Genomic DNA, 40428 nt, shown 5'->3' on the forward strand with positions numbered 1-40428 from the left:
TCTTTATCTGATGGAAGAAGTAGCTGAACATGAACTAGTATCAAAGGAATTTGATACTCCTCAGGAGGCACCTAAGAAAGAAAAGAAAAAGTATATTCCTCCAATGGATCATCCATGGAGAAAATCCATCTTTGCGAATTTTGCCACAAAACAAAAGCACCGTTGTGGTGCTAATGTTTGATTATTTTTGGGACATTATCAATTTCGGTTGACATTAAAAACTATTGATTTCAAAATCCCCTAAAGTGAAAAGTTAAATTCCACTTTAGGCGGGGCAAAGTTGCGTTTAGTCTTTCACTTCTTTCCACTTGATTTTACTCTTACAGTTGAATTTACTTTTACACTTTCAATAGTTGAATTTTCTCCTTCAGGTATATAATTACTGTGATGTCTGTTTCTCTATTTCATGAAAGGCTGATTATCATGGCTAAATCAAATAAGAATCTGCATCTTACTCTTTCAGAAAGAGAAATAATTCAGAGAGGAATAGAAAATGGTTCTACCAAGACTTCTATCGCTGCAACTCTTGGAAAGGATAAATCAACTATAGGCAAAGAAATCAAGGCACATAGAGTACATTCACATATTTGCAGCTTTGATCCTGCGTGCGCCAACAAGGACAGATGCAAGCATCACCATGCATACAAGAACTGTGCTGACTTAGTAGTTTTCAAATGTAAGCGAAGAGACAGATCTCCTGGCGCCTGCAATGGCTGTCCTAAATACCAGCACTGCAGATTTGATAAGTTCACATATTCTGCAGATATCGCCAATAAGGAATATATGGCTGACCTCATTAACTCAAGAGAAGGAATAAATATGACATATAGCGAGCTTAAGGCTTTAGCTGATATCATTGTCCCTCTTATCAAGAAAGGTCAATCACCATATCAGATCATTACTTCTCATCCTGAATTGAATATTTCTGAAAAGACATTATACAACTACATAGAATCTGGCGTATTTAGACAGTTCGGTCTGCTTGATATTGATCTAAGAGTCAAGACAAGAAGAATATCAAAGAAGGATTCTGTCAAATATAAAAAAAGAGAAGACAGAAAGTTCCTGATAGGCCACACCTATGATGATTTCATCTCATATACTGACGATAATGACAACGTTAGTATCGTCGAGATGGATACCGTCTACAATGGACAAAGCGGTCCGTTCATGCAGACTTTTAAGTTCCTGTCTTACTCTTTCATGTTTATTATATACCATGAAGAGAAGACTGCAAAGGTTATGGTTGAAGGTGTAGACCTTCTTGAATCGATATTAGGAAAAGAACTGTTCCTGAAAGAAGTAGAAGTAATCAAGACGGATAGAGGTTCTGAATTTTCGGATGCAGAAGGACTGGAAAAAGATAATGATGGCAGCATGCGAACTCATGTCTTTTACTGTGATCCTATGGCATCACGCCAGAAAGGAAGTCTTGAAAACTACCACAAGGAGATACGTTACATATGCCCTAAAGGGACAAATCTCCAAGCGCTTGGTCTAGATTCACAGGAGAAGGCTAATCTCATAGTATCCCACATCAATTCCCAGCCAAAGGAGTACCTGAAGGGAAAATCTCCGCTGGAGATGATGGAGTTCCTTAATCCAGATTTATACAAGAGATTCATAGAATTTGGAATCAAGAAAATAGAAAATGATGATATTATTTTAAAACCATATTTATTAAAAGAAGATAACTAAAATCATTCGGAGAATGTATGAAACATGAGAGGCAGGCTGACAATAGCACATGAAAGTAAAGTGGAATTTAGTCTTACACTCGAAAAAATGAACGAAATTCCATAGCTTTATTGCGCCTTAAAATACCATGATTTATGACGTTAGAATCTCATTTCTAGTGTACGAATGATTAAGTTCCATTCCCAAAACAAAAAGAATATCAGAATTAATACCCGATATTCTTATGAAAATATAATCCTGAACGACTAAATTCCACATTATTTTCGTTTCTTTTTAAAGTGGAATTTAACTTTTCACTTTAGGTCATTATGAATTCACCATCAATTCTATGATTCATTTCTCTGCTTCCCATTCTGGCAAACGTAATATCCATTTCTGAAATCTAATCTATCGAACAAGCCGAAAGCAGGGAAATAGTAATTACACATACATTTCAAGAAGTTTTTTTATAAATTGAAACTTTCATTTGTTTCATATTTGTATTATGATACTTGAAGAAAGGGCGTATATAAAAATGAAATTTTCAAAAAGAATGGATCTCTTCGGAGAAAGCATCTTCACTACACTTGCAAATATGCGTAGTGAAAGAAAAAAACAAGGACTAGAAGTCATTGATTTAAGTATCGGAGCACCTAATATTCCTCCAACTCAGGAAGTCATGGAAACAATCGCAAAGGAGGCAATGAAGCCAGAAAACTATCTTTATGCGATTAAGGATGCGGTTGATCTTCAAAATACTGTAAAAGAATGGTATGAAAGAAGATACGGTGTCACTATTGATCCCGAAACTGAAATGACATCATTACTTGGATCTCAGGATGGCTTAGCACATCTTGCTTTAACTTTGGTAAATGAAGATGATATTGTGCTTGTACAAGATCCATGTTATCCAATCTTTAGAGATGGACCACTACTCGCTGGGGCTAAAGTTGTTACTATGCCTTTATTAAAGGAAAATGATTATTTAATTGATTTTGACATGATTGATGAAAAGACTGCACAAGATGCAAAGTATATGATTGTGTCTTATCCAAATAATCCAACTTGTGGTGTTGCGAATGATGAATTCTATAAAAAACTTATTGTCTTTGCAAAGAAATACAACATCATGGTACTTCATGATAATGCCTATAGTGAATTATTATTTGAAGGACCAGGACACAGCTTCTTAGAATTTGAAGGGGCTAAGGATGTGGGTATTGAATTCAACTCATTAAGTAAGACATATGGTTTAGCAGGTGCACGTATTGGTTTTGCGCTTGGTAATAAAGAAATTATTGGAAAACTGAAATCATTAAAATCTAATCTAGATTATGGTATGTTCTTACCTGTTCAAAAAGGTGCAATTAAAGCATTAACACAGGATCAATCATGTGTAGAAAAAACAAGAAATGCTTATAAACATAGAAGAGACTTATTAGTCAATGGCTGTAAGTCTATTGGCTGGGACATCGATATGCCTAAGGGTACTATGTTTGTATGGGCAAAGATTCCTGATAAGTTTAAAGATTCTGAAACTTTTGTAAAGGGACTATTTGATAAAACAGGTGTTCTTGTGGTACCAGGTAATGCATTTGGTACTCAAGGTGAAGGTTATGTACGTATGGCTCTTGTACAAAGTGATGATACAATAGAACATGCATTAGACATGATGGATAAAAGCGGACTATTCAAATAGTCCGCTTTTTTAAATAATATAAGGTATAAAGATCATCAAGCCAATGATAGCTGAAATGATTGCACTAATAAGCACAGCGCCTGCTGCAGCGTCTTTAGAGAGCTTTGCAAGGGGATGAATATCCGGTGAGGCTAAGTCCACCACAGCTTCAATTGCTGTATTGACAAGTTCTAATGATAAAACAAGTGCAAATAGAATAAGACAGATCATCCATTCAATCTTCGTAATATGAAAATAGAAACCACATAAGATAACGGCACACATAAAAGAAAGATGTATTTTGATATTACGTTCCTTCTTAATTGTATGGATAATGCCTTCAAAGGCATGCTGAAAAGATTTTAAAAGAGATTGTCTAGTATGTAACATCAAATCTTCTCTCCCCTTTTTCTACCGGAATATCTTTCACTTCCATATCAGTGATGTCTATCCATTGTTCATTTTTCATCTTGTAGATGAAACGATTGATTTGTTCAGGTGTGCCCTGGACTTCTGCTTCGACACGTCCATCAAAGAGATTTCTAACCCAGCCAGTAAGCCCTAACTGAGTCGCATTCATCTGTGCTCTAAAACGGAATCCAACAGCTTGTACTCTTCCTGAAAAATAGATATGCTGTCTAATCATAGTGAACCCCCCTTAAAGGTATACATCACAATACCTGCTGCTACACCAACATTAAGAGATTCCATTGTATCAATAGGAATATAAAGAGAGGCATTAGACATCGCAATTGTTTCATCTCTCACACCATTCCCTTCATTCCCCATAACAAATGCCATCTTATCTGTTGATTTAATATCATCAATAGAAGACGCGTTATGTAAGCTTGTCGCAATGACACGTACCCCTAACTTCTGTAGTTCTGGAATAACATGACTCAAATCATCACGGACAATATCTAAATGAAAAACAGCACCCTGAGTAGAACGCAATGCCTTATCATTGTATAAGTCTACACAATCAGGACTCATGACAATCTGTTTAAAGCCAAAGGCAAGTGCTGAACGAAGGATAGTTCCTAAGTTTCCTGGATCCTGTACACCATCTAAAATAAGAACACGATCATAGTGCTTTAAAATATTATCCTTCTTATGACATACAGCCATAATAGGCTGTGGTGTTTTTGTATAGGACAATTTTTCCATAACAGAATCAGACACAACAAGCACTTTATCCTGTCCTTCTAATGATTCATCTGTACTAATAACTAAATCACATAGTCCTGCTTTTTTTGCTTCTTCTACCATATGGAATCCATCTACTAGAAAAAGTCCTTTTTCATCTCTTGTTTTCTTGTTCTTTAATTTTACAAGGTCTTTAATTGTTTTATTATTCACTGATTGAATCATACATGCTTTTCCTCCAATATTTTCATACGTTTCTTATAATCAAACATTCTCTTTTTGACTTCTGCATAGAATCGAGGAGAATGATTTGGTTCAATAAAGTGACATAACTCATGCACAATTACATAATCAATCAACTCTTTATCTAAATAGACTAAAGAGAAATTAAATGTCACAAGGTTTAATTGATCATAACAGCTTCCCCATCTTCCTTTATATTGTTTAATTTGTATACGTGGCATAGGTCGATTAAATAAAGGAAGATATTCTGATGTTCTCTTTTTTAAATATTCATAGAGTATCTGAGAAAGATATATACTTAACGCATTTTCTATATACGAAGTATACACGTAGATACTATCTCCATGAATTGCACATTGTTTCTTCTTAATATCTCTGACAACTATTTGATATTTCTTACCAAAGATATAGACATACCCATCCTCTCTTAGATCAAAATAAGGAACATAGGAAGATAATCGTGCATATAAATCTTCTTCATTTTCATAGATTAAATCACGAATATACTTCTCACTCGTACCAACAGGTGCACTGACTTCTAAATAATTATCTCTGATCTTCACTCTGATTGTTTTCATCTTCTTAAATGAAACAATACAGGGGTATATATGTCCTTTTAATTCAATATTCCATTTTACTCTCTGCATTTTCTTATAAACTCTTCAAATATTTTCTGACTTTCTTTCTCTGTACACATAAACTCAGGATGCCATTGTACACCCCATACAAACTTCTTATTAGGTGCATAACATGATTCGACTAAACCATCTTCACTTATGGCCATAGGTTGTAAATCATTTCCTAGTTCTTTGATTGCTTGATGGTGACAACTATTGACTGGCAGAATAGTTTTATTAAATAGACTCTTTAATGGTGTATCCTCTACAAGAGTAACTGTATGCTGCTTATTGTCATAAGGTGGTTTCATTCTGTGAGTTATAGTACTTTTATATTCTGATGGTAAGTCCTGATATAATGTTCCACCACATAATACATTAAGTAACTGATGCCCTCTACATATTCCTAATATTGGTTTATTTAAAGCATATACTTCTTTAAATAATTGACTTTCTAATGTGTCTCTATAAGGTGTTAAATCTCCACAATTTTCCTTCTTTTCTTCATGATAATAAGCAGGATCTATATCTGGTCCGCCAGTAAAAAGAAAACCATCAAAGTTCTCTGATAATTGTTTAATATCTTCTATATTTTCAATAAAAGGTAACATCACAGGAATACCTCCTGCATTCGCAATACCTTTCATATATCCTGGCAACATCCAATAACTCTCTTTTTTCTCATCAAATAAAGGCAATATTCCGATAATAGGTTTCATACGAATCAGCTCCTGAAACTATTATAAATAGTAAAAGAGTCTCTTTCAAGAGACTCTATTCATGACATATTGCCTTTATTTCTTCTAGATGTTCTAAAGCAAGCGCATAACCATAATCATAGATTCTTTGAATCTTATCTAAATCCTTTTCCATAGAATCAATGATGACTTCTTCTGTTGGTCTTAATACAAGTGCCTTGCCTTCTTTTTCTAGCTTGTCAATATAGTCTAATGTTTCATTATAGTTGATATGACGTGAAAGCAGGGCATCTTTAAGAAGTGGGTATTTACGAGACACAACCTGTGCTGCAAATCGAGTTGAAAAATTGAGTGTCTTCTTATAACCCTTTGGTCTAGTAAGAATAATCAAAAGCTTCTTATTACCATCTTCTATTGCTTTCTTTACAGGAATAGAATCTGCAATACCGCCATCAAAATATTCATTTTCTCCAATTTGAATCGCAGAAAATACGATAGGAATAGCACATGTTGCCTTTAACACTGTACAATGACGATCTATTTTATGACCATCTATATATTCTGCTTTTCCTGTATTCGCATTTGTGACACCTACAAGTACTTTTGTATGAGACTTATAAAATGTATCATAATCAAAAGGATTAAGTTCATTAGACATTGTTTCATAGGCAAACTTTAAACCAAATAAAGAATGATCCGTCTTATAGTTTCTAAGACCAATATAACGAGGATCATGACGATACGTTTTTAGTATCTCAAGATTTCTTCTAGGCTGTTTTGATACATAAGAAACACCATCAGTGATTCCTGCACTTACACCTATACAATAATCAAACATAATATCATGATCATTCAAACAATCCATAATACCACATGAAAAGATTGGTCTAAATGTACCACCTTCTAGAACAATTCCACTCATATACTTATTCCCCCTCAAATAAAGACATTGACTCTGCTGAGTTAACATCTACTATTTTATGGAAATACTCCTTCTGTGTCAAATCCCCCTTCACGACTTGCTTTGCAATGACACCATCTTTAATGTAAAGCAGTTTCTGTGAATAACTGGCAATCATTGGATCATGAGTCACCATAAGGATAGAAACACCATCTTGATCATTTAATTCTTTGAATATTTCTAATATTTCATGTGATGTATGGGAGTCTAAGTTACCTGTTGGCTCATCCGCTACAATAAGTTTAGGATGAGTGACAAGAGCACGACAGATGGCTGCACGCTGTCTTTGTCCTCCTGAACATTCATTAGGATACTTATGAAGTAATGAATCGATAGATAAACGTGACGCTGTTTCTTTAACTCTTGCTTCTATTTCTTCCTGTGGCAAATTCGCAAGAGAAAGAGGAACTGCGATATTTTCAAGAATAGTGAGAGAATCTAATAAGTTGAATTCCTGGAAAATGAATCCAAGGTTCTCATAACGAAACTTACCTATTTCATTTTCACCCATACTTCTTACTTCAGTATCATTGATATAAACCTTCCCTTTTGTAGGAATATCTATTGTAGATAGATTATTAATAAAAGTTGATTTACCTGCACCACTTGGTCCCATGACACAGATGAATTCTCCTTCATTCATAGTCATAGAGACCCCATGTAACGCTTCAAAGGTATGGCTTGTACCAATACCATATATTTTAGTTATATTTTTCGCAACTAGTATTTCACTCATAGTACGTCTCCGATTTCTGTATAAACATTCTTCTTATAAATATAATAAGTCATCACTGCAAGAACCATCTGTGGAATGATATCCACACCAAACAACATAACAATAAGACCTAAAGTATCTGGTGTATGCATATAAACCTGAGCCATGACAATTGCAAGATAAACAATAGGTATTAAAACAAGTAATGCATAGAAGAGAATCACTTCCTTCTTAATATAAGAAGCAATCTTCTTTCTTGTACAGCCTATCTTATAAAGATTACTAAAGGATTTCACTCTTTTCATAGTTTCTGCAGCATATTTATACATAATTGTGATAGATAATAAGATTGTCATCACAATGTAAGCAATAATAGCGGTCATATATTCTCTTGGTGAATTTTTCTGAGCAATGATCATAGCACTCATACAAACATTTGTGACAACATAAACAAGGATAAGAGCACCTGAATTAGTCAAAGAAGTAGATAAATGACTTAAAGAAACCAGGTCTAAAGTATGTCCTAAATGTTGACTCTTGATTTTTCTAAGTATTTCTGTGATTGACTGCGATAATACATAAGCCGCCCCTATTCCACCCACAAAACAAGGGAATACAAATCCAGTTGGACTATAAGGAGTCGTAACTAATAAAATAATCGCAAATATATAAATGAATGGCGGAAGATAAGAAGGTAATTTCTTATCCACAACCTTTTCATGAGATTCATGTAAGAGTGTCTGGATATCATGGCGGTAAACAAAGCCTGAATCTCCTAGAATAGTTACAAAGAAAAGAATCGCAATAGTCATAAGTGTATCTGTATAGGCACGCATAGGAATCATGAAGATAGACTTATGAATATGCATAGAGTGATACATGATTGAATTCACTCCTACTGCCCCTGCCATACCAATCAAATAACCAATAGGTAAAGCAATTAAAGAGATAATGATTTCCTGATAAAACAAGTAAAGTGTTGAATCAAAAAAACTACTGCCACTCATCGCAAGAATCGCAAATTCTTTTGTCTTATGTGTACAAAAGAATGAGTTGGCATAAACCATCATTAAACCACAAAAAATTATAACGACAAATGCGATAATACTTGATAATGGAACACTGACCTGTGAAAAAGATCCACCACTTGCAGCTGCTGTTTGATCCATTAACGTATCATTATTAATAATATTAAAGAAGACAAATGATACAAAGACAGTAAAAAGAACAGTAATACCATAAGATATAGCTTGCTTCTTTTCACGCTTCAACATCTTACAGGCAAATTTAAATGTCCCCATAATCTTTACCTCCATGTGTATGGCGATAAGAGTTAATACGTGTCACTCTTAAGATATTTTCTTCTCCAGGAAAATAAACTGGATTCTGTTTTGTTTGTTTATAGATGTCTATTACTCCTTTCGCATCATCTACAATTTCAGTGAGTTTCATCAAGCCATACATTCTAGGAGGAAGCACATATAAAGGGACACCTGCATCCTTGAAGTGCAACTTAATTTCCATAAGCAGGTGTGGACAACACATCACTACATTATATTGATCAATGACTTCGTGCATCAAGCTAAAGGGTGAGAAATCAATCTGTACTTGATTCTCTAAATGATTTTCTTTGATTTGTTTCTGCATACGTGTAGTGACATAGCTTGATGAAAAGCCACCCCCACAGCAGATTAATATTTTTAATAGATTCATGGTGTATATTATATAAGATTATTTCATAGCACACTATTAATTTTCTGAACGTGAAAAAACCGACATCAGTCGGTTGATTTTTCGTAGCACTTTAATCGTTCAAACTTCAGTTTTCTCATAGACTTGATTTTCTCTATGTCTTTTTCTAAAAGCTCATAGTCGTAGAGCATATCCTTATATTTACCAAAATGTTCATATTGATAAATATAATAAGTCATATACATTTCAATGATTGGCTCAATACCATGATAGTGTTCTAGTTCATAGAGTCCACAAGCAACATAGCACAAGCACATGAAATATTCCAGTTCTCTATTTTCTCCTAGCATTTCGTCTGAAAATACATATGAACTCCCATAAAACATAGGATGAGGCGTATCTTTCTGTGAATCCATTTCCTGATAGACATCATTTCTTACTTCTCTATAATATTCTAGTTCTTCCATAATTACCTACTCATCCCTAAATGCATCTTCATAATCTAGTTTACCTGAATTAAGTACAAAATCCCTGTCTCGCTTCATTTCATCCAGTTCTTCTTGTGTTTCAACATGTACACCTACGATAATCCTGTCTACGTTCTCATAAGTGTGATAGAACATATAGTTCACACCATCATTGAGTGTAGGATATAATTCTGCTTCGATAGTTGCTAAAGCTAAAGATACTCGCAAAGCAAACATAGGATCACCTTTAAAAGAAGGCCCCAAATCATCAAGATGGAACATGCCTCTTGATTGATCTCCGGTTTCATAATCCGTTCTGAAGTCATGTTTAAAATCAGAATATTCGCTCATTTTTTCACCCTCTTGCTCTCAACATCTCTATTACATATATATTTTTTTAACAAAAAAATTCATCATTCGGTTTTAATTGTACCATTTTTAAAATCTCTTATCATTTTTAATATATATTCATTACTACCCATATATGTTTCTTTTCCAAGTACATCTAATGCAGCTGTTGCAACATAACCTATAGGTATATTTAGCAAACATATTTCATTATCTTTATTGTTTTTTATTTCCTCAATAAAGGCTTCATCAGTTATTTTCGCTTCAATTCCTGTAAGAATCGCCTGCATGACAAGTATAGGTTTACCACTTTTTATCTTATCAATAACTTCTATAACTATATCATTGTGCATGTCTTTTAACCTCCGAATATCGAAGAAAAATTGAATTTCAAAATTATCTTCTACTCATCCCTAAATGCATCTTCATAATCTAGTTTACCTGAATTAAGTACAAAATCCCTGTCTCGCTTCATTTCATCCAGTTCTTCTTGTGTTTCAACATGTACACCCACTATGATTTCATCAACATTCTCATATGTATGATAGAACATATAATTAACACCATCATTAAGTGTAGGATATAATTCTGCCTCAATAGTAGCAAGTGCCAAAGATACTTTTAATGCAAATAAAGGACATCCGTGAAACTGAGGCCCTAAATCATTAAGATGGAACATACCTACAGATTGTTCACTGTTGATATATGATGTTCTAAAATCATGCTTTATATCTTCATACCTATCCATCGCTTTTTCTTTCACTGCTTTTCACCTTTTCTATGACTTTCTGTTTACTTATAAGTTCATTATACACTACATCACAGCCAAAACACTTATATTTTTAAGCATGAAAAAAGTGCCATCTCTGGCACTTTAGATTACTTTGCTAACTGTTCTTTAGCTAAATCAGTTAAAGCCTTGAAACCTTCAGGATCAGCAATTGCGATTTCTGAAAGCATCTTTCTGTTAACGTTAACTTCTGCAAGTTTTAAACCATGCATGAAAGTTGAATATGACATATCGTTCATTCTGCAAGCAGCGTTGATACGTGCAATCCAAAGCTTTCTCATTTCTCTCTTTAACTGTCTTCTATCTCTGTAAGCATACTTTAAAGAATGCATTACCTGTTCATGAGCTGTTTTATATAAAGCATGTTTGCTACCGAAGTAACCTTTAGCTAGCTTTAATGTCTTTTTTCTTCTGCGTCTAGTTGTAAATCCGCCTTTTACTCTTGCCATGTGTATATCCTCCTTAAAATTAACCTATTAGATACGAGATTTGATTCTCTTGTAATCTGATGGGTGTACTAATGTTGACTTAGCGAGATGCTTTTTCTGTTTATGTGTCTTATTATGTGATAAGTGAGATACGTATGCATGGCCTCTCTTTAATTTACCACTTGCTGTTTTCTTTAAGCGTTTCTTAAGACCGCTATGTGTTTTCATTTTTGGCATGATAAGTTTCCTCCTATTTTACTTTGCTTTTTTAGGTGCGAGCATTGCTGTCAATGTTCTTCCTTCTAGTTTAGCTGGCTTTTCAACGACGCAATATTCAGAACATTCCGCAATAAAATCGTCCATAATCTTCTGTCCAAGATCAACATGAGCCATCTGTCTTCCTCTGAAACGAATTGCTACCTTGACTTTATCGCCATCCTGTAACCATTTCAAAGTACGTTTAAGCTTCACGTTCTTATCGTGTACATCGATTGTTGGAGATAACTGCGTCTCCTTGATCGCAACAACTTTTGAATTCTTCTTCATTTCTTTTTGTTTCTTCTGTTGCTCAAAACGATACTTTCCGTAATCCATGATACGACATACCGCTGGCTTTGCCTTAGGAGCAACACAAACTAGATCAAGTCCTGCATCATAAGCACGATTCATTGCGTCTCTCTTGCTCATAACGCCTAACTGTTCTCCATTCTGATCAATAACCAGTACTTCCTTAAAACGAATATTTTCGTTGATTGGATCTTCCTTCTTCACTGGTTTTGTTCTATCATAACGTCTAATAAAAGCCACCTCCGCTTACTTCATATTAAATAAAAAGTGAGCGTACTAGCGCCCACTTATCGTTAGAGTTTAATCTAGTGACATTGGCCCATCGACTGTATCAATCGGGCGAGAAGTAGGCACTTCTTCTTTCCACTTTTTACTTGTTCATCTTACCCAATATACAGGTGTTTGTCAATAACTTTTTTAATTTATTTTAAATTTCTGTAATAACACCATTCACCGCATGAATCTTTATGCCTCTATACTTTATAGTAGCCTTGACTGTGAGATTTTCTATATCCATCGGGCGTTCCATCTGTACAATCTTATAATCAATCATGACTCGTGTATTCTTTTCAAGCAACACCTTACTATTATAATAATCCTCAGTTAAAGTCTGATCTTTAGAAAGTGTCTCATTCACTTCACCAAGCTGACTAAAATCACCTACAGTAAAACTTGCTTGAGACATATTAACAGCCTTAGGAAAGAATACCTGTGTGGCCACTAAATATGTTTCTTTTCCATCCATAAGGCCATAAGGATGTACACTCACACTTAAGACAACTTCCTTCTGTAGTCTGATTTTGTCTCTTATTTTTAACCCACAAAAGACCGCAACAATACATACCGCAAGTACAACAATTTGACTGATTAGTTTACTATGTTTCACTGTTTATTCCCCTTTATCTTTTAGAAGGTTTAAACATCTGCTTAAAAGAAGAAGGAAGCGGTGCTTTAAAGGTCATTATTTTATGTGTAAAAGGATGTGTGAATGCAAATTCATGCGCATGTAAACCTAATCTCTTTAAAGGATTTGTACGTGCACCATATTTCCTATCACCAATAATAGGATGATTCAAAGAAGCCATATGAACACGAATCTGATTCTTACGCCCTGTATCTAAGAATACTTCCATCATTGTATAGTCCTTAGATACTTCTAATGGCTTGTAGTGCGTAATAGCCAATTGTCCCTCTTTTGCAATACGCATCTTTAACTGTTTATCTTCTACAAGATGATTCTTTATTGTGCCTGACTTACGACATTGTCCTTCTAATATTGCAACATAGCCTCTTGTTTTAACATACTTATTCCAGTTATGAGTTAATTCCTGATAAAGCTTCTTATTCTTCACAAACATAAGTACACCAGAAGTATCCTGGTCTAAACGATGTACAAGATAACACTGCTGTCTCTTCTTACGGCAATATTCCATCACCATATAAAAAGCTGTCTGATATTTATTATTACGTGTCTCTTCACTCACTAGTCCAGAAGGCTTATTGATTACAATCATATCATCATCTTCATAAAGAAGTTCAAAAGGAAGATTCGTCTTCTTACCAACTTCTACTTCATCTCCTGGATGTAATTCAAAGGCATGATAAGTCTGTACTTCACCATTCACCTGTACTGATTTATATTTCAATAAACTCTTACAATCATTTCTCTTCTTACGAGTATGCTCTACAAGAGAATCTAATAATAATTCATCTTTTGTAACTTTATACATTCTTTTCCTCCAGATAACGTCTCACTTCTTCTTCTAAATATTGTGGACCTTTTTCTAATAATACATAAAGAGGTTCATCTGTATGATTAATACAGCGTACATCTTCAAAACCTGCTTCAAGTAATGTCTCTTTATCTTCACACTTTCCACAAAATGCGACAACAGGTTTATCGTATTTCTGTGCTAAGCGTAAGACACCTATTGGTGTCTTTCCATATAAAGTCTGATGATCCATCTTGCCTTCACCTGTAAAAATAATATCCGCTTCCTGGATTGCTTCTTCTAGATGAACTGTACGACTCACTGCATCAAATCCAGTCACTAATTTACCATTAAGTCCTGTCACTATCGCATAGCCCATACCTCCTGCTGCGCCTGCACCAGGTACACATGAATCATCCTTATCAACTAATTCACTCATTATTTTCGCATAATGCTTCATTGCCTGATCTGTCTTTTCTAGATTTTTTACCTTCTTTTGAGGACCAAAAACATAAGTAGCTCCTTCTTTTCCACATAGTGGATTAGTGACATCACATGCCCCTTCTACTTCTATACTTGATAAATCAAGACGTGTTTTCTTAATATGATCAAGTGTTTCGAGTCCTCTCGCATTCATTGGAATACGCTGATCAAACTGATCAAAAAAACCATAACCCATACCACTTAATAAACCAATACCACCATCATTACAGGCTGAACCACCTAAAGTCAAAAGGAAACGTTTCACTCCATGATCATAAGCATATTTCATCATTTCTCCTACACCATAAGATGTTGCTTCTGTTCCGTTCTTTTCTTCTTCAGTCAGGTAATCAAGTCCACATGCCTGTGCACTTTCTATAATAGCCAAATCATCCATAATAGCAAGTTTTGCATGAACTGTCTTAAATAGTGGTCCCGCTACTTCTATTTCATGAATATCACCATGTAGATAGCGATTCATGACTTCCATTGTCCCTTCACCACCATCAGCTAAAGGACAAATATGTACATTATTATAAGCTCTCTGTACTGCTTCTCCTGCAGCATATGCAGTCATACTTTCTTTAAAAGAATCAAATGCAGCAAGTATTTTCATCATTATCACTCCCTGTATGTATTCTAACATAAAAAAGTTCATGGTCACCCATGAACTTTTAAGATTTTCTTTTTAATAAATAAATATTTTTTCTTATAAACAATTACATAAAGAATAATTGATAACACAGCTGCAGAAAGCGCATCAATAATTCCATGCTGCTTGATTAAGAAAGTAGAGATAATAATCCCTATTGTAAGAATTGTAGTTCCCTTCTTCATAATACTAGTTGCATGCTTTGATTTACTAAAAGCCATGCACATACCAATAGAATTAAAGATATGAATACTAGGCAATACATTGGTTGGTGTATCAATCTTATAAAGCAAATCAACAAGTATTAACGCAATATTACTATGACCTAATTGTTTTGGTCTAATATTTAAACCATTAGGATAGATAGCTGATACCACTATAAAGATTGTCATACCGGTAAATAGGAATGTGATCATCTGCAGGTATTCTTTCTTATCTTTAAAGAAGAAATACCAGAAAGAGAAGAAGATATACCCAAACCAGCTGATATAAAGGAAAACAAACCACTCATTAAATGGAATCATATGATCTATTGGTGTAGAGATCATATGATATTGCGTCACTGGCATAAAATGTTCAATAAAGAAGAAGCATACCAGATAAACTACAAAGTACAAAAGCGTCCACCAATAACGCCAATTCTTTTTCATTAGTTTTTAGAGAATTCTGATAAGATTAATTCCTTGTTCTTATCAGTCGCCCAGTTAATTCCCCATTGATTTGAGAAGAGTAATAAATACTTTCCTCTTAAATCCTGAACTCTCTTTGTATCTGAAGATAAATTCAAACTATATAGATCAATTTCTTCATTATCAATCCATCTAATGAACTGATATCCAAGAGGTTCTCTCTTGATATTTACGTTATATTCGTTCTTTAAACGATATTCAAGTACTTCAAACTGAAGGACACCTACTACACCTACGATGATTTCTTCCATTGAACCACCAATTTCAGTGAAGATCTGGATAGCCCCTTCCTGGGCAATCTGTTCTACACCCTTAACGAACTGTTTACGCTTCATTGTATCTGTATTACGGATACGTGCGAAATGTTCAGGAGCGAATGTAGGGATACCTTCAAACTTGAATTTGTGCTTAGGTGTACAGATTGTATCACCAATAGAGAAAATACCTGGATCAAAGACACCGATGATATCTCCAGAATAAGCTTCCTGGATTTCTTCACGGTCATCAGCCATCAACTGTTTAGACTGACTTAATTTAATCTTCTTATTTCCCTGCATATGGAATACTTCCATACCCTTAGTATATTTACCAGAAGTAATACGCATGAATGCCATTCTATCTCTATGTGCTTTATTCATGTTTGCCTGAATTTTGAATACAAATGCACTGAAGTCTTCATTGAATGGATCAATTGGCCCATCATCACTCTGTTTTGGCTGAGGAGGCATAGAGTAATCTAAGAAATGATGTAAGAATGGTTCTACACCGAAGTTAGTTAAGGCACTACCAAAACATACTGGTGATAATTCTCCACGATGTACTCTTTCTAGATCAAATTCTGCACCAGCACCATCTAGTAGTTCCACATCATCCTGAAGAGTCGCATAATAATCTTCACCAATTTCTTTAATTAATTCAGGATCATCATAATCAGTAATGATTTCCTGTACTTCCTTCTTACCACCCTGTACTGGTACGAAACGAATCACTTTCTTAAATTCTCTTTCATAAACGCCTTTGAACTGTTTACCACATCCAATAGGCCAGTTAACAGGACATGTATCCATACCTAATTCCTGTTCAATTTCTTCCATTAATTCATAAGGGTCTTTGGCTTCTCTATCCATCTTATTGATGAAAGTAAAGATAGGAATATGTCTCATTGCACAAACCTTGAATAACTTACGTGTCTGTGCTTCGACACCCTTAGATGCATCAATAACCATGACTGCTGAGTCAGCTGCCATTAATGTACGATATGTATCTTCTGAGAAGTCCTGATGGCCTGGAGTATCTAGGATATTGATACAGAACCCATCATAGTTGAACTGTAATACTGAAGATGTAACAGAAATCCCTCTCTGTTTTTCAATTTCCATCCAGTCACTGACTGCATGACGCATATTCTGCTTACCCTTAACCATACCGGCTTCCTGAATAGCTCCACCATATAATAAGAACTTTTCTGTTAATGTTGTTTTACCAGCATCCGGGTGAGAAATAATCGCAAACGTACGACGTTTACTTACTTTATCTACAAATTCTGACATATAGCCTCCTTAAATTACGAATTGACCATTTTTGAAGATCTGTACTGTTTTTCCATCTTGAGTCACAGCTTCAATATCAAGGTCTTTTGTTCCAATCATAAAATCAACATGTGTGAATGAATCATTGACACCATGTTTATATAGTTCTTCTTTAGTCATCTCATAACCGCCCTTAATACACTCATTAAAACCTTTACCAAGAGCAAGATGACATGCTGCATTCTCATCAAATAATGTGTTATAGAATAATATCCCCATTTCTGATATAGGAGAATCAACTGGCACAAGTGCCACTTCGCCTAAATAATGAGCCCCATCATCAGTATCAATGATGCTTGCAAGTACATCTTTACCAGTCTTAGCACCAAAGTCTACAACACGACCTTCCTTAAATCGAATATAAAAATCATTGACGAGTGAACCACCATGGTTAAGTGGTAATGAAGAATAAACAACACCTTCTGTTTTACGATAGTCTGGAGAAGTAAAGATTTCTTCTGTAGGCATATTAGGGAAAGAATAAACTCCATCAGTTGTAAAGCTTCCTCCACCTGCAAATAAATAGTCTTTATTCATATATACTTTTAAATCAGTTCCTAGACTATTTGTATAATGTAAGTAATCAATAGACATCTCATTAAGTGTCTTCACACGTTCTTCAAAAGATGCACGATGCATCTCCCAGGCATTTAAAGGATCTTTTGTATCTACATAACACACATGATAGATGGCTTTCCATAAGGCTTCTATAGCCTCCTGATTATTCATATCAGGAAATACCTTATTCGCCCACTTAAGAGAAGGTGCACCTACAATACACCAGCGGTCAATACCTAGATCTAAATGATCATAGAAGGTCTTAGCCTGTTCATGCATAGCTTTACTGTAAGTAGCCATCTTTAAAGGATCAATACCTTTAAAACCATCAGGATTTTCTGATGTAATAGTAACTACAGCAGCATGTTCTAATGCATACTTATTACGTAGTTCAACTAAATAATCAGGAACCTTCTTGAAATAATCTACATCATTATGTTCATATCTAAGTCTTGTAATATCCTCATCTACATAATGTGCAATTACATCTAGAGCCCCAGCTTTATAGGCTTCTTTGGCGATAGCTTTCACTAAAGAGGCACATTCAACATCCGCAGTAACTACGAGTTTCTGACCTTTTTGAAGATTAACGCCCTTTTTTACTATCAATTCAGCATATTTATTCATCATATCAATACACCCCATCTCCATTATTCTAAGAATTTTATAATCTTTGTCAACAGAAAAAGCATAACATATTACGTGTTGAATTTCCATTTTTCTTGTTATTATTTTACACATGTGATATGATATGTATAGCAGTTACACAGGACATTTTGTATTGGTTTTTTATCAGTAGTACACTATCGATTGCAAAAGCCTATAATAAAGTTGCTTGATGTATTGCAATTTACAGGAGGTATGTCAGATGACAGGTAAAGTAAAATGGTTTAAGGCTGAAAAAGGTTATGGATTCATTACAGTAGAAGGACAGAGCAAAGATATTTTCGTTCATTTCTCTGCAATCAACGCTGATGGATACAAGACTCTAGAAGAAGGCCAGACTGTTGAATTTGACGTTGTTGAAGGCGATCGTGGACCACAGGCAGCTAACGTTACAGTAGTTGAATAATCATCATAAAAAAGGCTGATGCAATAAGCATCAGTCTTTTTTTGTCATATAAGCAATTAATAGTTTCATTGTGTTCTCTACTGCATCCACATGTGAACGTTCCATACCATGGCTTGCAGCCACACCTGGACCTATTAGTGCGCCTCTAATATCCTGACCGCCTCTGAAAGATGCAGAGACATCAGAACTATAGAATGGATAGATATCAACTGCATAAGATAATTCATTATCTTTCGCAAGATTAATAAGTTTTGTTGTCATCTGATAATCATAAGGACCACTAGAGTCCTTCGCACAGATAGAAACATCTCTTTCAGTGCAGCTTAAGTCTTTACCAATACATCCCATATCCACTGCAATCACTTCTTCAATTTCTTCAGGAATATAAGCACATCCATGTCCTACTTCTTCGTAAGTAGAAATCAAGAAATACCAAGTATCACGAGGAATAATGAATTCTTCCTTCATTGTCTTTAATAAGCCATATAGAATAGCTACGCTGAGTTTATCATCTAAGAATCTAGATTTAATAAAGCCACTTGGAGTAATTGTAGTTTTAGGATCAATACAGATATAATCTCCTGGCATGATACCTAATTCTTCTACCTCCTTCTTAGATGACACACATTCATCAATACGTACATGCATTGTCATATCAGTTCTAGGGGCATTCTTAGAATCGTCATAGACATGTGCACTCGGAGAATTAGATAGAATTGTTCCTGTATAAGTTCTGCCATCTCTTGTTACTATTTTACAATATTCACCATCTAGCGTAGGAACAATAGGGCCTCCTACTAAAGTGAATGCAAGTGTACCATCTTCTTTGATACTTCTGACCATAAGTCCTAAAGTATCAACGTGAGCACATAATGCCTTTGTATGATGACCGATACCAGGTACCTTAACAATCAGATTACCTTTATTGGTATGCATTGTCTCATAGCCTAAGGCTTTGACTTCCCTTTCATAAAAATCAATGACTGCTTTTGTATATCCTGTAGGAGAATCAATTAAAAGCAGTTCTTTCGCAAATTCCATTACTTTTAATGCATTCATATGAAACCTCTCTTTCTTACTCATTATAACATCTAAAAAAGATCAAGCATATTATCAAGATAGATTTCTTCTCTCACATGAATTGAATATTCTGGCTTCACCATATAATATAACAGAAACTCTAATACAAGAGCACTGCCTAGACTTCTACCTTCTATCTTAAACTGTGTAAAGCCTAATTGCCTATAAATAGACTGTATGTCTTCAATACTGATAAACGAAGGATTATGCATGGCATGAGAAAAACGATAGCCTTGCTTTGCATTTGGTGCTTTACAAATATGATCCGGGATATCTTTACCCAAGTTCTGTAAACTCACCGTTTCATAACATGTCTTTCTATCCTGACATCCTACATAACAGCATTCATTACATAAGAATTCTACTTTATCCTTCTGTTTGATGGTAGATAATAATTTAAATTTCTTATTTAAGCGGAAATCAGGCACAACATAGCGGAACTCTTCTCTTTCGCATTCTTCTTTAAACTCATTAAAGTCAGTGATGACTTTAGTGGTAGAAGAGACAAAATAAAGATTTGGATATTTCTCCATCAAATAGTGTAATAAGAGATCAGAGTGTACAATCACACCATTGTTGCCTGCTTCATTAAATAACCTACATAATGTATTACATTTAGGATCTGAGAGATGTTCTTCTTCTAGCATAGAGTTACTAAAAGTAAGTCTTGCAGAAATATGATACGTCTTCATCAGGTCTAATACCTCACGAGGATTATCTTCCCCTTCTCCAAGTCTTCCTCCACCCCATAAACAGTCCATTGGAGCACCATAAATAGAACCTATTTCACACCAGTCATAAAAATATTCTCTATGGTTATAAAAAAGAGGAAGGAACTTCTTATATAATTCATAGAATTCAAATAATCCTGGTAAATGAAAATAAGCTTTTTCCTTTTTTGACAATTCAATCACATCTTCCTATATTTTATTCTTTAAATGTTATCTAAAAATTTATGAGCCCCTTGTAAAAATAATTCATATCTTTTTTGTGTTACCTCATTATCTTCTTCATTCCAGACTTCAAAGATATATTCTTTATTATTTTGAATTATAGAGCATAATTGCTTTGCAGTATAATATTCATCATTTAAGTTATATAGTTTTATAATTCGTTTATCTAAGGTTTTATTATAAACATCTTTACTAGTATATCCTTGTATATGCGTTAGTGGATCAACACATTGTTCATGATACTTTTTACAGGGTTTACAAATGTCATCTCCACCAATTGTTAATTTTAAACCAACAGATGGATTATCAATAATTTCATTGGCAACCTTATAAAAATCATGTCCCATTTTTTCATCAGGAACAAATCTATCTATCCCAGATCCATATAATTTAATAATATCAATAAAATGATGTGGTTTAATTAAAATTGAGTCCATTAATTAATCAATCTTCCTTTCATTAATTCTTCCGATATTTTTATAGCGATTGCTTCACTTATTTTTGGAAACAACATTGCTCAATACAGCTCCTACAATTAGTAGGATAACACCTAAAATCATTGTATCATTTATACTAATAATAGAATACGCGCCTAATATTAAAATGATAGCAGTTATATCAAGTGTTATTGCTAACGTCCTGCATAATCTCATCTTATTTATTTTTTTATCACCTTGGCTTAAATCATTATATCCAGCAATCATATTTGAACCTTTTCCAAAATATAAAGGAATAGAAATAACTATAAATAAAATCGCACATAATAATAACGGTATTCGCATATCAATAATTCCTCCAGTTCTTTTATTCTATATTAAATAGTTAATTATTATTTAATAATTCTTCTAATATTTTTCTAACATTATGAGCTGCATCTTCCTGTATCTCAATAATACGAGCCCCTCTAGACTTGGCTACTTCTCTTAAATCTACAGATATACCAGTATGGAATGAACATCCTACTACTAAAAATACATCTCCTGGTTGTAATGTATAAACCATTTCATAAGCTAATTGATAATTTGGCGCAGGATCACCATAAAGAACTGGCTTATTGTATAAAGAATAAGCAATATCCATTTCATCATCTGCAGGAAGACCACCATGTAGTTCTAATGCATCACTACCCGCAAGTTTATGTAAACCATCAATATTCATTGTGATAATAGGAATATGATACTCTGCCAAGGCATAATGTGCATCATTTGGTTTTGCACCATTCATATTTGCTTTTAATTGTCTAATAACTTCATTGTATTCTTCATGATGTCTTTGCGCATAGCTTCTAAACAGTTTTTCTCTGACATCTGGTCTTTCCATAAATGTAGGAATATTACTTTGTTTAGATATTCCTGCACCTGTAAATGCAATTATCTTCATATCAATCATCTCCTTGTGTTATATTATAACACTTATAAAAGCCTTAATAAATCTTCTACCTTCTCTAGTATATAATGAGAATCACTCATGTCTTTGATTTCTACACCACCCCATTTTGCGAACGCAAAATCAATGCCTGCATTTCTTGAAACAAGAAGATCTTAATAGGCATCTCCAACATAAATAACATCTTCTTTATTTAACCCCAAATGTTCCATACACAATAATAATGGCTCAGGATCAGGTTTATGTTTTGAGGTATCATCCTCTAGTACAACAACTTCCATATAATCATCTAGTCCTAAAGAAACTACATCAATATCATATCGCTTCTTATTCTTAGAAGAGACAACGCTAAATCTTAACTTTTCATGTAACGTCTTTAATATGTCATCCATTCCTTCATACCTAGATAAAAAGCAAAATAGTACACTTCTTCTAAAGTCCATTTATCCCCTTTTCTTCTTGAATAATCTTCTATAATGGAATCATATTTACATCAAGAGTATTTATTAATATCAAAAATGAGATCTTTATATTTCATTATTTTCTCTCTATTTCTATCACATAAGGTGCATTCTTTTTATTCATCATCTTAAAACTTGATACATTATATGTATGTGTATCTAACTCTGATACGTAGTTATCAATCCATAAAGCTTCTTCTTTACCCTGAGGATGTCCAATATAACAAGTTATAAAGATGACCTTTTTCATATGTTCAACCGCCTTAATAAGAGTTCTTTGAGTAATATCAAGTGTTGTGGTAATGTTATGATCACCTTCTGGTAAATAGCCTAGATTAAAAATACCAATATCAAATGTATCAACATAATGATCAAAATTCTCATGAGAATCACGTATTAAATGTGCTTGATCCCCTACGAGTTCTTTTGTACGCTTGAGTGCTTCTTCTTGTATATCGAAGCTATAGACTTCCTTACAGCATTCAATTAAACTCTTTGTATCATGGCCATTACCCATTGTGAAATCTACACCTATTTCTAAATTATCATATGTATGCATACGTTCATGCACATACTCTACCATACTTAACATGTTTCTTTTCTCCTTTAAAAAAATCCGGCAAATGCCGGATTCATTATGATTTTAATGCAGGAAGGTCTCCTGTATAAAGACAATATTCTTCTAATGTCCAGTTGTTTTCATACATGATCTTAGCAGCTTTTTTACCTACATAACGGAAATGCCAAGGTTCCTGTGTAATACCTGTAATATTAGAAGTACCATCCGCAAAACGTAATACAAAGCCATATTTATGAGCATTTTTACATGCCCACTTATATTCTGATGTATCACCAAATACAAGTCTCTTACCTTCATCGACACTTTCAGAACTCATATCGATACCAAGTCCTGTCTGGTGTTCACTTGCTCCAGGTAAAGCTACGTGCTGAATTGCGTAAAGTTCTCCCCACTTCTGTTTATATTCCTTATAGATTTCACTCTGTTCATCATAAGAACGATAACCACTATTGATCATGATATAGTAGCCTTCCTTTTCACCTGCTTTACGCATAGCAAGGAATGCCTTATAAGCATCTTTTCTTAATTTTGGATGATCACATTTCTTAGTGATATATTTCTTATCAGGTGTGACTAAATCAGATGGTTTATAACTAGAAGGAAGGTATAAACCTTTCTTTACAAGAGTTGTATAACGTGCTGGATCAGTAATAGTATGTCTAGTCGCTTCTTTAGTAGAATCTCCAATAAATGGATAAGATGTACTTAATACAGCATAGTTATAATTCTTACTTGATTTATAAGCCTCTTCATATTTATCCATATCCTTGAACTTGAATCCAGATACAGCCATATAATTCTTCATCGTATTATAGCTATAGCCTTTTTCTAGAATATAATCTAAATCATCACTATCAGCTGTCTTTAAGATCGTCCAAATCTGTTTTTCAGTATACCCATTCTTCTTTAAAGCAGGAATCTGGTCATCTAACATTGGTGATAATGTATCTACTACATCAGCAGCTTTCATCTTCTTATGAAGAGACTGATATTGTTCAAAATCAGCATAATACTTAACATCCTTAGAATGTTTTAACCATGAATCAATATGATCTAAATAATCATCATCAATCACAATCTTCACTTTATCACTTGTTAGCTTTAATACAGCAGACTGCTGCGACCATGAATAGCCTTTCATTGCAAGTCTAATACGTGAAAAGTTAAATGTGATTACTAATACAAGTACTACAACAACAGGAATAACAACCTTCAAGACATTATCCCATCTTATTCTTCTACGACGACTGTAAGGAGAATAATTATAATTTCTCTTTCTTCTCATAAGTTTTTTACCTCTTTCCTTATCACGAATAATAGTACCAAACAGGACATTATTTGTCCACACTCCACCCTTATTATCTCACATTTTCACATAATTTACATATTACTGTTTAATTAATCGAACACAATTGCAAAAAGGGGGATTTTATGATATCTTTTACTAAGTGTGAAAAGGAGGTTTCCCCGATGCAATTAGTCATTTATATATTCATTGCGTTATGTACTCTTGCAATCGCAATTTTATTTACTGAAGTTACAGGAAAATTATTCAAAGCATTACTTGCTTTAGTAGGCGCTGCTTCTACTGGTTACTCAATTGCTTTAGCTGCACGTATGATTGCAAAGTCTACTAAATGGTTCAGTAAACCACCACTAATGAATACTTTCTATATTTCATCTGCGATTGTATTAGTATTAATCATTATCGTTACAAAAGTCATCTTAAAAAAGAAAAACGGTTAAACCGTTTTTTTATTTGCGCTAAAAAAGGAATGCCTTGCATTCCTTTAATAACATCTTCTTGCCTGGTAGAATTCTCTTTGCCAATAACCATTTCCTAATGTTGCAACCTGTACTGGTTTACCACTTGAAGGGGCATGTACCATACGGTTACCGCCAATATAGATACCGACATGATGAACACCAGAATATGAACCATTTGAACTAAATAAGATAATATCACCAGCCTGCATAGAACCACGATCCACCTGTGTTCCTACACCACATAATGTCTTAGTCGTATTTGATCCAATATTAACACCAGCCTGATAATGAGCCCAGTTAACTAGACCTGAACAGTCAAACTTAGTCCAATTAGGATTCGCAATCTGACTCATAGAGTGACATCCACCCCATGAATACATATAACCCTGACGTGTTAATGCTTTGTTCGCAATCGCAAGACCTCTAGAAGACTGGTCTGGACTAGGTGTTGGTGTTGGTATTGTATTCCCTCCACCATTGTTTGATGAACCACTGTTGTTTGATGATCCTCCATTATTAGAAGAACCACTATTACTAGAAGAACTGTTGTTCTTGTTTGGTGTTGCATGAGTTACACCACTTACTTTAGATTCATCTGATGCCTTACTTAATTCAACTAAGTTCTGGGCAATTGTACCAATGTTACTTTCATTGTCAGATAAATCACTCTGCTTATCCTGTAAAGCTTTCTGCTCAGCTTCAAGTTTTGCAACTAATGTTTTCTGTAATTCTTCAGCCTGACTCTTCTGTGCATTAAGTGCAGTCTGAGTATCAACAAGTGTCTGTTTCTGAATTTCTAACTGCTTCTGTTCTTCCTTGATTTCATTCATTAAATCTGTTTCATAAGAAGTTAAATCCTTAAGAGTTGCAGCTCTTGAGAAGAAATCTGAGAATGAACTTGCATTAAATAAATAATCAACATAGGCATTAGAATTCATCTGACTCTGCATAGAATAAATTCTATCCTTTAATAAAGCCTTCTTTTCATTTAGATTGTTTTCTGCATTTGTGATTGCAGTATTCATATAAGCAATCTTCTGAGTGGCTTCATTGATCTGACTATTTAAGCTATTAATCTTATTTGCTGCATCTGAAATAGATAGCTTTGCACTATCAACATTACTCTGTTTGCTGCTGATTTCACTCTTTAAGCTTGCACTTTTTGTTTTTAAATATTTATTAAACTCTTTACAAGTATTCTGATTTGAGCGAGTAAGTGTCTTAGATGAACAAAGCTTATAATACTTTGTTTCCTGACCTTCAAATTTATTGGCCGCTTCTACTGTATTCACATTAGAAAAAGCAAGCGGAGTTACCATCGCACATGCAATAAGCAATGATACTATTTTATGTCCTCTTTTCACAAAATCACCTTCCTTTACGCACAGTTAATTATAACACAACTCCAATTAAAACCCAATGTCATATGTAAATTCACATAATCTTAAGAAGTTTTAGCCTTTCTGATTCTTCATGCTTCAAAACTGTCTTTTCGAGATAGTGACTCCAACAATCTGCATCTTTAATCAGTTCACTATAGACATCATCTATGCGTTCTTTATGTGAATGATTACTGATTGCAGTTATAATAATGTTCTTTTCTTCTTCGCTAAATATAGGATCCAGTAATTCTTTTGCCAATTCACTTGAACGAGTGGCATGCTGGAAACTAGAAGAATAAATAGGAACCGCAATATCATGAAGAAGACCGATAATAGCACATAATTCTTCATCTAGATTTCTTTCTTTTGCAAGTAATAAACACAATGTTTCTACCTGAAACATATGTGCAATAGCATCTCTTTTATAATATCCATGACTTTTTTCATCTAAAAGATGTAAGACTTCATCACGTAAGCTAAAGTAACGATTCATCGTCTTAGTCCCTTAGGAAATAAGTTTTTAACCTGATTGCTTTCTTTATAGAAAGAAAGTGGATAACCATCTACAAAGATGACACCAAAGCCTTTTTCTCCTGTTCCTTCTAAAGTTTCACCATGGATATATTTCTTGATTTCTTCACTTTCACTTGGATAGTCATAACTTCTTTTAACATCTTGTTTAGTGAGAGTTAGGGCAAGAGAATAGCTGGGTATAAATCTATTCTTTCTCACTTCACCTAAATAGAGCCCATTACGTAATACTCTGATTCCTTTTAGTTCTGGGAAGTTCTTCTTAACTGCATAAAGATGTCCATTATTTTCGATGATATATGAAGGTACTTTCTTATTGAGATTCTCCTGGTAGAAAGCTTCTAAGACCTTTAAGTCCGCTAGATTAACTGAAGGTTTTATTGTACGTACTTGTTTTCTTGGACTATTGCCTGGTTTTCTTAGTAAGGCAATAAAGTGCCCTTCTCCACGATAATGATGAGGATAACATCTCACCACTTCATCTAGATCAACACCTGGACATAAACCATGAGATTTAGTAAGAGGAAGTAATTCAAAGCCAAGTTGATCCACTGCATAATGAACCATTGCTTCATTTTCTTCATATGAGTAAGTACATGTAGAATAAATAACCATACCACCCTGCTTCAACATTTCATAAGCACCCTTTAAAAGATTCTTTTGAATATGAGCACATTCTAATACCTTTTCTTCACTCCATGTATCTATTGCCTGTTCAAGTTTTCTAAACATCCCTTCTCCACTACAAGGTGCATCTAAGACAATCTTATCAAATGCTTCCTGAAATTGTTTAGTAAAGCGCATGGGATCTATATTTGTGACTATTGTATTATCTAAACCAAAACGTTCAATATTCTCACTTAAAATACGGGCACGAGATGCTTCTATATCATTCGCAATTAATACACCTTCTCCAGTTAATCGAGATGCAATCTCACAGCTTTTACCTCCTGGAGCCGCACACATATCTAACACAAAATCATCAGGTTCAATAGGTAATGCATCTGCTACAAGCATCGCACTTGGTTCCTGGATATAATAAAGTCCTGCAAGGAAATAAGCACTTCTTCCCGGATGATAGTTTTCATCATAGAGATAACCATTTTCTACAATAGGATGATGTTCTACATAGTTCTGATCTAGTACTCTTTCTACATTCTTCTTATTTCTATTTAAATATAAACCTTTAACTGGCTTTTCTAATAAAGCTTTCTTAAAGTCATCATATTCATCTTTTAATAAAGACTTCATACGGGCATCAAATTGTTCCATAAATTCACGTCCTTTCTGAACTATTATACAAAAAAATAGATGCGTTGACTACTTTTGATATGCTACAATGTGAAAAGGAGGGAACTATAAGTAACTGAATATATCAACCATTGTGTTTGAATGTGTTCAAATCCCCTCAAAGAAGAACGTTAAAATGAACACATCAAATATCACAAATTATAAACTAATGGATTTTGCTGAACTTTTAGGCATATCTGTTAAGATATTATTACGTTGAGATAGAGAAGGAACTTTAAAGGCAAACCGAACCCAAACGAATAGGTGTTATTATACTTATAATCAGCATTTACTAAATCAAGTTGCATTTTTAAGATAGTTCTGTAATGTAAAAGAATTATTTGAATACCCATAAATCACAGGTTAGAAAAAATCAAATTTTATAAACGCCTATAAATCGGCGTTCATGAAGCTGAACTGAATACATGGATTTTCCATTTAGACTATAATTAGATTAGAAATCAGATGGAAAATTCGTGTAGGATATTGTTTCAATATTTCATGTGTTCTCCTACAGGCTGCAATGGGCTTCGTAAGTATAAAAAAACTGATAGAAAGGGATGAGGAAATTGCTGAAGAGCTTCAAGACGGAAATAAATCCAACAGAGGAGCAGAAAGTAAAGATTCGTAAAACAATAGGTACTTGCAGATTTATCTATAACTTCTATCTTGCTCATAATAAGGAACTTCATGAAAGTGGCAAAAAGTTTATGAGCAGCGGCCAGTTTAGAGTATGGCTTAACAATGAGTTTCTTCCGAGCCATCCAGAATATTCCTGGATCAAGGAAGCTTATTCAAAATCGGTAACACAGGCAGTAAATAACGGACAGACCGCATTTAAAAGATTCTTTGATCACAAGAGTGCCTTTCCAAAATTTAAGAAGAAAGGCAGATCTGATGTGAAGATGTATTTTGTAAGGAATAATCCTAAAGATTGCCTTTGCGAAAGACACAGAATCAAGATTCCGTCACTTGGCTGGATACACATCAAAGAAAAAGGATATATTCCCACAACAAAAGATGGATACGTAATTAAGAGCGGTCATGTCTCAATAAAGGCTGACAGATACTATGTTTCAGTTCTTATAGAAATCCCAGATAAAAGGATAGCCAGTAATTCTGGTGAAGGAATTGGCATTGACCTTGGATTAAAGGACTTTGCGATTGTTTCTAATGGAAAAACTTATAAGAACATCAATAAATCTGCCAGATTAAAGAAGCTTGAAAAAAAGCTTATTCGAGAACAGAGAAGTCTTTCTCGAAAGTATGAAAATATAAAGAAAGGAGGGTCCACTCAAAAAAGAAATATACAAAAACAAAGGCTTAAGATACAGAAGCTTCATCATAGAATAGACAACATTCGTACTGATTACATCAATAAGACAATCGCAGAGATAGTGAAAACCAAGCCATCTCATATAACGATTGAAGATCTAAACGTATCAGGAATGATGAAGAACAAGCATCTTTCAAAGGCAGTTGCTTCGCAGAAGTTTTATGAATTTAAAACAAAGCTTCTAGCTAAATGCAAGGAGACTGGAATTGAACTTCGAATAGTAGATAGATGGTTCCCATCATCCAAGACATGTCATTGCTGCAAGAATATCAAGAAAGATTTAAAGCTTTCAGATAGACTTTTCAGATGTGACTGTGGCTATATCGAAGACAGAGATTTCAATGCTGCACTTAATCTGAGAGATGCTACGACTTACGAAGTTGCATAAATGAACGCAAACGTAGGTATGTACCGAAGGCTATTTCGGGAATTTACGACTATGGAGTGTACTAGAACTTGTGAGTAGATATGATTTCGGTCAATCAAAAGCATACACAATAAAATAGTAAGTAATGTTCGTGAGAACTTACATTATCTCGATGTGAGCATATTTAATCACATTTTGAGTGGCAGGATTATTTAATGAGGTGTTCATGGGCTAAAAGTAAAGAAGCAATCAAATATCATGATGATCAATGGTGTAAAGAAACACATGATGAAAAAATGTTATTTAAGATGCTTGTTCTTGAAGGCATGCAGGCAGGATTATCCTGGGATACTATTTTAAAGAAGGAAGAAGCTTATAATCAGGCATTTGATGATTTTGATTATCACAAGATTGCCTCTTATTCTAAAGAAAAAATAGAATCTCTCTATGAAGCTGAAGGGATTATTCATAATCGTTTGAAGATCAATAGTATTATTAGTAATGCAAAAGCTTTCTTAAAGGTACAGGAAGAGTTTGGCAATTTTGATCATTATATCTGGTCTTTCGTAGATTTTAAGGTAATTGATCATCGTTATGTGGATGAAAAAGAGATTCCTGCAAGCGATGCACTATCTACTAAAATATCTCAAGATATGAAAAAGCGTGGCTTCAAGTTTGTTGGTCCTGTAATTATCTATAGCTATTTACAAGCTATTGGCATTTATAATGATCATCTATTGAATTGTGAATGGAGGTAAAGGATATGACACGTATTGATGAAACTATTAAGAGACATGATAAGGGTTATAACTGTGCACAGGCTATTGCATGTACTTATTGTGATCTTGTAGGTATGGATGAAGAAACAATGTTTAAGGTAGCTGAAGGCTTAGGTCTAGGTGTAGGTTGCATGGAAGGGACTTGTGGTGCTGTTACTGGTGCATGTCTTCTTGCAGGATGTAAGAATAGTACAGGCAATCTAGATAAGCCAAATAGTAAAGCAAGTACTTATAAGTTATCTAGAGAAATCATGCAGAAATTTAAAGAAAAGAATTCTACAACTACATGTAAAGTATTAAAAGGTGTAGAAACAGGTAAGTTGTTAAGAACTTGTCCTGATTGTATTAGAGATGCTGCAGCTATTGTAGAAGAAGTATTATTTAGTGAGGAATAGTCATCTATTCCTTTTTTTGCGCACAAAAAAAGCTGAGAATATATCCCAGCTTAATCGTTAATAATTGGTGCCCTTGACCGGACTCGAACCGGTACGGGTTTGAAGCCGGCAGATTTTGAGTCTGCTATGTCTACCAATTTCATCACAAGGGCATTGACAACGTTATTATTATAGTATGCATAGGAGACGTTTTCAAGAAAAAAATAGTTTATTTTGATGTGCTTCTCATGATTTTTTCTAGCACATATACTATTTGAATAATTTTTCACTCATATAAGTAGCATAAAAAGAAATATTTTTATTTTTTTCTAAATGTATTCGCTTACTATATAAAAATCATTGACATTTGGTTTTAAGGCTCTTATATTAGATTCATATACAAAAAAGACAACGAATTGAAAAGAACATTCAGTTTTTGGATTTACAGAGAGTTCCTAGTGCTGAGAGGGAATGATTCATGTGGATGAAATACATCAAGGAGTCGGGATATTGAAATGAAGTAGGTATCCACGGGTACGACCGTTATATCGTCAGAGTATGATAGTACTCACAGAGGTCTATATAGTGATATATGGATAAAATAAGGTGGTAACGCGAAGTCCCTCTCGTCCTTATAATCGAGAGGGACTTTTTATATATCCAAAGGAGAAAAGATTATGATTATTGTATTAAAACCAAAATGTGATGAAAATGATATTAAGAAAGTAACTGACAAGATTGAAGGCTATGGTTTAGAACCACATGTTTCTACTGGTCATGAAACAACTATTATCGGTGTAATTGGTGATACTACTAAAGTAGATCCTAGAGATATTGAAGTTTCACCAAATGTAGAAAAAGTAATGAGAGTTGAACAGCCTTATAAATTAGCTAACCGTGCATTCCATCCTGAAGATACTATTGTGGATGTAGATGGTGTTAAAGTAGGTGGAGGCCATATGGCTCTTATTGCTGGTCCTTGTTCTGTAGAATCAGAAGAACAGGTAATTGCGATTGCGAAGGAAGTAAAAGCAGCTGGAGCTAATATGCTTAGAGGTGGTGCATTCAAGCCTAGAACATCTCCATATGCATTCCAGGGATTAGGTTCTACTGGTTTAGATTACTTAGTGGCTGCTAAGAAGGAAACAGGTTTACCAATCGTATCAGAACTTATGAGTGCTGATGATATTGATGAATTCAATGAAAAGGTAGACTTAGTTCAGATTGGTGCAAGAAACATGCAGAACTTCACTTTACTTAAGGAAGTAGGTGCAAGAGTTAAGAAGCCTATCCTATTAAAGAGAGGATTAAGTGCAACATATCAGGAATGGATCATGAGTGCAGAATATATCATGGCAAGTGGTAATGAGAATGTCATCCTATGTGAAAGAGGTGTAAGAACATTCGAAACATATACAAGAAACACTCTAGACTTACAGGCTATTCCAGTACTTAGAAAAATGACTCATTTACCTGTCATCATTGACCCATCACATGCTGGTGGTAAATGGTGGTTAGTAGAACCAATGGCTAAGGCAAGTGTTGCAGCAGGATGTGATGGATTACTTATTGAAGTACATAATGATCCAGAACATGCATTATGTGATGGGGCTCAGTCATTAAAGCCTAAAAAATATACAAAACTTATTGAAGAATTAAGAGAAATTGGTAAAGTAGTAGGTAAAGAAATATAAGTAGAAAGGAAGTATAGTTATGGATTTACACGGGAGAAGTTTTTTAACACTTAAGGATTATACTAAAGAAGAAATCTACTATCTTCTAGACTTAGCTAAAAAGCTAAAGGCTAAGAAGAAAGCAGGAAAGATTGGTCATTCACTTGAAGGTAAGAATATTGCCTTATTATTCGAAAAGACATCTACACGTACAAGATGTGCTTTTGAAGTAGGTGTTCTTGATGAAGGAGGACATGCTACTTTCTTGACTCAGTCACAGATGGGAAAGAAGGAGTCAATTGAAGATACAGCGAAAGTATTAGGTAGAATGTTTGATGGAATTGAATTTAGAGGATTTAAACAGGAAAACGTTGAAGCATTAGCTAAGTATTCAGGAGTACCTGTATGGAATGGTTTAACAGATGTTGACCACCCTACTCAGACTTTAGCTGATTTCCTTACTATTCAAGAACATCTTGATAAGCCTTTAAACGAAATTAAGTTTGTATTTACTGGTGATATTAGAAATAATGTTTGTTATGGATTAATGTATGGTGCATGTAAAGTGGGAATGCATTTTGTATGTTTAGGTCCTAAATCATTAGAAATGGATTCAGAAGTTGTGGCTTATTGTCAGGAAGAATGTAAAAAGTCTGGTGGAAGTTTGACTATTACTGATGATACAGATGCAGTTGATGGTGCTGATGTTATCTATACTGATATCTGGGTTTCAATGGGTGAAGATGAATCATTATATAAGCCAAGAGTGGAATTATTAAGTCCATTTAAAGTAACCAAAGAATTAATGAGTAAGACACATAATGACAATACATTATTTATGCATTGTTTACCATCTTACCATGATTTCGAAACAGAAACAGCAAGAGTAAAACATGAACAGGGATTAGATGTTCGTGAAGTGGATGATGAAGTATTCAGAAGCAAGAACTCTGTTGTATTTGATGAAGCAGAAAATAGACTTCATACAATTAAAGCTGTTATGGTTGCAACATTAGGTAAAGAAGATTAATGAAACATTTATTTACATCTTACTATGATGACAAAGGCATGTATGTCATATATAACGAAGAGACTGCAAATGCGGATAGTGTAATTGAGTATGTTGTTGTGATGTTAGAACAGTTTATCAATACACTTGCAGAAGAATCTGATGAGACAATTGAAAATGTAATAGAGATTGTCGGTAAGGATTTTAATGATTTTGTTTCCAGCTATTATGAAGGAAACTACGAATTGCTTGTTTCACAGGCAGTGGATCGTGGTTTTGCGCATGAGCAGCAGGAGTTAGTGGGAGTAAGAGATGACAATGCGATTGGTATAGACTTAGAATTAAGTAATTATAGTGATCTATTCTTATTGATGTCATTAGCTGTTTTGAGTTGTGATTATAGTGATAATGCGAAAGATATATTTACATATCTTGAAAGCATGAATAAAAGTGATTCTGTAAATTAGACTGGAGGGGGTTATTTCCCCTCCTTTTTTACGTAAAAATAGAAGAGGATTACTCCTCTTCTATTGCACCATCATAGGCTTGATTGATTGTTTTACTGATCTTATCTTTAGATATTGCGAGATCCTTAAGACTCTTTTCAAGAGTCGCTAAGTTCTTCATGACTCTGTCATAACGTTCATCTAAACGATTTGTATCTTCTTTAAGTTTAATAATACGTTGTTCTATTTCTTTAATATTCTCAGAACGATTAAAGTCTTTAGTGATATTTATAAGTGTAAAGACAACCCCCATAAGTGTAGAAGGAGATGTCATCAAGACCTTCTTATTATGTGCATAATCATATAAATCAGCACATTCATCACATAAATAGAGATAGATAGCTTCACTAGGAATAAACATTACTGCCTCTTCCAATGTTTCCTCGGTAATATATTTACTAGAAATATCATCTATATGCTTCTTTACATTCTTCTTGAATTCATTATGATAAACAACATCCTTAGGATTATCTACTATCTTTAAATAGTTTTCCATAGGAAACTTAGAATCAATAATGAGTACTTTAGTATTACCTGGTAAATGTAAAGCTGCATCCCCTATTTTTCCATTACTTAAATGATATTGTGATTCAAAGATATGTGAATTATCACCACAATAAAGAGATAGGATATGGTAGAGCTGATATTCTCCAAATGTCCCTCTCTTTTTTGTATTGGTCATAATTACATTAATATCATGCATATCATTAATCATTTGATTAATTTTTGTATCCGATTGACCTAGTGATCTACTTGCATCAGTTAACATACTAATAATAGAATTATATTGTCTATCAAGAGATGAACTATTTGCCTGTGTTTCAGCCATCTTCTCATGAAGTTTCATCTGTGTTGTATAGAGAAGATAAATAACAACAACCAATAGTACAATACAAATAATACTTAATACAATTTCCATATTACTTACGCTTTAAATCTACAATAATTTCTAAGCGAGGTGTATGAGGTTCTTTATCTAAAGAGATAATAGTATTCACATCATACATTTCTTCTAATTGATGTAATGTTTTAGCGAGAGTACTCATGTTATCAGATACAATAATTAAATGTTTAATACCTGATAAAGTAATAGACTTCAATAAATCTTCAGTCATACCATCAACAGTTTCATTGATGATTAATGCATCATATCTATGATTCTTTAAATGATGTGCTGCCTGATCATTGACATGACCTGCAACAAATAACTTGTTGTCTAATTCTAATCTCTTTGCGTTTTCAGTGGCATCATGGATACTTACCTTATTGTCATCAATTGCGACAACTTTGTTTTCAAGCTGTAATTCCATAATTCCTGAACCACAACCCATAGATAATACTTCTTCCTTCTTATCTAATAAAGAAGAAATCTGTCTTGTCTTTTCATCATCCATTTCTGGGTTAAGAATCATATCAGAACGTACTGAAATCTTGAAATCCTTATACTGTGCATGTGTCTGACCATAGATTCTCTTGAATCCCTGTTCATAGAAATCCTGATAACGAGATGTATTCACTGTATAATATAATGCAGTCACTTCATCTAATGCAGCGATTTCTTTAGTCACAGTCTGACTGATACCATCCTGTCCAGTAACAAATGCTACCTGCATTTCTTCACCAATCTGTCTAACAATTAAGAATCTTAAGCCCTTCTTGAACTTATCATTATAATCACGACAGTTATTTGCATTAAGAATATCTTCAATCTTTACTAGTAAAGAATTGATCTTCTGTGTCTGAAGAGGACAATGATCCATTAAAGTAAGGAACTTTGTTTCACGCTGGTAAACGCCCACACATAACTTTCCACTGAAATAAGTAATTGGGAAAGCAACGATATGACGATAATGTTCTGGCTCTTTCATTCCTACAACAGGCTTGATATCCAAGTCTTTTACAGATAAATCTGTATATTTATGAAGTGTTTCTTTTAATAATTCACGTTTATGAACTAACTGATCAGCATAATTCATATGCTTTAAAGCACATCCCATACACTGATTGTACTGATCACATTCAGGATCCTTTCTTGCTGATGAAGGCTTCTTATATGCAGTCACATGACCTAACATATAAGTCTGTGTCTTCTTATCAATTTCTACTTCAACCATTTCTAATGGTAAAGCATTCTGTACAAAGATAACCTTCTTCTTAATATAACCAATACCTTCACCATTAATACCAAGCTTCTTGATGTTTATTTCTTCTCTTTCTTTTCTTGGTTTTGATGAAAATCTTCTTGGTTTTGAATCAAATTCTCTTGCTGATTTCTTATCGAAGTCTTCTCTTGGTTTTCTATCAAAATCTCTTCTTGGTTTCTTATCGAAGTCTTCTCTTGGTTTTCTGTCAAAATCTCTTCTTGGCTTTCTGTCAAAGTCTTTTCTTGGCCCTCTATTTTCTTTCTTATAGCCTTTATCAGACCCCTTGTTGAACCCTTTACGGCTATCCTTTCTAGGTTTTCTGTCGTTGTTAAAGCTTTTTCTTCTTGGTTTACTCTTTCCAAAATCTTCTCTTGCCATTTTGCGTTGTTCCTCCTCAAGTATGCAATATGAGTTAAATACATTCCTACATAGAAAATCTCACTTGCCCAATCAAATACAAATAAGATAACACAGATTGAGGTAAGTGGTCCATATAAAGATGTAAAATCTGCATATTTAAAATAATAGTTTAATGCAATATATAAAATCACTATCCCACCAGAAGTTATAAAGGCTCCCTGAAGGGCTTCATGATATGTGATACGTTCTCTTGGGACTATCATATAGATAGCCATAAAAAATAGGACCATAATAAGAAATAATAGGACAAAGCGCATAAATGCAATGCCATATAAAAAATGAAATGCTTTAGATATAGGTCCTGTTGCAAGTAATACAATAGAAATCAATAATGTACCAAGTAACAACATTGTCACCTTAAAGACATAGATATACCATGCAATCACTGATTCAGTTCTTTCTTCTATCGCAAACATCTTCTTAGAAATATCATAGATATTTCCTACACCTCTAGATACAGCATAAAAAGACCAAATAAACACTAATATAGAGACTGTATTTAAAGAACTGCCCTTTAATGTATCAATCAACATCTCTGCATAAGCTGGCTGTATAAACTCTTTAATACCCATCTCTAGAATATCTACACTTATATGCAAAGAAGATGTTACAACTGCAATAATAGTCATAGAAGGGATCAGCAGGATGATAAGATAAAATGATAAAGCGGCGCTAGAGAAGCTTGGTACATAATAACGATAGTCATCATATATAGCCATTGCTTTATTATATATATCTTTCATGACTGCTCACCTCCAAAAGAAAAAACACTTTAATCGTGTTTTTCTTCATTTTCTTTTTGACTTTCCTCTTCTGGAATAATAAGTCTTAATAATTCAATTCTGTTTTTATCAATCTTTTCAATAATAAACATACAGTCATCTACATAAACCTTTTGATGAGGGTTGGGTGAACCATTCACCTGACCTAAGACAAGACCACCAATAGATTCAAATTCTTCAGAAGCGAATTCTGTACCACAACGGTCATTGACTTCATCTATGTTTAAACTGCCGTCTACTAAATAGACATTCTTAGAGATTTTCTTTACTTCTTCACTATTGTCATCATATTCATCATCGATTTCACCAACAATTTCTTCAACAATATCTTCTAATGTCACAATACCAGCCATAACACCATATTCATCTAATACAACTGATAAAGACACATGTTCCTTACGCATAGAAGCAAAAACATCTGAAATATGATTAAATTCATAAACGAAATAAGCATCTCGCATATAATCTTTCACCTGGAAATGTTCATGATCAACAGGCTTCATTAAGATATCCTTGATATGTAATACACCAACAATCTCATCACCCTCTTCTGAAAGAACTGGTAAACGAGAATATTGCGATTCCTGTAATACAGCAACCACTTCATCATAAGTCGCATCATAATCAACTGTAGCCACATGAATACGTGGTGTCATGATTTCTTTAATATCAGTATCACCAAAATCAAAGATATTATGCATCATTTCTTTTTCTTCATCTTCTAATACACCTTCTTCATGAGACACGTTTACAATTGTTTTTAAGTCTTCTTCAGAAAGTGTAGGCTGTGGATCAATATTACCACCTAATATATGAATTAAGCCATGAGACACTGCAGTTAAGATAACGACAACTGGTGTAAATATAAAATTTATAAATTGAATAAAACGACAGAATCTATAACATAATGCTTCTGCTTTACTTACAGCTAAAGTCTTTGGTGTAATTTCACCAAAAATAAGAATCATTAACGTAACAAACCCTGTTGCAACCGCAACACCTGTTCCTTCATTACCAAATACACTAATTACAAAAGATGTAGTTAATGAAGAAGCTAAAATGTTAACAAGGTTATTGCCTACTAGAATTGTACTTAACAAATGATCTGTATCTTCTAAAAGATTAGAAACAATTAAAGCTTTTGCATGATGGGGATCCTCTTCATCCTCACTTACAGTCTTTACTCTAATCTTAGAAACAGACATAAATGCAGTTTCTGCACTAGAAAATAAGCCTGACAATCCAATCAATAAAATAAAAATAACAACCATCATTATCTGACTCGAGTCCACGACACTATCATACTCCTTTAATAACTATATTGAGTGCTATATACAAAAGCACAATTCTATTATACATTTTTTATAAGAAACATCAATAAAAAACAAAAAGGAGGAACAAATGTTCCTCCCGATGAATGATTATTATTTAAGTAATGATCTATATAATGCTTCAATATCTTCAACTGAAGTATCTCTTGGGTTACCTGGACGGCAAGCATCAGCATATGCATCCTTAGCTAACTGAGGAATATCTTCTTCCTTAACAACACCCTTAAGAGTCATTTCGATACCAACATCTTCACCTAACTTCTTAACAGCATCTACAGCAGCTTTACGGTATTCTTCCTGAGTCATACCATCTACACCTTCAACACCCATTGCCTTAGCGATGTCTTTATACTTTTCACCAGTATATTCAGCATTGTATTCCATAGTTGTTGGAAGTAAGATTGCACAAGCTTTACCATGAGGCATATCATAGTAAGCACTTAATGTATGAGCCATAGAATGGTCAACACCTAAACCTACGTTAGAGAATCCCATACCAGCAACATACTGACCTAAAGCCATACCTTCACGTCCTTCAGCAGTGTTTTCAACAGCACCTCTTAATGAACGAGCGATGATTTCGATAGCTTTAATATGGAACATATCTGAAAGTTCCCAAGCACCTTTAGTAATATAACCTTCAATAGCATGAGTTAAAGCATCCATACCTGTAGCAGCAGTTAATCCTTTTGGCATTGAAGACATAATGTCTGGGTCAACAACAGCAACTACTGGAATATCATGACTATCTACACATACGAATTTACGTTTCTTTTCAACATCAGTAATTACATAGTTGATTGTAACTTCAGCAGCAGTACCTGCAGTAGTAGGAACAGCGATGATTGGAGCACAAGGATTCTTAGTTGGTGCAACACCTTCTAATGAACGTACATCAGCAAATTCAGGGTTTGTAATGATGATACCGATTGCTTTAGATGTATCCATTGAAGATCCACCACCGATAGCTACGATACAGTCAGCGCCTGCTTCTTTGAATGCAGCAACACCAGTCTGTACGTTTTCAATAGTTGGGTTTGGTTTAATGTTGCTGTAAAGAACATATTCAATACCAGCTTCATCTAATAAATCAGTTACTTTCTTAGTAACACCAAACTTTACTAAATCAGGGTCAGAAGCAACAAATACTTTCTTAAATCCTCTTGCTTTAATTTCTTCAGGAACAGCTTTAATAGCACCTGCTCCATGATAACTTGTTTCATTTAACATGAACTTATACATGATTATCGATCTCCTTTTAATTAACTTTTCTGACTTCATGTTAACATTGTAAGTGTTATCATTCAAGTGACAGATGAGTGGATTTGTCACTTTGTGAATTAATTTACATAAAAAAAGACAACTGATTTTCATTTTGAACCGCCCCTGTCAAGTAGACAGGTGAAATAATTAAAAACATGTACCCTTGCCTGCCACGTAGTGGCAGGCAATTTTTTTATGCATAATGTGTCGCCTTATATTTCTGTATCGCCTT

Annotated in this window: 48 protein-coding genes, 1 tRNA gene, 1 pseudogene and 1 other annotated feature; of the genes and pseudogenes, 11 read left to right on the top strand and 39 right to left on the bottom strand. The window is 34.1% G+C overall.

Annotation, left to right across the window (positions count from 1 at the left end):
* From H8909_RS05190 to H8909_RS05200, 3 genes and pseudogenes are all read left to right on the top strand, one after another.
* Positions 1-181: pseudogene (locus H8909_RS05190) on the top strand (ISNCY family transposase); the annotation flags it as partial.
* Positions 182-423: 242 nt separating this feature from the next.
* Entirely contained in the window at positions 424-1698 is a 1275-nt protein-coding gene (locus H8909_RS05195; RefSeq protein WP_238928221.1) for a helix-turn-helix domain-containing protein, read from the top strand.
* A gap of 514 nt (positions 1699-2212) precedes the next feature.
* Positions 2213-3376, top strand: a complete 1164-nt coding sequence (locus H8909_RS05200; protein ID WP_187012097.1) for an aminotransferase class I/II-fold pyridoxal phosphate-dependent enzyme — start codon at positions 2213-2215, stop codon at positions 3374-3376.
* Positions 3377-3385: 9 nt separating this feature from the next.
* Here the strand turns inward: H8909_RS05200 and H8909_RS05205 are convergent, their stop codons facing one another.
* The 22 genes from H8909_RS05205 to H8909_RS05310 form a co-directional block, all read right to left on the bottom strand.
* The gene (locus H8909_RS05205) at positions 3386-3745 is read right to left on the bottom strand and encodes a diacylglycerol kinase family protein (RefSeq protein WP_022425894.1); all 360 of its coding nucleotides are present in this window, start codon (positions 3743-3745) and stop codon (positions 3386-3388) included.
* Positions 3732-4001 carry an acylphosphatase gene (locus tag H8909_RS05210; RefSeq protein ID WP_022425893.1) on the bottom strand — a complete coding sequence of 90 codons (270 nt, stop codon included), beginning with the start codon at positions 3999-4001 and terminating at the stop codon, positions 3732-3734. The genes H8909_RS05205 and H8909_RS05210 overlap by 14 nt, the downstream gene beginning before the upstream one ends.
* Positions 3998-4726, bottom strand: a complete 729-nt coding sequence (locus tag H8909_RS05215) for a TrmH family RNA methyltransferase (protein WP_187012098.1) — start codon at positions 4724-4726, stop codon at positions 3998-4000. Before H8909_RS05215 ends, H8909_RS05210 begins: the two co-directional genes overlap by 4 nt.
* A complete protein-coding gene (locus H8909_RS05220; RefSeq protein WP_187012099.1) occupies positions 4723-5391 on the bottom strand; it encodes a M48 family metallopeptidase in 669 nt (222 codons plus the stop codon). The genes H8909_RS05215 and H8909_RS05220 overlap by 4 nt, the downstream gene beginning before the upstream one ends.
* Entirely contained in the window at positions 5379-6080 is a 702-nt protein-coding gene (locus tag H8909_RS05225) for a gamma-glutamyl-gamma-aminobutyrate hydrolase family protein (protein ID WP_187012100.1), read from the bottom strand. Before H8909_RS05225 ends, H8909_RS05220 begins: the two co-directional genes overlap by 13 nt.
* Before the next feature lie 55 nt (positions 6081-6135).
* Entirely contained in the window at positions 6136-6981 is an 846-nt protein-coding gene (locus tag H8909_RS05230) for a patatin-like phospholipase family protein (RefSeq protein ID WP_187012101.1), read from the bottom strand.
* Between the two features lie 4 nt (positions 6982-6985).
* Positions 6986-7756, bottom strand: a complete 771-nt coding sequence (locus H8909_RS05235; protein WP_117459443.1) for an ABC transporter ATP-binding protein — start codon at positions 7754-7756, stop codon at positions 6986-6988.
* Positions 7753-9036, bottom strand: a complete 1284-nt coding sequence (locus H8909_RS05240; protein WP_187012102.1) for an ABC transporter permease family protein — start codon at positions 9034-9036, stop codon at positions 7753-7755. The genes H8909_RS05235 and H8909_RS05240 overlap by 4 nt, the downstream gene beginning before the upstream one ends.
* Positions 9023-9448 (bottom strand): PTS sugar transporter subunit IIB, encoded by a 426-nt coding sequence (locus tag H8909_RS05245; RefSeq protein WP_202985906.1) that lies wholly within the window; start codon positions 9446-9448, stop codon positions 9023-9025. Before H8909_RS05245 ends, H8909_RS05240 begins: the two co-directional genes overlap by 14 nt.
* A gap of 65 nt (positions 9449-9513) precedes the next feature.
* Positions 9514-9894 (bottom strand): hypothetical protein, encoded by a 381-nt coding sequence (locus H8909_RS05250; RefSeq protein WP_187012103.1) that lies wholly within the window; start codon positions 9892-9894, stop codon positions 9514-9516.
* Between the two features lie 6 nt (positions 9895-9900).
* A complete protein-coding gene (locus H8909_RS05255; protein ID WP_006505451.1) occupies positions 9901-10245 on the bottom strand; it encodes a hypothetical protein in 345 nt (114 codons plus the stop codon).
* Positions 10246-10307: 62 nt separating this feature from the next.
* Positions 10308-10595 (bottom strand): hypothetical protein, encoded by a 288-nt coding sequence (locus H8909_RS05260; protein WP_187012104.1) that lies wholly within the window; start codon positions 10593-10595, stop codon positions 10308-10310.
* Between the two features lie 50 nt (positions 10596-10645).
* On the bottom strand, positions 10646-11005 hold the full coding sequence (locus H8909_RS05265; protein WP_278596914.1) for a hypothetical protein: 360 nt from the start codon (positions 11003-11005) through the stop codon (positions 10646-10648).
* A 116-nt stretch (positions 11006-11121) separates the two neighbouring features.
* Positions 11122-11481, bottom strand: coding sequence for a 50S ribosomal protein L20 (gene rplT, locus H8909_RS05270; RefSeq protein ID WP_006505448.1), 360 nt, complete (start codon positions 11479-11481; stop codon positions 11122-11124).
* A 27-nt stretch (positions 11482-11508) separates the two neighbouring features.
* Positions 11509-11697 (bottom strand): 50S ribosomal protein L35, encoded by a 189-nt coding sequence (gene rpmI / locus H8909_RS05275; RefSeq protein WP_006505447.1) that lies wholly within the window; start codon positions 11695-11697, stop codon positions 11509-11511.
* An 18-nt stretch (positions 11698-11715) separates the two neighbouring features.
* On the bottom strand, positions 11716-12267 hold the full coding sequence (gene infC / locus H8909_RS05280) for a translation initiation factor IF-3 (RefSeq protein ID WP_006505446.1): 552 nt from the start codon (positions 12265-12267) through the stop codon (positions 11716-11718).
* A 187-nt stretch (positions 12268-12454) separates the two neighbouring features.
* Complete coding sequence (locus tag H8909_RS05285) at positions 12455-12913, bottom strand: hypothetical protein (protein WP_187012105.1); 459 nt, start codon at positions 12911-12913, stop codon at positions 12455-12457.
* Between the two features lie 13 nt (positions 12914-12926).
* The gene (locus H8909_RS05290) at positions 12927-13757 is read right to left on the bottom strand and encodes an RluA family pseudouridine synthase (protein WP_187012106.1); all 831 of its coding nucleotides are present in this window, start codon (positions 13755-13757) and stop codon (positions 12927-12929) included.
* Positions 13750-14841: a glycerate kinase family protein gene (locus tag H8909_RS05295; protein ID WP_238928222.1), complete on the bottom strand. Its 1092-nt coding sequence runs from the start codon at positions 14839-14841 to the stop codon at positions 13750-13752. Before H8909_RS05295 ends, H8909_RS05290 begins: the two co-directional genes overlap by 8 nt.
* 41 nt (positions 14842-14882) lie before the next feature.
* Complete coding sequence (locus tag H8909_RS05300) at positions 14883-15491, bottom strand: hypothetical protein (RefSeq protein WP_238928223.1); 609 nt, start codon at positions 15489-15491, stop codon at positions 14883-14885.
* A gap of 32 nt (positions 15492-15523) precedes the next feature.
* Positions 15524-17113, bottom strand: coding sequence for a peptide chain release factor 3 (locus H8909_RS05305; RefSeq protein ID WP_187012109.1), 1590 nt, complete (start codon positions 17111-17113; stop codon positions 15524-15526).
* Positions 17114-17122: 9 nt separating this feature from the next.
* A complete protein-coding gene (locus H8909_RS05310; RefSeq protein WP_238928224.1) occupies positions 17123-18340 on the bottom strand; it encodes an aminopeptidase in 1218 nt (405 codons plus the stop codon).
* A 238-nt stretch (positions 18341-18578) separates the two neighbouring features.
* On the opposite strand from H8909_RS05310, the gene H8909_RS05315 reads away from it, so the two are divergent.
* Entirely contained in the window at positions 18579-18782 is a 204-nt protein-coding gene (locus H8909_RS05315; RefSeq protein ID WP_006505439.1) for a cold shock domain-containing protein, read from the top strand.
* Positions 18783-18812: 30 nt separating this feature from the next.
* Here the strand turns inward: H8909_RS05315 and H8909_RS05320 are convergent, their stop codons facing one another.
* From H8909_RS05320 to H8909_RS05355, 8 genes are all read right to left on the bottom strand, one after another.
* Positions 18813-19841: a M42 family metallopeptidase gene (locus H8909_RS05320; RefSeq protein ID WP_187012110.1), complete on the bottom strand. Its 1029-nt coding sequence runs from the start codon at positions 19839-19841 to the stop codon at positions 18813-18815.
* Positions 19842-19873: 32 nt separating this feature from the next.
* Positions 19874-20776, bottom strand: coding sequence for a hypothetical protein (locus H8909_RS05325; protein ID WP_369409806.1), 903 nt, complete (start codon positions 20774-20776; stop codon positions 19874-19876).
* A 20-nt stretch (positions 20777-20796) separates the two neighbouring features.
* Complete coding sequence (locus tag H8909_RS05330) at positions 20797-21252, bottom strand: hypothetical protein (RefSeq protein ID WP_022425879.1); 456 nt, start codon at positions 21250-21252, stop codon at positions 20797-20799.
* A 54-nt stretch (positions 21253-21306) separates the two neighbouring features.
* Positions 21307-21597 (bottom strand): DUF3784 domain-containing protein, encoded by a 291-nt coding sequence (locus H8909_RS05335; protein ID WP_187012111.1) that lies wholly within the window; start codon positions 21595-21597, stop codon positions 21307-21309.
* A 40-nt stretch (positions 21598-21637) separates the two neighbouring features.
* Complete coding sequence (locus H8909_RS05340) at positions 21638-22195, bottom strand: Sir2 family NAD-dependent protein deacetylase (protein WP_187012112.1); 558 nt, start codon at positions 22193-22195, stop codon at positions 21638-21640.
* Positions 22196-22356: 161 nt separating this feature from the next.
* The gene (locus H8909_RS13465) at positions 22357-22593 is read right to left on the bottom strand and encodes an HAD-IA family hydrolase (protein ID WP_238928225.1); all 237 of its coding nucleotides are present in this window, start codon (positions 22591-22593) and stop codon (positions 22357-22359) included.
* A gap of 145 nt (positions 22594-22738) precedes the next feature.
* Positions 22739-23254, bottom strand: coding sequence for a tRNA 5-(aminomethyl)-2-thiouridylate-methyltransferase MnmM (gene mnmM, locus H8909_RS05350; RefSeq protein ID WP_187012113.1), 516 nt, complete (start codon positions 23252-23254; stop codon positions 22739-22741).
* Positions 23255-23297: 43 nt separating this feature from the next.
* Positions 23298-24527 carry a M15 family metallopeptidase gene (locus H8909_RS05355; RefSeq protein WP_187012114.1) on the bottom strand — a complete coding sequence of 410 codons (1230 nt, stop codon included), beginning with the start codon at positions 24525-24527 and terminating at the stop codon, positions 23298-23300.
* A gap of 185 nt (positions 24528-24712) precedes the next feature.
* Here H8909_RS05355 and H8909_RS05360 point away from each other — a divergent pair, with 185 nt between their 5' ends.
* Positions 24713-24988 carry a hypothetical protein gene (locus H8909_RS05360; protein ID WP_022425871.1) on the top strand — a complete coding sequence of 92 codons (276 nt, stop codon included), beginning with the start codon at positions 24713-24715 and terminating at the stop codon, positions 24986-24988.
* 44 nt (positions 24989-25032) lie between these two features.
* Here the strand turns inward: H8909_RS05360 and H8909_RS05365 are convergent, their stop codons facing one another.
* The 3 genes from H8909_RS05365 to H8909_RS05375 form a co-directional block, all read right to left on the bottom strand.
* The gene (locus H8909_RS05365) at positions 25033-26373 is read right to left on the bottom strand and encodes a C40 family peptidase (protein WP_369409807.1); all 1341 of its coding nucleotides are present in this window, start codon (positions 26371-26373) and stop codon (positions 25033-25035) included.
* A 70-nt stretch (positions 26374-26443) separates the two neighbouring features.
* Positions 26444-26884: an HD domain-containing protein gene (locus H8909_RS05370; protein ID WP_238928226.1), complete on the bottom strand. Its 441-nt coding sequence runs from the start codon at positions 26882-26884 to the stop codon at positions 26444-26446.
* Complete coding sequence (locus H8909_RS05375; protein ID WP_187012116.1) at positions 26881-28194, bottom strand: RsmB/NOP family class I SAM-dependent RNA methyltransferase; 1314 nt, start codon at positions 28192-28194, stop codon at positions 26881-26883. The genes H8909_RS05370 and H8909_RS05375 overlap by 4 nt, the downstream gene beginning before the upstream one ends.
* A gap of 578 nt (positions 28195-28772) precedes the next feature.
* Between H8909_RS05375 and H8909_RS05380 the strand changes: the two genes are divergently transcribed.
* The 3 genes from H8909_RS05380 to H8909_RS05390 all read left to right on the top strand — a co-directional run bounded on the left by H8909_RS05380 (position 28773) and on the right by H8909_RS05390 (position 31089).
* A complete protein-coding gene (locus tag H8909_RS05380) occupies positions 28773-29936 on the top strand; it encodes an RNA-guided endonuclease InsQ/TnpB family protein (RefSeq protein WP_187012117.1) in 1164 nt (387 codons plus the stop codon).
* A gap of 194 nt (positions 29937-30130) precedes the next feature.
* On the top strand, positions 30131-30673 hold the full coding sequence (locus H8909_RS05385; protein WP_187012118.1) for a DNA-3-methyladenine glycosylase I: 543 nt from the start codon (positions 30131-30133) through the stop codon (positions 30671-30673).
* Positions 30674-30678: 5 nt separating this feature from the next.
* The gene (locus H8909_RS05390; RefSeq protein ID WP_202898382.1) at positions 30679-31089 is read left to right on the top strand and encodes a C-GCAxxG-C-C family protein; all 411 of its coding nucleotides are present in this window, start codon (positions 30679-30681) and stop codon (positions 31087-31089) included.
* 65 nt (positions 31090-31154) lie between these two features.
* Here the strand turns inward: H8909_RS05390 and H8909_RS05395 are convergent.
* Positions 31155-31241, bottom strand: a tRNA-Leu gene (locus H8909_RS05395).
* 229 nt (positions 31242-31470) lie between these two features.
* Positions 31471-31705 (top strand) — a binding site (T-box leader).
* Positions 31706-31745: 40 nt separating this feature from the next.
* Here H8909_RS05395 and aroF point away from each other — a divergent pair.
* Genes aroF through H8909_RS05410 form a run of 3 tightly spaced genes read left to right on the top strand, consistent with a single transcriptional unit; the run spans position 31746 to position 34217 of the window.
* Positions 31746-32762 (top strand): 3-deoxy-7-phosphoheptulonate synthase, encoded by a 1017-nt coding sequence (gene aroF, locus H8909_RS05400; RefSeq protein ID WP_187012119.1) that lies wholly within the window; start codon positions 31746-31748, stop codon positions 32760-32762.
* Between the two features lie 19 nt (positions 32763-32781).
* Positions 32782-33771 (top strand): ornithine carbamoyltransferase, encoded by a 990-nt coding sequence (argF, locus tag H8909_RS05405; RefSeq protein WP_202985907.1) that lies wholly within the window; start codon positions 32782-32784, stop codon positions 33769-33771.
* A complete protein-coding gene (locus tag H8909_RS05410; RefSeq protein ID WP_187012120.1) occupies positions 33771-34217 on the top strand; it encodes a hypothetical protein in 447 nt (148 codons plus the stop codon). The genes argF and H8909_RS05410 overlap by 1 nt, the downstream gene beginning before the upstream one ends.
* A gap of 49 nt (positions 34218-34266) precedes the next feature.
* On the opposite strand, the gene rmuC is transcribed toward H8909_RS05410, so the two are convergent.
* The 5 genes from rmuC to fucO form a co-directional block, all read right to left on the bottom strand.
* On the bottom strand, positions 34267-35175 hold the full coding sequence (gene rmuC / locus H8909_RS05415; RefSeq protein ID WP_187012121.1) for a DNA recombination protein RmuC: 909 nt from the start codon (positions 35173-35175) through the stop codon (positions 34267-34269).
* Between the two features lies 1 nt (position 35176).
* Positions 35177-36460, bottom strand: a complete 1284-nt coding sequence (gene rlmD, locus H8909_RS13285; protein WP_369409808.1) for a 23S rRNA (uracil(1939)-C(5))-methyltransferase RlmD — start codon at positions 36458-36460, stop codon at positions 35177-35179.
* Positions 36457-37563, bottom strand: coding sequence for a YihY/virulence factor BrkB family protein (locus tag H8909_RS13470; protein WP_238928227.1), 1107 nt, complete (start codon positions 37561-37563; stop codon positions 36457-36459). The genes rlmD and H8909_RS13470 overlap by 4 nt, the downstream gene beginning before the upstream one ends.
* A 29-nt stretch (positions 37564-37592) precedes the next feature.
* The gene (locus H8909_RS05425) at positions 37593-38876 is read right to left on the bottom strand and encodes an HlyC/CorC family transporter (RefSeq protein WP_187012122.1); all 1284 of its coding nucleotides are present in this window, start codon (positions 38874-38876) and stop codon (positions 37593-37595) included.
* Positions 38877-39026: 150 nt separating this feature from the next.
* Complete coding sequence (gene fucO, locus H8909_RS05430; RefSeq protein WP_238928228.1) at positions 39027-40175, bottom strand: lactaldehyde reductase; 1149 nt, start codon at positions 40173-40175, stop codon at positions 39027-39029.
* Positions 40176-40428 lie beyond the last annotated feature (253 nt).

The sequence above is a fragment of the Catenibacterium faecis genome (assembly GCF_014306455.1).
GTDB lineage: Bacteria > Bacillota_I > Bacilli_A > Erysipelotrichales > Coprobacillaceae > Catenibacterium > Catenibacterium mitsuoka_A.

Bases quoted from the DNA above. Each gene is read 5' to 3' on its own strand.
- H8909_RS05195 (WP_238928221.1), top strand. From the start codon at position 424: ATGGCTAAATCAAATAAGAATCTGCATCTTACTCTTTCAGAAAGAGAA.
- H8909_RS05200 (WP_187012097.1), top strand. From the start codon at position 2,213: ATGAAATTTTCAAAAAGAATGGATCTCTTCGGAGAAAGCATCTTCACT.
- H8909_RS05205 (WP_022425894.1), bottom strand. From the start codon at position 3,745: ATGTTACATACTAGACAATCTCTTTTAAAATCTTTTCAGCATGCCTTT.
- H8909_RS05210 (WP_022425893.1), bottom strand. From the start codon at position 4,001: ATGATTAGACAGCATATCTATTTTTCAGGAAGAGTACAAGCTGTTGGA.
- H8909_RS05215 (WP_187012098.1), bottom strand. From the start codon at position 4,726: ATGATTCAATCAGTGAATAATAAAACAATTAAAGACCTTGTAAAATTA.
- H8909_RS05220 (WP_187012099.1), bottom strand. From the start codon at position 5,391: ATGCAGAGAGTAAAATGGAATATTGAATTAAAAGGACATATATACCCC.
- H8909_RS05225 (WP_187012100.1), bottom strand. From the start codon at position 6,080: ATGAAACCTATTATCGGAATATTGCCTTTATTTGATGAGAAAAAAGAG.
- H8909_RS05230 (WP_187012101.1), bottom strand. From the start codon at position 6,981: ATGAGTGGAATTGTTCTAGAAGGTGGTACATTTAGACCAATCTTTTCA.
- H8909_RS05235 (WP_117459443.1), bottom strand. From the start codon at position 7,756: ATGAGTGAAATACTAGTTGCGAAAAATATAACTAAAATATATGGTATT.
- H8909_RS05240 (WP_187012102.1), bottom strand. From the start codon at position 9,036: ATGGGGACATTTAAATTTGCCTGTAAGATGTTGAAGCGTGAAAAGAAG.
- H8909_RS05245 (WP_202985906.1), bottom strand. From the start codon at position 9,448: ATGAATCTATTAAAAATATTAATCTGCTGTGGGGGTGGCTTTTCATCA.
- H8909_RS05250 (WP_187012103.1), bottom strand. From the start codon at position 9,894: ATGGAAGAACTAGAATATTATAGAGAAGTAAGAAATGATGTCTATCAG.
- H8909_RS05255 (WP_006505451.1), bottom strand. From the start codon at position 10,245: ATGAGCGAATATTCTGATTTTAAACATGACTTCAGAACGGATTATGAA.
- H8909_RS05260 (WP_187012104.1), bottom strand. From the start codon at position 10,595: ATGCACAATGATATAGTTATAGAAGTTATTGATAAGATAAAAAGTGGT.
- rplT (WP_006505448.1), bottom strand. From the start codon at position 11,481: ATGGCAAGAGTAAAAGGCGGATTTACAACTAGACGCAGAAGAAAAAAG.
- rpmI (WP_006505447.1), bottom strand. From the start codon at position 11,697: ATGCCAAAAATGAAAACACATAGCGGTCTTAAGAAACGCTTAAAGAAA.
- H8909_RS05290 (WP_187012106.1), bottom strand. From the start codon at position 13,757: ATGTATAAAGTTACAAAAGATGAATTATTATTAGATTCTCTTGTAGAG.
- H8909_RS05295 (WP_238928222.1), bottom strand. From the start codon at position 14,841: ATGATGAAAATACTTGCTGCATTTGATTCTTTTAAAGAAAGTATGACT.
- H8909_RS05305 (WP_187012109.1), bottom strand. From the start codon at position 17,113: ATGTCAGAATTTGTAGATAAAGTAAGTAAACGTCGTACGTTTGCGATT.
- H8909_RS05310 (WP_238928224.1), bottom strand. From the start codon at position 18,340: ATGATGAATAAATATGCTGAATTGATAGTAAAAAAGGGCGTTAATCTT.
- H8909_RS05315 (WP_006505439.1), top strand. From the start codon at position 18,579: ATGACAGGTAAAGTAAAATGGTTTAAGGCTGAAAAAGGTTATGGATTC.
- H8909_RS05320 (WP_187012110.1), bottom strand. From the start codon at position 19,841: ATGAATGCATTAAAAGTAATGGAATTTGCGAAAGAACTGCTTTTAATT.
- H8909_RS05330 (WP_022425879.1), bottom strand. From the start codon at position 21,252: ATGGACTCAATTTTAATTAAACCACATCATTTTATTGATATTATTAAA.
- H8909_RS05335 (WP_187012111.1), bottom strand. From the start codon at position 21,597: ATGCGAATACCGTTATTATTATGTGCGATTTTATTTATAGTTATTTCT.
- H8909_RS05340 (WP_187012112.1), bottom strand. From the start codon at position 22,195: ATGAAGATAATTGCATTTACAGGTGCAGGAATATCTAAACAAAGTAAT.
- H8909_RS13465 (WP_238928225.1), bottom strand. From the start codon at position 22,593: ATGGATGACATATTAAAGACGTTACATGAAAAGTTAAGATTTAGCGTT.
- mnmM (WP_187012113.1), bottom strand. From the start codon at position 23,254: ATGTTAAGTATGGTAGAGTATGTGCATGAACGTATGCATACATATGAT.
- H8909_RS05355 (WP_187012114.1), bottom strand. From the start codon at position 24,527: ATGAGAAGAAAGAGAAATTATAATTATTCTCCTTACAGTCGTCGTAGA.
- H8909_RS05360 (WP_022425871.1), top strand. From the start codon at position 24,713: ATGCAATTAGTCATTTATATATTCATTGCGTTATGTACTCTTGCAATC.
- H8909_RS05370 (WP_238928226.1), bottom strand. From the start codon at position 26,884: ATGAATCGTTACTTTAGCTTACGTGATGAAGTCTTACATCTTTTAGAT.
- H8909_RS05375 (WP_187012116.1), bottom strand. From the start codon at position 28,194: ATGGAACAATTTGATGCCCGTATGAAGTCTTTATTAAAAGATGAATAT.
- H8909_RS05380 (WP_187012117.1), top strand. From the start codon at position 28,773: ATGAGGAAATTGCTGAAGAGCTTCAAGACGGAAATAAATCCAACAGAG.
- H8909_RS05385 (WP_187012118.1), top strand. From the start codon at position 30,131: ATGAGGTGTTCATGGGCTAAAAGTAAAGAAGCAATCAAATATCATGAT.
- H8909_RS05390 (WP_202898382.1), top strand. From the start codon at position 30,679: ATGACACGTATTGATGAAACTATTAAGAGACATGATAAGGGTTATAAC.
- aroF (WP_187012119.1), top strand. From the start codon at position 31,746: ATGATTATTGTATTAAAACCAAAATGTGATGAAAATGATATTAAGAAA.
- argF (WP_202985907.1), top strand. From the start codon at position 32,782: ATGGATTTACACGGGAGAAGTTTTTTAACACTTAAGGATTATACTAAA.
- H8909_RS05410 (WP_187012120.1), top strand. From the start codon at position 33,771: ATGAAACATTTATTTACATCTTACTATGATGACAAAGGCATGTATGTC.
- rmuC (WP_187012121.1), bottom strand. From the start codon at position 35,175: ATGGAAATTGTATTAAGTATTATTTGTATTGTACTATTGGTTGTTGTT.
- H8909_RS13470 (WP_238928227.1), bottom strand. From the start codon at position 37,563: ATGAAAGATATATATAATAAAGCAATGGCTATATATGATGACTATCGT.
- H8909_RS05425 (WP_187012122.1), bottom strand. From the start codon at position 38,876: ATGATGGTTGTTATTTTTATTTTATTGATTGGATTGTCAGGCTTATTT.
- fucO (WP_238928228.1), bottom strand. From the start codon at position 40,175: ATGTATAAGTTCATGTTAAATGAAACAAGTTATCATGGAGCAGGTGCT.